General features: G+C 63.9%; 48 protein-coding genes (1 of these 48 running past the window's edge). 25 read left to right on the plus strand and 23 right to left on the minus strand.

Features of this window, described 5'->3' with window-relative positions; genetic code table 11:
• Both ACUJB0_RS20925 and ACUJB0_RS20930 read right to left on the minus strand, forming a co-directional pair.
• On the minus strand, positions 1 to 1,240 hold the 5' portion of the coding sequence (locus tag ACUJB0_RS20925) for a GMC family oxidoreductase (RefSeq protein ID WP_444846902.1). 389 nt of this gene lie to the left of the window's left edge; 1,240 of the gene's 1,629 nt are visible here — the first part of the coding sequence; it begins with the start codon at positions 1,238 to 1,240; the stop codon falls past the left edge of the window.
• 29 nt (positions 1,241 to 1,269) lie between these two features.
• Positions 1,270 to 2,307, minus strand: a complete 1,038-nt coding sequence (locus ACUJB0_RS20930; RefSeq protein ID WP_444846903.1) for an NAD(P)H-dependent flavin oxidoreductase — start codon at positions 2,305 to 2,307, stop codon at positions 1,270 to 1,272.
• Between the two features lie 467 nt (positions 2,308 to 2,774).
• On the opposite strand from ACUJB0_RS20930, the gene ACUJB0_RS20935 reads away from it, so the two are divergent.
• From ACUJB0_RS20935 to ACUJB0_RS20945, 3 genes are all read left to right on the plus strand, one after another.
• On the plus strand, positions 2,775 to 5,489 hold the full coding sequence (locus ACUJB0_RS20935) for a bifunctional diguanylate cyclase/phosphodiesterase (RefSeq protein WP_444846904.1): 2,715 nt from the start codon (positions 2,775 to 2,777) through the stop codon (positions 5,487 to 5,489).
• Between the two features lie 321 nt (positions 5,490 to 5,810).
• Positions 5,811 to 6,512, plus strand: a complete 702-nt coding sequence (locus ACUJB0_RS20940) for a 5'-methylthioadenosine/adenosylhomocysteine nucleosidase (protein WP_444846905.1) — start codon at positions 5,811 to 5,813, stop codon at positions 6,510 to 6,512.
• Complete coding sequence (locus tag ACUJB0_RS20945) at positions 6,496 to 7,161, plus strand: formylglycine-generating enzyme family protein (protein WP_444846906.1); 666 nt, start codon at positions 6,496 to 6,498, stop codon at positions 7,159 to 7,161. The genes ACUJB0_RS20940 and ACUJB0_RS20945 overlap by 17 nt, the downstream gene beginning before the upstream one ends.
• Positions 7,162 to 7,220: 59 nt before the next feature.
• On the opposite strand, the gene putA is transcribed toward ACUJB0_RS20945, so the two are convergent.
• Positions 7,221 to 10,877, minus strand: coding sequence for a trifunctional transcriptional regulator/proline dehydrogenase/L-glutamate gamma-semialdehyde dehydrogenase (putA, locus tag ACUJB0_RS20950; RefSeq protein WP_444846907.1), 3,657 nt, complete (start codon positions 10,875 to 10,877; stop codon positions 7,221 to 7,223).
• Between the two features lie 212 nt (positions 10,878 to 11,089).
• On the opposite strand from putA, the gene ACUJB0_RS20955 reads away from it, so the two are divergent.
• Together ACUJB0_RS20955 and ACUJB0_RS20960 are read left to right on the plus strand one after the other, a co-directional pair.
• On the plus strand, positions 11,090 to 11,545 hold the full coding sequence (locus ACUJB0_RS20955; protein WP_008443393.1) for an Lrp/AsnC ligand binding domain-containing protein: 456 nt from the start codon (positions 11,090 to 11,092) through the stop codon (positions 11,543 to 11,545).
• Positions 11,546 to 11,601: 56 nt separating this feature from the next.
• The gene (locus ACUJB0_RS20960; RefSeq protein ID WP_444846908.1) at positions 11,602 to 13,167 is read left to right on the plus strand and encodes a methyl-accepting chemotaxis protein; all 1,566 of its coding nucleotides are present in this window, start codon (positions 11,602 to 11,604) and stop codon (positions 13,165 to 13,167) included.
• Here the strand turns inward: ACUJB0_RS20960 and ACUJB0_RS20965 are convergent, their stop codons facing one another.
• Entirely contained in the window at positions 13,168 to 14,136 is a 969-nt protein-coding gene (locus ACUJB0_RS20965) for a LysR family transcriptional regulator (protein WP_117012337.1), read from the minus strand.
• A gap of 170 nt (positions 14,137 to 14,306) precedes the next feature.
• Between ACUJB0_RS20965 and ACUJB0_RS20970 the strand changes: the two genes are divergently transcribed.
• Positions 14,307 to 14,588: a hypothetical protein gene (locus ACUJB0_RS20970; RefSeq protein ID WP_444846909.1), complete on the plus strand. Its 282-nt coding sequence runs from the start codon at positions 14,307 to 14,309 to the stop codon at positions 14,586 to 14,588.
• Positions 14,589 to 14,630: 42 nt separating this feature from the next.
• Here ACUJB0_RS20970 and ACUJB0_RS20975 read toward each other — a convergent pair whose 3' ends face one another.
• From ACUJB0_RS20975 to ACUJB0_RS20995, 5 genes are all read right to left on the minus strand, one after another.
• Complete coding sequence (locus ACUJB0_RS20975) at positions 14,631 to 15,224, minus strand: chalcone isomerase family protein (protein WP_444846910.1); 594 nt, start codon at positions 15,222 to 15,224, stop codon at positions 14,631 to 14,633.
• Between the two features lie 133 nt (positions 15,225 to 15,357).
• Positions 15,358 to 15,612, minus strand: a complete 255-nt coding sequence (locus tag ACUJB0_RS20980) for a YfhL family 4Fe-4S dicluster ferredoxin (RefSeq protein ID WP_117012334.1) — start codon at positions 15,610 to 15,612, stop codon at positions 15,358 to 15,360.
• A gap of 12 nt (positions 15,613 to 15,624) precedes the next feature.
• Positions 15,625 to 16,122 (minus strand): pantetheine-phosphate adenylyltransferase, encoded by a 498-nt coding sequence (gene coaD, locus ACUJB0_RS20985; RefSeq protein ID WP_161084294.1) that lies wholly within the window; start codon positions 16,120 to 16,122, stop codon positions 15,625 to 15,627.
• A gap of 107 nt (positions 16,123 to 16,229) precedes the next feature.
• On the minus strand, positions 16,230 to 16,880 hold the full coding sequence (gene rsmD / locus ACUJB0_RS20990) for a 16S rRNA (guanine(966)-N(2))-methyltransferase RsmD (RefSeq protein ID WP_444846911.1): 651 nt from the start codon (positions 16,878 to 16,880) through the stop codon (positions 16,230 to 16,232).
• A 53-nt stretch (positions 16,881 to 16,933) separates the two neighbouring features.
• Entirely contained in the window at positions 16,934 to 17,815 is an 882-nt protein-coding gene (locus ACUJB0_RS20995) for a DUF6279 family lipoprotein (RefSeq protein WP_444846912.1), read from the minus strand.
• Between the two features lie 42 nt (positions 17,816 to 17,857).
• Between ACUJB0_RS20995 and glmU the strand changes: the two genes are divergently transcribed.
• Positions 17,858 to 19,222: a bifunctional UDP-N-acetylglucosamine diphosphorylase/glucosamine-1-phosphate N-acetyltransferase GlmU gene (gene glmU, locus ACUJB0_RS21000; RefSeq protein WP_444846913.1), complete on the plus strand. Its 1,365-nt coding sequence runs from the start codon at positions 17,858 to 17,860 to the stop codon at positions 19,220 to 19,222.
• 372 nt (positions 19,223 to 19,594) lie between these two features.
• Here glmU and ACUJB0_RS21005 read toward each other — a convergent pair whose 3' ends face one another.
• Positions 19,595 to 20,047 (minus strand): Lrp/AsnC family transcriptional regulator, encoded by a 453-nt coding sequence (locus tag ACUJB0_RS21005; protein ID WP_161088532.1) that lies wholly within the window; start codon positions 20,045 to 20,047, stop codon positions 19,595 to 19,597.
• A gap of 139 nt (positions 20,048 to 20,186) precedes the next feature.
• Between ACUJB0_RS21005 and glmS the strand changes: the two genes are divergently transcribed.
• The 4 genes from glmS to ACUJB0_RS21025 all read left to right on the plus strand — a co-directional run bounded on the left by glmS (position 20,187) and on the right by ACUJB0_RS21025 (position 24,820).
• Positions 20,187 to 22,016, plus strand: a complete 1,830-nt coding sequence (glmS, locus tag ACUJB0_RS21010) for a glutamine--fructose-6-phosphate transaminase (isomerizing) (RefSeq protein ID WP_444846914.1) — start codon at positions 20,187 to 20,189, stop codon at positions 22,014 to 22,016.
• Positions 22,017 to 22,109: 93 nt separating this feature from the next.
• Complete coding sequence (locus ACUJB0_RS21015) at positions 22,110 to 23,309, plus strand: hypothetical protein (protein WP_444846915.1); 1,200 nt, start codon at positions 22,110 to 22,112, stop codon at positions 23,307 to 23,309.
• A gap of 60 nt (positions 23,310 to 23,369) precedes the next feature.
• Positions 23,370 to 24,071 carry a DUF6683 family protein gene (locus tag ACUJB0_RS21020; protein WP_444846916.1) on the plus strand — a complete coding sequence of 234 codons (702 nt, stop codon included), beginning with the start codon at positions 23,370 to 23,372 and terminating at the stop codon, positions 24,069 to 24,071.
• Between the two features lie 53 nt (positions 24,072 to 24,124).
• Positions 24,125 to 24,820 (plus strand): hypothetical protein, encoded by a 696-nt coding sequence (locus ACUJB0_RS21025; protein WP_444846917.1) that lies wholly within the window; start codon positions 24,125 to 24,127, stop codon positions 24,818 to 24,820.
• Between the two features lie 63 nt (positions 24,821 to 24,883).
• Here the strand turns inward: ACUJB0_RS21025 and ACUJB0_RS21030 are convergent, their stop codons facing one another.
• On the minus strand, positions 24,884 to 25,459 hold the full coding sequence (locus ACUJB0_RS21030; protein WP_444846918.1) for a TetR/AcrR family transcriptional regulator: 576 nt from the start codon (positions 25,457 to 25,459) through the stop codon (positions 24,884 to 24,886).
• 86 nt (positions 25,460 to 25,545) lie between these two features.
• Entirely contained in the window at positions 25,546 to 26,298 is a 753-nt protein-coding gene (locus ACUJB0_RS21035) for an SDR family NAD(P)-dependent oxidoreductase (protein ID WP_444846919.1), read from the minus strand.
• Between the two features lie 108 nt (positions 26,299 to 26,406).
• Between ACUJB0_RS21035 and ACUJB0_RS21040 the strand changes: the two genes are divergently transcribed.
• Positions 26,407 to 26,838 carry a winged helix-turn-helix transcriptional regulator gene (locus ACUJB0_RS21040; RefSeq protein WP_444846920.1) on the plus strand — a complete coding sequence of 144 codons (432 nt, stop codon included), beginning with the start codon at positions 26,407 to 26,409 and terminating at the stop codon, positions 26,836 to 26,838.
• Positions 26,839 to 26,856: 18 nt separating this feature from the next.
• On the opposite strand, the gene ACUJB0_RS21045 is transcribed toward ACUJB0_RS21040, so the two are convergent.
• Positions 26,857 to 27,747, minus strand: a complete 891-nt coding sequence (locus tag ACUJB0_RS21045) for an alpha/beta hydrolase (RefSeq protein WP_444846921.1) — start codon at positions 27,745 to 27,747, stop codon at positions 26,857 to 26,859.
• Positions 27,748 to 28,014: 267 nt separating this feature from the next.
• On the opposite strand from ACUJB0_RS21045, the gene ACUJB0_RS21050 reads away from it, so the two are divergent.
• A complete protein-coding gene (locus tag ACUJB0_RS21050; protein ID WP_444846922.1) occupies positions 28,015 to 28,545 on the plus strand; it encodes a hypothetical protein in 531 nt (176 codons plus the stop codon).
• Here ACUJB0_RS21050 and ACUJB0_RS21055 read toward each other — a convergent pair.
• Together ACUJB0_RS21055 and ACUJB0_RS21060 are read right to left on the minus strand one after the other, a co-directional pair.
• On the minus strand, positions 28,512 to 29,993 hold the full coding sequence (locus ACUJB0_RS21055) for an FAD-dependent oxidoreductase (RefSeq protein WP_444846923.1): 1,482 nt from the start codon (positions 29,991 to 29,993) through the stop codon (positions 28,512 to 28,514). The two genes, ACUJB0_RS21050 and ACUJB0_RS21055, sit on opposite strands and share 34 nt — an antisense overlap.
• Positions 29,994 to 30,007: 14 nt before the next feature.
• The gene (locus tag ACUJB0_RS21060) at positions 30,008 to 30,613 is read right to left on the minus strand and encodes a TetR/AcrR family transcriptional regulator (RefSeq protein WP_444846924.1); all 606 of its coding nucleotides are present in this window, start codon (positions 30,611 to 30,613) and stop codon (positions 30,008 to 30,010) included.
• Positions 30,614 to 30,712: 99 nt separating this feature from the next.
• Here ACUJB0_RS21060 and ACUJB0_RS21065 point away from each other — a divergent pair, with 99 nt between their 5' ends.
• The 9 genes from ACUJB0_RS21065 to ACUJB0_RS21105 are packed head-to-tail and all read left to right on the plus strand — an operon-like array spanning position 30,713 to position 39,097.
• Positions 30,713 to 31,996 carry an NAD(P)/FAD-dependent oxidoreductase gene (locus ACUJB0_RS21065; RefSeq protein WP_444846925.1) on the plus strand — a complete coding sequence of 428 codons (1,284 nt, stop codon included), beginning with the start codon at positions 30,713 to 30,715 and terminating at the stop codon, positions 31,994 to 31,996.
• The gene (locus ACUJB0_RS21070) at positions 31,993 to 32,769 is read left to right on the plus strand and encodes a DUF1365 domain-containing protein (RefSeq protein WP_444846926.1); all 777 of its coding nucleotides are present in this window, start codon (positions 31,993 to 31,995) and stop codon (positions 32,767 to 32,769) included. Before ACUJB0_RS21065 ends, ACUJB0_RS21070 begins: the two co-directional genes overlap by 4 nt.
• Positions 32,766 to 33,971 (plus strand): class I SAM-dependent methyltransferase, encoded by a 1,206-nt coding sequence (locus tag ACUJB0_RS21075; protein WP_444846927.1) that lies wholly within the window; start codon positions 32,766 to 32,768, stop codon positions 33,969 to 33,971. The genes ACUJB0_RS21070 and ACUJB0_RS21075 overlap by 4 nt, the downstream gene beginning before the upstream one ends.
• Positions 33,940 to 34,503, plus strand: a complete 564-nt coding sequence (locus ACUJB0_RS21080) for a chalcone isomerase family protein (RefSeq protein WP_444846928.1) — start codon at positions 33,940 to 33,942, stop codon at positions 34,501 to 34,503. The genes ACUJB0_RS21075 and ACUJB0_RS21080 overlap by 32 nt, the downstream gene beginning before the upstream one ends.
• A complete protein-coding gene (locus ACUJB0_RS21085) occupies positions 34,500 to 35,849 on the plus strand; it encodes an MFS transporter (protein WP_444846929.1) in 1,350 nt (449 codons plus the stop codon). The genes ACUJB0_RS21080 and ACUJB0_RS21085 overlap by 4 nt, the downstream gene beginning before the upstream one ends.
• Positions 35,846 to 36,379: a DUF3833 domain-containing protein gene (locus ACUJB0_RS21090; RefSeq protein WP_444846930.1), complete on the plus strand. Its 534-nt coding sequence runs from the start codon at positions 35,846 to 35,848 to the stop codon at positions 36,377 to 36,379. Before ACUJB0_RS21085 ends, ACUJB0_RS21090 begins: the two co-directional genes overlap by 4 nt.
• On the plus strand, positions 36,367 to 37,146 hold the full coding sequence (locus tag ACUJB0_RS21095; RefSeq protein WP_444846931.1) for an SDR family NAD(P)-dependent oxidoreductase: 780 nt from the start codon (positions 36,367 to 36,369) through the stop codon (positions 37,144 to 37,146). The genes ACUJB0_RS21090 and ACUJB0_RS21095 overlap by 13 nt, the downstream gene beginning before the upstream one ends.
• A complete protein-coding gene (locus ACUJB0_RS21100; protein ID WP_444846932.1) occupies positions 37,143 to 37,568 on the plus strand; it encodes a nuclear transport factor 2 family protein in 426 nt (141 codons plus the stop codon). The genes ACUJB0_RS21095 and ACUJB0_RS21100 overlap by 4 nt, the downstream gene beginning before the upstream one ends.
• On the plus strand, positions 37,565 to 39,097 hold the full coding sequence (locus ACUJB0_RS21105; protein ID WP_444846933.1) for a cryptochrome/photolyase family protein: 1,533 nt from the start codon (positions 37,565 to 37,567) through the stop codon (positions 39,095 to 39,097). The genes ACUJB0_RS21100 and ACUJB0_RS21105 overlap by 4 nt, the downstream gene beginning before the upstream one ends.
• A gap of 13 nt (positions 39,098 to 39,110) precedes the next feature.
• On the opposite strand, the gene ACUJB0_RS21110 is transcribed toward ACUJB0_RS21105, so the two are convergent.
• The 8 genes from ACUJB0_RS21110 to ACUJB0_RS21145 all read right to left on the minus strand — a co-directional run bounded on the left by ACUJB0_RS21110 (position 39,111) and on the right by ACUJB0_RS21145 (position 49,703).
• A complete protein-coding gene (locus ACUJB0_RS21110) occupies positions 39,111 to 40,316 on the minus strand; it encodes an MFS transporter (protein ID WP_444846934.1) in 1,206 nt (401 codons plus the stop codon).
• A 75-nt stretch (positions 40,317 to 40,391) separates the two neighbouring features.
• Positions 40,392 to 40,961 (minus strand): violacein biosynthesis enzyme VioE, encoded by a 570-nt coding sequence (vioE, locus tag ACUJB0_RS21115; protein ID WP_444846935.1) that lies wholly within the window; start codon positions 40,959 to 40,961, stop codon positions 40,392 to 40,394.
• Between the two features lie 8 nt (positions 40,962 to 40,969).
• Positions 40,970 to 42,088: a flavin-dependent violacein biosynthesis monooxygenase VioD gene (gene vioD / locus ACUJB0_RS21120; RefSeq protein ID WP_444846936.1), complete on the minus strand. Its 1,119-nt coding sequence runs from the start codon at positions 42,086 to 42,088 to the stop codon at positions 40,970 to 40,972.
• Positions 42,088 to 43,380: an NADP-dependent violacein biosynthesis oxygenase VioC gene (vioC, locus tag ACUJB0_RS21125; protein WP_444846937.1), complete on the minus strand. Its 1,293-nt coding sequence runs from the start codon at positions 43,378 to 43,380 to the stop codon at positions 42,088 to 42,090. Before vioC ends, vioD begins: the two co-directional genes overlap by 1 nt.
• On the minus strand, positions 43,381 to 46,398 hold the full coding sequence (vioB, locus tag ACUJB0_RS21130; RefSeq protein ID WP_444846938.1) for an iminophenyl-pyruvate dimer synthase VioB: 3,018 nt from the start codon (positions 46,396 to 46,398) through the stop codon (positions 43,381 to 43,383).
• A complete protein-coding gene (gene vioA, locus ACUJB0_RS21135; protein WP_444846939.1) occupies positions 46,395 to 47,699 on the minus strand; it encodes a flavin-dependent violacein biosynthesis tryptophan-2 monooxygenase VioA in 1,305 nt (434 codons plus the stop codon). Before vioA ends, vioB begins: the two co-directional genes overlap by 4 nt.
• A gap of 514 nt (positions 47,700 to 48,213) precedes the next feature.
• Positions 48,214 to 48,711, minus strand: coding sequence for a hypothetical protein (locus ACUJB0_RS21140; RefSeq protein WP_444846940.1), 498 nt, complete (start codon positions 48,709 to 48,711; stop codon positions 48,214 to 48,216).
• A gap of 17 nt (positions 48,712 to 48,728) precedes the next feature.
• Positions 48,729 to 49,703 carry a LacI family DNA-binding transcriptional regulator gene (locus ACUJB0_RS21145; RefSeq protein WP_444847142.1) on the minus strand — a complete coding sequence of 325 codons (975 nt, stop codon included), beginning with the start codon at positions 49,701 to 49,703 and terminating at the stop codon, positions 48,729 to 48,731.
• 295 nt (positions 49,704 to 49,998) lie between these two features.
• Here ACUJB0_RS21145 and ACUJB0_RS21150 point away from each other — a divergent pair, with 295 nt between their 5' ends.
• The 3 genes from ACUJB0_RS21150 to ACUJB0_RS21160 all read left to right on the plus strand — a co-directional run bounded on the left by ACUJB0_RS21150 (position 49,999) and on the right by ACUJB0_RS21160 (position 56,652).
• Positions 49,999 to 52,509, plus strand: coding sequence for a TonB-dependent receptor (locus tag ACUJB0_RS21150; RefSeq protein WP_444846941.1), 2,511 nt, complete (start codon positions 49,999 to 50,001; stop codon positions 52,507 to 52,509).
• Between the two features lie 65 nt (positions 52,510 to 52,574).
• Positions 52,575 to 54,596, plus strand: a complete 2,022-nt coding sequence (locus tag ACUJB0_RS21155; RefSeq protein ID WP_444846942.1) for a kojibiose hydrolase — start codon at positions 52,575 to 52,577, stop codon at positions 54,594 to 54,596.
• A gap of 70 nt (positions 54,597 to 54,666) precedes the next feature.
• On the plus strand, positions 54,667 to 56,652 hold the full coding sequence (locus ACUJB0_RS21160) for a hypothetical protein (RefSeq protein WP_444846943.1): 1,986 nt from the start codon (positions 54,667 to 54,669) through the stop codon (positions 56,650 to 56,652).
• Positions 56,653 to 56,695: the final 43 nt, after the last annotated feature.

Below are 56,695 nucleotides of genomic sequence, written 5' to 3' on the forward strand. Positions count from 1 at the left end.
TCTTCGGCTGCGCATACGAATCCGCGCTGGCGATGCGCACGTGGCCGCGCGAGGTCGGCCGCAGATTACAAACGCTGGCCGTGAACGCGGGGAACGCGTGCAAGGGTTCGCCGAACTTTTCCAGCGACAGCGGCTGCACGTGGTACTGCAGATTCGGCGTGGCCTGCGTGGAATCGGAGCGCGCGAAAGCGCCCAGCTGCGAAGGCGCCATCGACATCGGCCCGCTCTGGAACATCGCGTACTCAAGGCCGATTTTCATCTTGCCGTACCAGCTGGATGCCATCGTGTTCAGCGTGCGCGCGCCGCCGCCGAGCTTGTAGATCATGCGCAGTTGCAGATGGTCCTGCAGGTTTTCGCCGACGCCGGGCAGGTCGACCAGCGGCTCGATGCCGTGCTCGCGCAAACGGTCTACCGCGCCGATACCCGAGCATTGCAAAATCTGTGGAGAACCAACGGCACCAGCCGCCAGCAGGGTTTCTTTGTCGGCGGTGGCGGTGAAGTGCGTACCGCCACCGGTGAAAATCACGCCTTTGCACACCGGTCCGCGATCGCTCATTTCGATCTGCAGACGTTCCACATGGCAGCCGGTCATGATGGTCAGGTTCGGCCGCATCGACACCGGTTTCAAAAACGCCTTCGCCGTATTCCAGCGGATGCCGCGCTTTTGATTGACGTCGAAATAGCCGCAGCCGGCGTTGTCGCCGCGATTGAAATCGTCCACTTTCTGGATGCCGGTTTGCTCCGCCGCGTCGCGAAACGCGTCGAGGATTTTCCATGACAGGCGCTGCTTTTCCACGCGCCATGGACCGCCGGCGCCGTGCAGTTCGGAAGCGCCGCCGTGATAGTCCTCGCTCTTTTTGAACAGCGGCAGCACCGACGACCAGCGCCAGCTATCGTCGCCGGTCAGCTCGGCCCAGCGGTCGTAGTCTCCGGCCTGGCCGCGCATGTAGATCATGCCGTTGATGGACGAACTGCCGCCCAGTACTTTGCCGCGCGGGTACAGCAGGCTGCGCCCGCCCAGGCCTGGATCGGCCTCGGTGCGGAACATCCAATCGGTCCGCGGATTATCTATGCAATGCAGATAACCAACGGGGATATGGATCCACACATAATCGTCTTTGCCACCTGCCTCGATCAGCAGGACATTCGCGTTTCTGTTCGCGCTCAAGCGGTTTGCCAATACGCAGCCAGCCGAGCCTGCACCAATGATGATGTAATCGTAAATGCCTGCTGATTCCAAAAACTTCTCCTCCAAGAGCGGTGCTTCGGTCAGGCGGCGGCTATCTCCGCCAACAAGGTTTTTACCAGCTGCGCCGCCGACATCGGCCGCGCGCGCGCGACGCCGGTTCCGCACCACAGCGACATCAGTTCGGTCTCACCGCGCTTGCCCGCTTCGGCGCGGATGGCGCCGGTCAAGGCATTCTGTATAGGGTAAGGCGGAATCTGTTTTTCCACAGCGACCATTTCAAGCATGAAACGGTTCTCCAAACCGCGCGCATAGCGGCCAGAAAACGTGCGCGTCAGCCGGGTCGGATGATCGCCGGCGGTCAGCAGCCGCTGCTTGTAATGCGGATTGATGGACGATTCGTCGCACACCAGGAACGCCGTGCCCATCTGCACCGCCTGGGCGCCGCCGTCCAGCGCGCGCTTGATATCAGCGCCGTCCATGATGCCGCCGGCCGCGATCACCGGAATATGCACCGCCTCGACGATGGTCGGCAGTAGCTCGAAAGTGGTGAGTTTGGCGTCTTCCTGCGCTCCGATGAACGTGCCGCGATGGCCGCCGGACTCGGTGCCGGAAGCGATCACCGCATCGGCGCCCCTGCTCTGCCAGGCCAGCGCTTCGTCGGCATGGGTGATGGTGCCGATGACGAAAATGCCGGCGTCATGCAAGCGCCGGATCTGCTCCGCGCTGAGGATGCCGAAGGTAAAACTGGCGACGGCGGGGCGCAATTCGATCAGTGTTTCAAACTGGACGGCGAACTCTTCGCACCATTTCGCGGGCGTCGGCACCTCGGTCCAGCCCAGCGACGTGGCGAACGGCTTCAGCCATTCCTTGGCGCGCGCCACTTCTTCCGGAGCCGGCTGGGGCGTTTCCAAGACAAAGAAATTCAGGCAAAACGGCTTGTCGGTCAGGGCGCGGATTTGCTCGGTCTGGCTGCGGATGACGTCCGGCGAAAGTAAGGAGCAGGCCAACGAACCCAGAGCTCCTGCATTGGAGACCGCAGCCACCTGAGCGGGATTGTTATTGCCGCCAGCAGTCGGTCCCTGAATGATGGGATGAGGAAAAATTGATGCCAAATTCATCGGATTTCTCACTAAAAATGGCGTTTACGACATGTGGATAAGTCTATGGATATCCACAGGCACGAAATGTGTGTAAACAAAAAATTTCTGAGGACGCTTTTTCTTATCCCAAAACAGTTCTTTGCTCATACACGGCTTTCCCGCCCGCTTATGCAGTCCGTAAACGCCTGATTTTAATCCAAAATGAACACTTATCCACAGAAAAGTGTCTGCGTTAACAACTACTACTATTTTTATATATACATCTTTAGAGTAAACCATAAACCCAAAAACCACAGGCGCAAGCGCCTGGACGGCCTGATACCCCACTGGAACAGAAATAAAATTTCGCCAACATCTGCTTTCCCCTATACTGAATTCGCAAACAACCAGCCTCATGCGGAGACATTTTGTCCTCACAGCGCAAACATCTGCGGTCGCCGGCTTACCTGCGCTTTCGGCGACGTCTGATCACGGGCCTTTTCCTGATGGCTACCCTGGCCATTGCCGTCGTTGTTTCCCAATTTCGCACCACCTACGTTGAACGCGAACTCGCGGTCAAGACCCAGACCGAACATCACGTCAAGGCGATGGAAGCGCATGTGCTGTATTCGCTTCAATCCGTCGACTTGTCGCTGATTGGCTTCGCGAACGCCATCAAAGTCTTGAATGCGCAACAACGGAACTCGCCGGAAATGATGTCGGAACTGTTGTCCTCGCGCGGTTCCACATTCAACGGCGAGTACTGGATCACTTTTCTCGACACCAAGGGCGTCGCCATCGCCACTTCGACCGGCAACAACATCAACGGTTCCCGATACGCCGATCGCGATTACTTCAAAGCCCACCTGGATGTCGCAATGCGCGGCAAGTTGTTCGTTGGAGAACCCGCACTTGGCTTGCGCAATAGCCAAAGATTGTTTTTTCTTAGCCGCCGGGTTGAAAGCGCCAAGGGAGAATTTCTCGGAGTAATCGTCGCCCCGCTCAACGTCAGCCGCTACCTCACCGTATTTGAAAATTCGCGCTTCAATTCGGACATCTCGATCGCGCTGGTCCATGCCCGCGGCAAGGTCGTTGCCGCCGTACCGAATTTTGAAGAGTCCTTCGGCCGCGACCTGGGATCGACCGACCTGTTCGACAATGTTCGCCGCGCCAGTTCCGGCACCTACAAAACCATCGGCAACGCCGACAAGCTCACGCGCATATTCAGCTATCGCGTTTTTGAAAAACTTCCGTTGATCGTTGTCGTTGGCAGCAGCGATTCCGAGTCGGCCAGATTGCTTCAGCAAAACTCCTTGATTGCTGGCGCTGGGCTGATCTTGTTGCTGATACTGATGGCAGGCGCCGGTCATTTTTCGCTGCGCACCTACACCAAACAGGAAGAACGCGAACTGCGCTTCCGCGCGCTCTACTCCGCCAGCCGGGAGATGGAACAAAAACTGCTGGCCAACGAGGAGGAGCGCAAGAAAAACGAAGAATCCATGAAATTGGCGGCCCTGCTTTTCCAAAACAGCGGCGAAGGCATGATGGTCACCGACGCGGATGGCCGGATCCTGACCGTGAATCCGGCCTTTTCCCTGCTGAGCGGCTATACGGAAAAGGAAGTCATCGGCCACCGTGGCTATGAATTGACGACCAGCCGCCAGGACATCAACTTCTACACGCGCATGTTCGAGTCGATCGCCCATACCGGTCAGTGGGAAGGCGAACTCTGGCATCAACACAAGGACGGCGAAGAGTATCTGGTGGCGATGCGCTTCAACACCGTTTATGACGAATTGGGCAATCCATTCCGCTACGTCGCGCTGTTGAGCGATATCACCAAAAGGAAAGCGTCGGAAGAACTGGTCTGGCGCCAGGCCAATTTCGATGCGCTGACCGGACTGCCAAACCGGCGCATGTTCCATGAGCATCTACGCCAGGAAATGAAAAAAACCGATCGCTCCCACCTGCCGATGGCGCTGGTGTTTATCGATCTCGATCACTTCAAGGAAATCAACGACACCCTGGGCCACGACAAGGGCGATCTGCTGCTCAAAGAAGTGGCAATCCGCTTGTCCGGCGCCGTCCGGGGGACCGATACGGTGGCGCGCCTGGGCGGTGACGAGTTCACCGTCATCCTGAGCGAGCTGCACAACGCCGGCGACGTGGTGCGCACGGCGCAGGAAATCCTCAAGCAAATGAGCACGCCGTTCAACTTGGGCAATGCCGGGGACAAGCATATTGCCCATATTTCCAGCAGCATTGGCATCACGCTTTATCCCGAGGACGGCGCCGATGCTGAAACTTTAATCAAAAACGCCGACCAGGCCATGTACGCGGCCAAACAGCAGGGCCGGAACCGCTTCAATTATTTCGCCCCGTTCATGCAGGAAGCGACGCGCGTGCGCATGACTTTGGTCAACGAACTGCGCGAAGCGGTTAATCACGATGAGTTGCGGATCTTGTTCCAGCCGATTATCGACCTGGCCAGCGGCAAGATCTGCAAGGCGGAAGCGCTGGTGCGTTGGCAACATCCAGTGCGCGGACTGCTAAATCCTGCTGAATTTATCAGCATCGCGGAAAGCAGCGGCATGATCGTGGGCATCGGTGACTGGGTTTTCAAGCAGGCGGCGCGGGAAGTGCAGAAGCTGCAGGCCCTGGGATTGCCCGATTTTCAGATCAGCGTGAACAAATCCGCGTGGCAGTTCCGGGATAACGGCAGCAATTACGAACAATGGCTGGATTTTCTCCAGGAACTGCATCTGGATGCCAACAGCATCATCATCGAAGTGACGGAAAACTTGCTGCTGGATACGGCGAACTCGGTTTCGGAGCGAATGTTGGCGCTTCAACATGCCCACATGCAGATTTCGCTGGATGATTTCGGCACCGGCTATTGCTCGGTAGCGTTTTTAAGGCGCTTCGATATCGATTACATCAAAATCGACCCGACTTTTGTGTCCAATCTCTCGAACGGGACCGACGGCGTAGTACTTTGCGAGGCAATTATCGCCATGGCGCACAAGCTGGACATCAAAGTGATCGCCGAAGGCATCGAAACACCTCAACAACTTGACGCTTTGACAGCTGCCGGATGCGATTTAGGGCAGGGATACCTGTTTTCCAAGCCGATTTCGGCCGAAGAATTGGAAAAACAGATCAAAAACCAGCTTTCGCCTGTGAATAACTCGCTGGATATCCACAGGACGACTTGTGAGTAAGGACGAAGTTGTCCAAAGGCCGACATTTTATACAGAATTGCTCCTGAACTGGTACAGCGCTTATGCATGTGCTTATCTTTCGCGTAAACAAATGATTTGTAAACGTATACATGACTTATCCACAGGCTTTTGCTCGTTTACTATTACTACTATTTTTATATAAATTCTTTGTAAACAAGTAAACCAAATCTGAACGCCTGCTCGCGTTCTGAAAAGACCCCAGAGCACAAAAAACGCCTTAAAATCGACCGTTTTTCGTAAACCTCTGTGGAAAAACCGTTTGAAATCCACAGCCTTCACCCCTGCAAACCAAGGAAAAGTATGCGTTTAGGCATCATCAGCGCGTTGGCTGAAGAACAGCATGGGCTGATAGAAGCCCTTGAGAGCCCCTACAAGCTCGTCCACGGCATGCGTGAGTACACGGGAGGGAAGCTCTGGGAAATCGACGCTGTGTGCGTTCTGTCGCGTATAGGCAAGGTTGCAGCGGCCATGACAGCCTCCATCCTTGTGGAAAAGTTCGGAGTTACCCACATCGTCTTCACCGGCGTCGCCGGAAGTGGGGATAAAGATGTAAAAGTCGGGGATATCGTCGTCGCTGAGGAACTGGTTCAGCATGATTTCGATGCCAGCCCGCTTTTTCCACAGTTTGAAATCCCTTTGACGGGTTTGTCACGCTTCGCAACCGACACTGTCTTGACCGAACAATTGGCTGCCGCAGCCGCCCAAACCACGCGCGTACACCGTGGAATGATCGCCAGTGGTGATCAATTTATAGGCAAATTGGCCCAGATTCAGACTTTGAAAGCTGCTTTGCCTGATTTATTGGCAGTGGAAATGGAAGGCGCTGCCGTCGCGCAGGTGTGTTTTGAGCTCGGCATTCCGTTTGCGGTCATCCGCACGATCTCGGACAACGCCAACGACGACGCGGCCGTTGATTTCATGCATTTCATCAAAACCGTGGCCTCCCGCTATGCTTTTGACGTGATTGAACGTTTTTGCAAAGAACATGTTCGATCCGTCTGAAATGATGGTTGTCCCTGGCGGAACCATCGCCATGCGGGACGATAGAACCAGCCGAGCCTGGGTAGTCGAGCTGCCGTCTTTTGCGATTGGCTGCCACCCAGTCACACAAGCGCAATATGCGGCCGTCACCGGGCTTTGGCCATCGGTCCGCGTTGCTGGGCGGTGTCCGGTGGAGAATGTCTCCTGGCTCGATGCTGTCCGGTTCTGCAATTTGCTGTCGGATAGCGCCGGTTTACGCGCTGGTTATGCGCTGGACGACGACGGCATGGGCGCGTCGCGCATTGCCGGCAGCAATGGCTATCGCCTGCCCACAGAAGCCGAGTGGGAATACGCCTGCCGGGCCGGCACCAATGGCCCGCGCTATGGTGATATCGACGAAATTGCCTGGTACCGGGAGAATTCCGGCGGCTGCACGCAAGCGGTTGGCCAGAAACAGCCCAATAGCTGGGGCCTGCACGACATGCTGGGCAATGTCTGGGAATGGTGCGAAGACCAGTACGATCCCGAGGTGTATGGGCCGTACCGCGTGTTCCGGGGCGGCGGCTGGTCGGATAGCGAACGGGGCTGCCTGGCAACGAACCGCCGCCGCAGCCATCCCACCTTTGCCATCGACGATCTCGGCTTCCGGGTCGTCCGGTCGCTGGCCTGATCAGGCAAAAAAAAGGGCCAGGTTTTACCCCGGCCCCAAAACAACAACAGGTGATAGGTTTATGCGTCCAGCGTCATCAGGCTGGCGTTGCCGCCGGCAGCGGTCGTATTCACGCACAGAGCGCGCTCAGCGAGCAAACGCCACAGAGGGATGGCGCCATCCTCGTTGGTGTCGATCAAGCCCACCAGCGCCCCGCTACGGGCCGCCAGGGAGGCACGCAGGCCACCGACCAGCATGGTCTCCACCAATGCGATCTGGAAATCGCCATTGAAGCTGTCCAAGCTACCGATAACCTGGATGCGATCCTTGACCACCGCAGGCAGGTCCGCAGGCAGCAATTTCGATGATTCCGCCGTCACCAGCGCGATATTGCCGGTCGCCAGCGTCGCCGCGACCTGGTTCAGCAGGCCGGCTTGCGTGCCCGCCACGCAAACCACGCAGCCGCGCGCGACCAGCGCCAACGTGTTGCGTTCGCCTGTCGGGCCTGGCAATACTGTCAGGCTGCCCAGCATCGTGGTGCGGCTGTATTGCTCGGCCAGGTTGGCGATGCGTTCGTGGCCGTGCATTTTCGACCAGACGGTCAGCGCATCCAGGCCCGGCGTCGCCTGGCGTTCGTGTTGCGTGCTGATGATGGCGCCGCGTTGCAGACGCTTCAGGTACAGCGGACCGCCGGCTTTTGGGCCGGTGCCGGATTTGCCTTCGCCGCCGAACGGCTGCACGCCCACCACGGCGCCGACGATGTTGCGGTTGATGTAGATATTGCCCACATGCGCGCGCGAGCTGATGTAGTCGATGGTTTCATCAATGCGCGAGTGCACGCCCAGCGTCAGGCCGTAGCCGCTTTCGTTGATTTGCTCGATCAGCTTGGGCAGGTCGGCGCGCTTGTAGCGGATCACGTGCAGGACCGGGCCGAACACCTCCTGCGTCAGCTCGGACAGCGAACGGATTTCCAGCACGGTTGGCGGCACGAAGGTGCCGGCCGTGGTCACGCTGGCCGGCAGGTCCAGCGAGAAGTAGTTCAGCGCGGTGGCCTTCAGCTTGTTGATGTGCGCCAGCAGGTTTTGCTGGGCTTCGGCGTCGATCACCGGGCCGATGTCGGTCGCCAGGCGGTCCGGGCAGCCGACTTTCAGCTCCTGCATCGCGCCCTTGAGCATCTTGATGGTCTTGTCGGCGATATCTTCCTGCAGGAACAGCACGCGCAGCGCCGAGCAACGCTGGCCGGCGCTGTCGAAGGCCGACGAGATCGCATCCTGCACCACCTGCTCCGGCAGCGCCGACGAGTCGACGATCATGGCGTTCTGGCCGCCGGTCTCGGCGATCAGCGGGATGTCGGCGTTTTCCGCGACGGCGCGCTTGGCCAGGGTGCGGTTGATCAGCTGCGCCACTTCGGTCGAGCCGGTGAAGATCACGCCTTTGACGCGCGCGTCGGCGGTCAGCGCGGCGCCGACCACTTCGCCGCGGCCCGGCAGAAATTGCAGCGCGGCGCGCGGAACGCCCGCTTCGTGCAGCAGCTCGACAGCGCGGTGGGCGATCAGCGGCGTCTGCTCGGCCGGCTTGGCCAGCACCACGTTACCGGCCGCCAGCGAGGCGGCCACCTGGCCGGTGAAGATCGCCAGCGGGAAGTTCCACGGGCTGATGCAGGTCACCGGACCCAGCGCCAACGTATTGGTCGAGCCGTGCACTTCGGCCGCGTAGTAGCGCAGGAAGTCGACCGCTTCGCGCAGTTCGGCGATGGCGTTCGGCAGCGATTTGCCGGCTTCGCGGATCGCCAGCGTCATCAGTTCCATGGCGTTGGCTTCGAACAGGCCGGCGGCGCGGTTCAGTGCGGCCGCGCGTTGCGACGGCTCGGTGGTCTGCCAATCCATGGCGAAATTGCTGGCGCTGGTCAGCGCGGTTTCCACGTCGGCTGCGCTGGCTTCGACCAGCTGGCCGACGATGTCGCTGCGCTGTGCCGGATTGGTCACGTCCTGCACCGGCTGGCCGGCGCTCAGGCCGCCCGCCAGCAAAGGCGCGGCGTGCCAGCGGCGCGGCGCGGCCAGTTCCGCCGAAATTTTACGCAGCACGTCCTCGTTGGCCAGGTCGAAGCCGGCCGAGTTTTTGCGCTCGGCGCCGAACATGTCCAGCGGCAGTGCAATGCCGGTGTGCGGCAAGCCACCCTGCTCGCGCGCCAGCGCGACCGGATCTTTGATCAGCGAATCGATAGGGATCGCTTCGTCGACGATCTGGTTGACGAAGGAGGAGTTGGCGCCGTTTTCCAGCAGGCGGCGCACCAGGTAGGCCAGCAGTGTTTCGTGGGTGCCGACCGGGGCGTAGATGCGGCAAGCTTTGTCCAGGTTGTCTTTGCCGACCACCTGGTCGTACAGCGATTCGCCCATACCGTGCAGGCACTGGAATTCGTAGTCGGTCACGCCGTCGCGCTTGGCCCAGGTGTAGATCGTCGACAGGGTTTGCGCGTTGTGGGTGGCGAACTGCGGATAGATCACGCCGGTCGAAGCCAGCAGCTTTTGCGCGCACACCAGGTAGGACACGTCGGTGTAGACCTTGCGGGTGTAGACCGGATAGCCGCTCATGCCGTCGACCTGGGCGCGCTTGATCTCGGCATCCCAGTACGCGCCCTTGACCAGGCGCACCATGAACTTGCGGCCGCTGCGCTTGGCCAGGTCGATCAGGTAGTCGATAACGAACGGGCAACGCTTCTGGTAGGCCTGCACGACGATGCCGATGCCTTCGAAACCGGCCAGCTCGGGATCGTGCGCCAGCGCCTCGATCAGGTCCAGCGACAGTTCCAGGCGATCGGCCTCTTCCGCATCGATGTTCAGGCCGATGTCGTAGTGCTTGGCCAGCAGCATCAATTCGCGCACGCGCGGCAGCAGCTCGTCCATCACGCGGGCGCGCTGGGCGCGGCTGTAGCGCGGATGCAGCGCCGACAGCTTCACCGAAATGCCGGGGCCGCTCTTGATGCCGCGGCCGTTCGATGCCTTGCCGATCGCGTGGATCGCGGTTTCGTAGGAGGCGTAGTAATTCTTGGCGTCGGCCTCGGTCAGCGCGGCCTCGCCCAGCATGTCGTAAGAATAACGGTAGCCGCGCGCCTCGTTGGATTGGCCGTTCTTGATGGCTTCGTTGATGGTCTGGCCGGTGACAAACTGGTTGCCCAGCATGCGCATCGCCAGGTCCACGCCTTTGCGGATCAGCGGCTCGCCGCCCTTGGAAATGAGTTTGGTCAGCGCCGAACCCAGGCCGGTCTCGCTGCTGGTGGACACCAGCTTGCCGGTGATCAGCAGGCCCCAGGTGGCGGCGTTGACGAACAGTGACGGCGACTCGCCCAGGTGCTTGCGCCAGTCGCCCTTGCTGATTTTGTCGGCAATCAAGCGGTCGGCGGTGGCGTTGTCGGGAATACGCAACAGTGCTTCGGCCAGGCACATCAGTGCCACGCCTTCTTCAGATGATAACGAAAATTCATGCATTAGGGCATCGACGCCGGATGCGCGGGTGCGCTGTTCGCGCACCGAACTGACCAGTTTATGGGCCAGTTGCTGGGCTTGCTGCAGCGTGCCGGCGTCGTTGTTTTTGATCTGTTCCAACAACCACTGAACGGCGCTGACTTCGTCGCGGCGATAGGCCGCCGTCACTGCTGCGCGCAGGGGAATCGGGTCACGCAGGATCTCATCCTGCAAGGCGGCGAAAGGGGTGAAACCGGTGGCTGCTGCTACTTGCATTGAATACTCTCAGAAAGGAAATTTTGGCGCGGTTCATTACAAAAAAACGCTCGACCGGCGGGTGCTGGCGAGCGTGAATCTGTGTGAACTGCTGATGATTCGATTGTAAAGTGATTTCTTCTGGATTAATTCTGGTATTGCAGGGGACTAGCAATAGATTGTTTTTAGTGCGACAATTTAACCAAATAATATTTATTTGGGAGTTCCCGGAAATGTTAGACAAGATCAGCAAGAAAATCTTGATGGAATTGCAGAGCGATGGCCGCATCAGCAATGTGGAACTGGCGGCGCGCGTGAACCTGTCACCGGCCGCTTGCCTGGAGCGCGTGCGCAAGTTGCACGAGTCCGGCTACATCATGGGCTACACCGCGCAACTGAATCCTCAGCTGCTCGACGTGTCCCTGCTCGTCTTCATCGAAGTGGTGCTCGATCGCACCACGCCCGAAGTGTTCGACGCCTTCAAGCACAGCGTTCAGGTGATCCCCGAAGTGCTGGAATGCCACATGGTTGCCGGCGGCTTCGACTACCTGGTCAAAGCCCGCGTCAAGGACATGGCGGCCTACCGCGAATTCCTGGGTAAAACCCTGCTCCAGAAGGGCGTACGTGAAACCCACACCTACGCCGTGATGGAAGAAGTGAAGAATACCACCAAGTTACCTATAAAATAGCGTCACGGAAATAAATTAGTCGAGACGCCCAAGGCGCCTGGTAAAACGGGGGACAAATGAAGCTTTTGCAGCACAAGCTGGTGCAACGTGGATTGTGGTTATTGGGCGCGACGGCTGGTGGTACTTGCCTGGCATATCTATTCAAGCTGGCCGCCGGTGACGGCGCCGCATTGGTCTACACGGCCGCGCCGGCGGCGCTGGCCGGGGCCGTGGTGGCGTGGTGGGGCGCCCGGCAGAACAGCGACGAGGGTGGCGTCAAACGCTTCGCTCAAGTGGTCGGCGATGAAATCGATGCCATCATGATCGGCGCGGCGGAAACCTCGTATTTCGTCGATTCCGTCAAAAAGAAAATCGAGCTGGATGTTGGCACGGCGGGCGGCATTGCCCGCAGTTCCGCCCACAACGCGCAGGCCACCGCCGCGATTGCCGCCAACGCCGAGCGCGCCGCCAAGATCGCCGCCCAGGTGCGCGGCGAAACCGTGACCGGCCGCGCCGAGGCCGACCATGGTTTGCAGCGCATCAATACGGCGCGCGAGGATGCGCAAACCGCGGCGGCCGTCATGGCCAGCTTGCAAACGAATTCACGTAAGATTTACGGCTTCACCGAGGCCATCAGCGAAATCTCGGCCCGCACCAACCTGCTGGCGCTGAATGCCGCCATCGAGGCGGCGCGCGCCGGCGAGCAGGGACGCGGTTTTGCCGTGGTCGCCAGCGAGGTGCGCCAGTTGGCGCTGCGCACCAAGGAAGCCACCGACGAAATCAGCACCATGGTGCGCGAAATCAACCAGCAGGCCGAAAAGGCCGCCACCGGCATGAATTCGCTGGCGGCCAAGGTCAGCGAGGCGGCCGGCAACGTGGAAACCGTCCATGGTTTGCTGGGCAATATCGAGCGCTCCTCCGGGGTGTCGGAGGAAGAGATCGGCGAAATCGCGCGGGCCTCGCGCGAACACGTCGCCACCACCGATGAAATCGCCGCCGCCATCGCCAGTATCCGCGACAGCCTGTTATCCACCGAGAAGGAATTGCCACGCGCAGCCAGTTCGGCGATGGCGCTGGCGGAACGGGCCGAAGTCATCACCGGCGCGTTGGGCGAGTCGTCGATCGAAACCTCGCACGACGCGATCCGCATCGCCGCGCAGCAGGCGGCCGCGCAGGTGGGACGCTTGTTCGAGGCCGCCATCGCCTCCGGCAAGATCACGCGCGAGGCATTGTTCGACCGCCAATACACGCCGATCCCGAACACCGATCCGCCCAAGCACAAGACCCGCTTCGACGATTTCACCGACCGCGCCTTGCCGCAGTTGCAGGAAGGCGTGCTGGCGGCAATGCCGCAGCTGGCCTATGCCGGCGCTGTGGATAACAATGGATATTTCCCCACCCATAACAAGAAGTTCTCGCAGCCGTTGACGGGCAATTACGACGTCGACATGGTCAACAACCGCACCAAGCGCATCTTCAGCGACCGCACCGGCAAGCGCTGCGGCTCGAACACCAAGCCTTTCCTGCTGCAAACCTACAAGCGCGACACCGGCGAGGTGATGCACGACCTGTCGGCGCCGATCTATGTGAACGGCAAGCACTGGGGCGGTTTCCGCATCGGCTACCGCTCCAGCCACCAGTAATCAGTAGGTGTCGTTCTTGGGCGCCGTGCCCGGCGCGGTGCGCTGGGCCACGGTGTTCATGCCTTCCAGGTTCATGCGCAGCCACTTGTGGGCAGGGCTGCGCGCATCGCGCTCGTGCCACAGCATGTCCAGGTGCACGGCCGGCAGCTGGAACGGCAATTCCTTGGAAATCAGCGCGTCGGTCATGCCGGTCGAGGCGATCAGGTGGCGCGGCAGCACGGTGATCAGGTCGGAATTGGCCACCACGCGGCCGGCCGTGAAGAACTGGTTCACCGTCAGCAGGATGCGGCGTTCGCGCTGGATCTGCGCCAGTGCCTCGTCGACCAGGCCGTGCGCGCGGCCGGAGAAGCTCACCAGCAAGTGATTGGCCTTGCAATAGTTGTCCAGGGTCAGGTCGACCTTGGACAGCGGGTGGTCGCGCCGCATCACGCAAACATAATGTCCCGAATACAGGCGCTCGTGGCGGATCGGCGAGCCGGTCTCGTACGACAGCTGCGCCGCCACGCCGGGGAAGAAGCCCACCGCCAAGTCGATATCGCCGCGCAGCAGCATCGGCCGCGGCTCACGCGTGGTCAACGGCACCATGCGCACGTTGACGCCCGGCGCCTCCCTTTCGATCGAACGCATCAGCGACGGCAGCCAGAAGGCGGCGGTGGCGTCGGCCATGGCCATGCGGAAGGTGGCGTGGGCGGCGGACACGTCGAACGTTTCCGGCGCCACCGCCGCTTCCAGGCTGGCCAGCGCGCTGCGCACCGACGGCCACAGCGCTTCCGCGCGCGGGGTCGGCTTGACGCCGTAGGCGGTGCGGATCAGCAACTCGTCGCCCAGGCTCTCGCGCAGGCGCTTGATGGCGTTGGAGACGGCGGGTTGGGTCATGGCCAGGTGGCCGGCGGCGCGTGTGAGGTTCTGCTCTGTCATCACGGCGTCGAAGACGCGTAACAAATTCAAGTCCAGCGTCAAAAAGCTCATGTCGGCTCGGGATGTGGGGTTGGGGTCAGTGCAGTATCGAGAAATATGGATTTCCCGTCAATACAAGAGATCCCATTCACCAAACGAATAATTGTTATCGGGGAAGTAAATTGGATACTTATGTTGCGCTGCACTATAGTTACACTTGATTCTAAATGCAGTATAACAACATGTCTACCATCATCTCAGTCGTACAGAATATTTCCTTGATCGCCGCCGGTGAGCTGGCGCTGGCAAGCGGCGCCGTGTGCGCGCTGGCCGTCCTGTTCAAACCGCTGCTGCGCGGCCTGGCGCGCGCCGCCGTGCTGGTCGTCAAGCCCAAGCGCAGCAAGGAAGAGCAGCTGCAGCGCCGCCAGATGCGTGATGCGATGATGCTCAAGCGCATGCTCAATTCGATGGAACGCGACCCGAGCCACGCCGCCGAATTGCGCGCCATGGCCTCGCGTGCCTAAATATTCAGCAGCGGTACCGGCCACCGGTACCGCGCCGCAACATTACTTCTCGCCCAGCAGGGCGGGCTTCAACGAGCTGTCGACCGGCTTGTCGCCCAGCCAGATGCGCAGCACGGCGTTGTAGAACGCCACGTCCGGCATCAATTCCCCGATTTTCTTTCCGTTCAGATAGCACTGCGTACCCTCGCCCGGGGTCCAGTCCAGCGTCAGCTGGTCGCCCTTTTTCAGCGTCTGGATCTGCGCGAACACCTCGCCGAACTTCATCGTCTGCGGCAGGATCTTGCTGCGCTCGTTCTTGTCGGTGTTGTTGTTCAGGCCTTCCATGAAGGCCTTGCCGAAGTCTTCCGAGCTCACTTCGCGCAGCATCGTGATCGCCACGCGGCGCGGGCCCTGCGTGGCCAGCACGTCCGGCACGGTGGTTTTCTTTTCGGTCAGGTAGAGGCCGGCGGCGTAGACCTTGAAGATCACCTTGGTCCGCAGGCCCGCGCCGTTGAGTTTGAGTTCCTTGCCGGCGACATTGATGCTGTCGTCGAATTTGACGCCGGCCACTTCCACGGCGGCAAATGCGGGCAGGCTGAAGCTGCCGGCCAGGAAGGCGGCTGCCATCAGGCTCTTGATGATGTTTCTGCGATTCATGAATTGTCTCCGAGGATGGTAAATGCCAGCGTCATTGCCCGCGATGCGGGCGTTGCTGGAATATACCACCGGGAGTGGCGCAAAAACGCGCTGCGGCGCAAATTGGCCGCACGGTCATGCTTTTTTAGGCTCGTCAGGCCTTGGCGGCCTGCAAACGCTCGAATTTTTCGCGCAGTTGGTCCTCACTCTCGCGCCAGGCGGGATTGAAGGGGATGCAGCTGACCGGGCACACCTGCTGGCATTGCGGCTCATTGAAATGGCCGACGCATTCGGTGCACTTGTCCGGGTTGATTTCGTAAATTTCGGCGCCCATGTAGATGGCGTCGTTCGGGCACTCCGGCTCGCAAACGTCGCAATTGATACAGTCGTCGGTGATCATCAAGGCCATGCTGGAACTCGCTTATTGCTCGGCGGCGTTGTTGGCGGCAATTTTCTTTTGCAGCCAGCGGTCGACCGATGGGAAGACAAACTTCGATACGTCGCCGCCCAGCACAGCGATCTCGCGCACGATGGTGCCGGAGATGAACTGGTACTGGTCGGACGGGGTCAGGAACAGGGTTTCGACGTCCGGCAGCAGGTAGCGGTTCATGCCCGCCATCTGGAACTCGTACTCGAAGTCGGACACGGCGCGCAGGCCGCGCACGATCACGCGGGCGTCATGCTCGCGCACAAAATCCTTCAGCAGGCCGGAGAAACTCTCGACCTTGACGTTGGGATAGTGGCCCAGGACTTCGTTGGCGATGGTCAGGCGTTCTTCCAGCGAGAAGAACGGTTTCTTGTTCTTGCTGTCGGCGACGCCCACCACCAGCGTGTCGAACAGACCGGATGCGCGACGCACCAGATCTTCGTGACCACGGGTCAGCGGATCAAAAGTTCCTGGATAAACGGCTACTACCATCGCGGCTCCTTGCAGTGCACCAATATAGAACGCGCATTATGCCTGAAAAACCCTTTCTGCCTTAATTTGGGGCTGCTTGGGGTCTATTTAACGGCAAATACAGGCGTTTAGGGGGCCTTGTGCTTCAACAAATGATAGAACACCATCCCGGCCTTGTCAGCCCGGATCACTTCCCACGGCGCCATCCATTCCGGCTCGTCGCCCTCGGCGAACTCCAGCGCCAGGCCGGATTCGGCGTAGATCAGGCCGCCCTCTTTCAAGATGCGCGTGCACAGCGGCAGGCAGCGTTCGAGGAATTCCTGCTGGTACGGCGGATCAAGGAAGATCAGGTCGTACTTCTGGCCGCGCGCGGCGGCCGACTGGGCCACGGCCAGCGCGTCGGCGCGCATGACCTGCACGTTCTCGGCCTTCAGCTTGGCCTTGATCTCTTCCAGCTGGCGCACCACCGGCACCACGGTGTCGATCATCGTCACCGATTGCGCGCCGCGGCTGGCCGCCTCGAAACCCAGCGCGCCGCTGCCGGCGAACAAGTCCAGCACCTGGGCGTCGGCCCAATAGCCGTCGCGCTGGTGATTGATCCAGTTGAACACGGTCTCGCGCACGCGGTCCGGCGTCGGGCGCAGGCCGGAGGCGCTCAGCACCGGCAGCGGCGTGCGCTTCCAGGCGCCGCCGATGATGCGCACCTGGTTGCTGTGCTGGGGACCGTGGACCGGGACTTTGGCGGGTTTCGCTGCTTTGCTGGCGGGCTTCTTTGGCATGTGGCTGTGTTCTAAGTCATTGATTCAACAGGGGCCACTATACCATATGGGCCTTAGCGGGGTTCCGCCGACAGGCTGTTGAAGTCGTCGATCCAGCCCTGCATGCGCTTCTGCGCGTGGGCCTTCTGGGCCGGCGTGGCGATCTTGACGACCGTCAGGACCAGCTGGGCCGTGGAGGCTTCGTAAGCGTCGAAGAACTGTTTGCGCTCGGAATGTTCGAGGCGCTCGAAGGTGTCCCTGACCAGCGTGTGGATCAGCGCCATCGTCGCTTCCTTGTTCAGCTTTTCGCGCTGCACCTTCTGCACCAGGGTCAGGATATTTTTCTGGCGGCGCATGCGCTCGTCCAGCCAGATGTCGTTGTCCAGCGGTCGCGCGTCGGAGGCCTTGCGGATTTGCGCTTCCTGTTCCGGGCTGAAGTTGCCGAACCACAGTTCGAACTGCTCCATCGATTTTTTATAGCGGAACTTCAGCTGGGCATCCTGGTCGCCCTTCATGTTTTTCTTGCGGAACTCGGCGTTGTTGGCGGCGAATTTCTTTTCCAGCGTGGCGATCTGCTCCGGCTGCAGCGAGCGCACCAGGTCGGCCAATTCCGGCAGCGCCTTGAACAGCAGCAATTGCGTGCGGCTTTTGACTTCGTCGTAGTCGCCGATCAGGTCGGCTGTGGTCGGGTTGCCGGCCAGCTGGCGCTGCGCCGTTTGCAGGATTTGCGCGTAGTCATGCAGTTGGGTTTTACGATGCCAGCGGAACAGCTCGTCGATATCCCGCTTGACCCAGGTCTTTTGATCGGAGTTGAGGTCGACGTAGGCGTCCAGCCACCAGTAGAGTAGCGTATCGCCGTGGTTGTAGGCCAGGCGCAGCGAACTGCAGCCGGCCAGGACAGCCAGCAGAACAACCAGCAAAAGGCGGCGTAGCGCGCGGTTGTGAATAATTGGCATGTTAAACTTTCGCTTTGATTAATTCTCTTTGACTTGGCACCTATGAACGTAGTTATCCTCGCAGCCGGCATGGGCAAACGCATGCAATCCGCGCTGCCGAAAGTGTTGCATCCATTGGCGGGCAAGCCGCTGTTGTCGCACGTTCTGGATACGGCGCGTAGCCTGTCTGCTAGCCAATTATGCGTGATTTACGGGCACGGCGGCGCAGCCGTGCTGGAGATGCTGGCTGCCCAGCCGGAGAAAGTGGCCACCGCGCTGCAGGAGCCGCAGCTGGGCACCGGCCATGCGGTCATGCAGGCCCTGCCCGAACTGGACGACAGCGCAGCCACCCTGATCCTGTACGGCGACGTGCCGCTGACCACCGCCGCCTCGCTGCAGGCGCTGGTGGACGTGGCCGGCAACGACAAGCTGGGCATCCTGACCGTGGTCCAGGACAATCCTTTCGGCCTCGGCCGCATCGTCCGTGAAAACGGAGAAATCGTCCGTATCGTCGAGCAAAAAGACGCGAACGAAGCCGAACGTGCCATCAAAGAGATCAACAGCGGCATCATGGTGGTGCCGACCGCGCGCCTCAAGCAATGGCTGGGCGCGCTGAAGAACAACAACGCCCAAGGCGAGTACTACCTGACCGACATCGTCGCCATGGCGGTGGCGGATGGCGTGCCGGTGGTTTCGGCCCAGCCGTCGGCGCAGTGGGAAGTGGCCGGCGTGAACAGCAAGGTGCAGCTGGCCGAGCTGGAACGCATCCACCAGGCCAATATCGCCTTGAAACTGCTGGAACAGGGCGTGACGCTGATGGACCCTGCCCGCATCGACGTGCGCGGCGAGCTGGTCTGCGGCCGCGACGTCACCATCGACGTCGGCTGCGTGTTTGAAGGCAAAGTCGAGCTGGCCGATGGCGTGCGCATCGGGCCGCACTGCGTGATCGTCAATTCCCGCATCCTGGCCGGCGCCCAGATCAAGCCGTTCTGCCACATCGAAGAGGCGGTGGTGGGTGAAGTCTCCATCATCGGCCCATACGCGCGCCTGCGCCCCGGCACCGTGCTGGCGGAGGATGTGCATGTGGGTAACTTCGTCGAAATCAAAAACGGCCAGGTCGCCGCGCACAGCAAGGCCAACCACCTGGCTTATATCGGCGATGCGACGATCGGCTCGCGCGTCAACATCGGCGCCGGCACCATCACCTGCAATTACGACGGCGCCAACAAGTTCCGCACTGTCATCGAAGACGACGCCTTCATCGGCAGCGACAGCCAGCTGGTGGCACCGGTGACGGTGGGCAAGGGCGCCACGCTGGGCGCGGGCACCACGCTGACCAAGGATGCGCCGGCCGGCAAGCTGACGATTTCCCGCGCGCGCCAGATCACCGTCGAAAACTGGAGCCGTCCGGTTAAAAAGCCAAAGTAACAGCATCGCACTCCACAGGAAGCCGGGACATGTCCCGGCTTTTTTCATTTGTGGATAACGATGTGGAGAAGCCATCGGATAAGCGGTGAAAAAGCCGCGTATAAGCCGGGGAAAACAGTTGCACAACTATGCTAGCAGGAGAAAAGCGACCCTTCGCGACGGCATGTAGCCACACTTCAGCCTGTGATGTGGATAAGCCTGTGGGAAATCATGTGAGTAAATTAGGATAACTATTTACTGTGGATAAGGTTGGGTATAAGCCCGTGCATAGCCCTTGGAAAAGCCGTGGAAAAGGCGGGAAAACATTTCCTGTTGTCACGCCAGTGTGGATAAGCCTGTGCAGAAGCCATTGAACAAGCCCGGGATAAGTCGCTAAACCGCGATCCGCGTCTCGAATTTGCTACGGAAGGTGGAAAAGTAGGCTTTGACGTTGCGCACATTGGTCTGCGTGGCGAACAGGCGGTGCGCCAGCGCGTGGTAGGCCGGCATGTCCGCCACCTGGACGACCAGCACGAAATCCGGCCCCGGCGCCACGCGGTAGCACTGCAGAACGGCATCATCGCCCGCCACATGGGCTTCGAACTCGGCCATGCGCTCGGCGGCCTGGACATCCAGCGATATCTCCACAATCGCCGTCAGGCTGGGGCCAACCTTCTCCGGCGCCACGATGGCCACCTGGCGCTGGATCACGCCGCTCTCGGTCAGATGCTTGACCCGACGCAAACAGGTCGGCGCGGAGACGTGGACCGCCAGCGCCAGCTCGCTGTTTGTTTGTGACGAATCAACTTGCAACGCATTTAAAATGCGACGATCTATCTCATCCATAAAAATATTCCTCAAAAATGAAATAATATTTCACACGTCAACATCGGTGAAAGAATATTCCAAAATATACAGGAATTAGAAAGCATATTTCAGGAGTCATGCTCTAGCATGGCTACACTAATTTTCAGCGAGGTTTTCTATGTGCGGCATCGTCGGCGCGGTAGCGCAACGCAACATCACCCCCATCCTGCTCGAAGGCCTCAAGCGTCTGGAATACCGCGGCTACGACTCCTGCGGCGTCGCCCTGCACGTGAATGGCCAGTTGCAGCGCTCGCGCAGCACCTCGCGTGTGGCCGACCTGGAAAAGCAGATCGCCGATGTCGGCATGCAGGGTTTCACTGGCATCGCCCACACCCGCTGGGCCACGCACGGCGCGCCGGCATCCCACAACGCCCACCCGCACTTCTCGCCGACCACCGAACAGGCGCGCATCGCCCTGGTCCACAACGGCATCATTGAAAACCACGACGAACTGCGCGCCGAACTGACCGCGCTCGGCTACGTCTTCCAGAGCCAGACCGACACCGAAGTGATCGCCCACCTGGTCGACCACATGTACAACGGCGACCTGTTCGACACCGTCCAGCAAGCCGTCAAGCGCCTGCACGGCGCCTACGCGATCGCCGTGTTCGCGCGCGAGGAACCGCACCGCGTGGTGGCCGCGCGCCAGGGCTCGCCGCTGATCGTCGGCCTGGGCCAGGGTGAAAACTTCGTCGCCTCGGACGCGATGGCGCTGGCCGGCACCACCGACCAGATCATCTACCTGGAGGAAGGCGACGTGGTCGACCTGCAACTGGCGCGCACCTGGATCGTCGACGTGAACGGCAAGCCGGTCACGCGCGAAGTCAAGACTGTGCTGGCGCACACCGGCGCGGCTGAGCTGGGCCCGTACCGCCACTACATGCAGAAGGAAATCTTCGAACAGCCGCGCGTCATCGGCGACACGCTCGAAGGCGTCACCGGCATCATGCCGGAACTGTTCGGCGACGGCGCCTACAACGTCTTCAAGCAGATCGACCGCGTGCTGATCCTGGCCTGCGGCACCAGCTACTACTCCGGCCTGACCGCCAAGTACTGGATCGAATCGGTGGCCAAGATCCCGGTCAACGTCGAGATCGCCAGCGAATACCGCTACCGCGACAGCGTGCCGCACCCGAACACGCTGGTTGTGACCATCTCGCAAAGCGGCGAAACCGCCGACACGCTGGCCGCGCTCAAGCATGCGCGCAGCCTGGGCATGGAGCACACGCTGACGATCTGCAACGTCGCCACCAGCGCCATGGTGCGCGAGTGCAAGCTGGCCTACATCACCCGCGCCGGCGTGGAAGTGGGCGTGGCCTCGACCAAGGCCTTCACCACGCAACTGGCCGCGCTGTTCCTGCTGACGCTGTCGCTGGCGCAAGTCAACGGCCGCCTGACCGACGCCGAAGAAGAGCAGCACCTGAAAGCCATGCGCCACCTGCCGGTAGCGATTTCGGCCGTGCTGGCGCTGGAGCCGCAGATCATCGCCTGGTCGGAAGATTTCGCCCGCAAGGAAAACGCCCTGTTCCTGGGCCGCGGCATGCATTACCCGATCGCGCTGGAAGGCGCGCTGAAGCTGAAAGAGATTTCCTATATCCACGCCGAAGCCTATCCTGCCGGCGAACTGAAGCACGGCCCGCTGGCGCTGGTGACGGAAGAAATGCCGGTCGTGACCATCGCCCCGAATGACGCGCTGATCGAGAAGCTGAAGTCCAACATGCAGGAAGTGCGCGCGCGCGGCGGCCAGCTGTACGTGTTCGCCGACGTCGACTCGCGCATCACCTCGGGCGAAGGCGTGCATGTGATCCGTCTGCCGGAACACTACGGCCTGCTGTCGCCGATCCTGCACGTGGTGTCGCTGCAGCTGCTGGCCTATCACTCGGCGCTGGCACGTGGCACCGATGTAGACAAACCGCGCAATCTGGCCAAGTCGGTGACGGTTGAGTAAGTAGATCCCCAAGGTAGTGACTGGAGCAACCCGGCGAGGCCGGGTGCAATTCGCCAGCGCTGCGGCGTACAGTAGCATAAAAACAACTAACGGATGGAATCGGGCCGCTATTATGGTGGCTCAATCCACCGAGTTCAGCTGGTGGAAGCAAGCCAACCAGCGCAAGGTGATGCGACAGGTCCGTTCTCGCACTCCACCTTCTTTTATGCCTATTTGCATACGACCCGTGGGTGCCATATGAAATTGCCTTCTATCGCCGTCGCTTTTGCTGCAGCCCTTTTTCTGACCACATCGGCGGACGCTCAAAACGAGCCGCGGACCTTTCTGTTACCGGGCCAGTCGCTGGTGGCAACGTTTGACCAGGCGCTTGTGGCGGGAGACATGCGCTTTGTGATGCAACGTGATTGCAACCTCGTCGTCTATCATGGCGCGAAGGCGGTGTGGGCAACCAACACCGACAAGCAGGGGCCAGGTTGCGTCACGATCATGCAAGGCGATGGCAATCTCGTTCTTTTGCGAAGTGATGGCAAGGTGCTGTGGGCATCGAACACCAACCGCCATCCCGGTGCCTGGGTCACGGCGCAGCCGGATGGCAATCTCGTCATCTACCAACCTGGCAACGCAGCGAAGGGCCGCGCCCTTTGGGCCACTAACACCGTGGAACATAACAACGCGCCTGTTCCAACAGCGAAGGTGGATTACGGCCCCTATACATGCGTTAATGGACTCGTATGGCGGGAGGCCGTGCCTCAGGATTATGTTTGCGTCAGCCCGTCATGGCGGCAGAAAACATGGGACGAGAATGCACGTGGCGCGTCTCTCAGGCAACCGGGGGGCGGAGCCTACGGCCCGGATACTTGCAAGCAAGGTGCGGTGTGGCGTGAGACCCGCCCCTCGGACCATGTCTGTGTTTTATTCCAGAGTGGGAGTCGTGACAACAACCGTCGCGCCAACAAGGGGGCCTACGCAGGGTATGCCCATCCCGAGCAACTGCCCCGGAACGCCACGGAGAGCTGGTGGGCCCAACAAAATACCGCCAGCACCGTTGACCAGCTGCTGGTACGACCGGCGGCAGGTCTGGTTTTCTACAGTTGGGAGCCGGGTAGAGGCTACGTCCCATTGACCAGAAATTTGGGTATCAGCAGTGAGAACGGCGGACGGATGGTGACGCCCCCCAACTGCCAAAAGTCGAGCAACCGAAGCATGTACGTGATTGCAGTCGACGAAGTCACAGGCGTCGTCAGCAATGCTGGCCGAGTAGCTTTTCCACTCTGTCTCCCGGAGCTGACCTAAGCACTCCGCGGGTGTTGGTGCCATTCGATCCAAAGCAGCATCATCATACGAGGAATGCACATGCGAACCTTGCTGTTGAGTCTAGTCTTGTTAACGGGCGTTGCCCCGCACGCCAACGCGCAGCTGGCCGGATATGGCTGCTGCTTCCAGGTCTGGCCGCAGCCAGACCTGCGCGTGCCGATACCCAACTATCAAGGGCCCGACAAACCGGCGGCCGCAAAGCCGCATGTGCCGGCAGATTCGCCGCTCAAGGCGCCGGCGCGTTCGGCCGTGGCGGCAAATGCGCACGAGCTCGCGACACGCTTTCCGGTCGAGCAGCGTCCGCAAATGGAGCAAGCCTATCGGCGCTCCATGGACGTCTATACCCAGCTTGAGAAGAAACTGGGGCTGCCGGAGCGCGACATGGCCGGCAGTCTCGCCGCCTTCCTCGTCGGGAACTATATGGTGCTGAACGATGTGGAAGTGTCTGACGACGCTTTCCGGACCGTGGCTCAACAGTTGCGCGAGCAGGCGTCGATGCAGGCCGCGCTGCGGCGCGTCGATGCCGCACAACTGCGCAACCTGTATGAGCAGACCGCGATGATAGGAACCTTCATGGCGCTGGCGCACAAATCGGAACAACAGAACCCTCAGCCACCCGAGGTCGCAGCACACATCCGCGACACCGCGCGGGCCAATCTGGAAGTGGTACTGCGCATGCCCCCGGCCCGCCTGTCGATTAGCGACAGGGGGTTGAGCGCGACAGATCCTGTACAGCGATAGGGACATTTTCGCACTAGAAGTAGCTTCGGCATGGAGAATGAAAAGGAGCTGATGTGACATATACCCCTCTGCGCATCGACTTCGTCGACTTGGACGTTGTTTGCACTCGTACCGGTGGCAACGGCCGGCATGGCTTTAAGACCCATACCGCGTATATCCTGCTGAATGAAGACACCGGGGACGAACAGCCTTTCGGCCCCAAATGCGCTGAAATAGTCTTGGGCGGCAAAGAGGCGCTTCGAGGCATTCCCGACTTCACTACCAGGGATTTCACCCCAGACTCCGGCGACGGCGACCAAGGGACCGGCAAGGCTGGCGGCGGGGGCTCGGGAAGCCTCGGCGCGTCGGCGGACGACAAGGCGCGGGGATTCGCCACGCGTTACTTACTGCTACGCATGGATCGAGTCGCAAACATCCCAGGTATCGTGCCCGGCATTCGATTTGAAGCACTTCAGGTCATCTACGATCGGTTCCAGCAGACTCGGCAGCTGACCGATGACGACATCCGGTACATCGTCAACCTGGAGAAATCTGAAAGGACGCCGGCGGAGTATCGCTCTACACGTCTACTTGACGTGTACACGGCCTACGTCCAACTTCAGCGAGAAATCAAACGGACAACTAGCGCCAAAGGGTTGGAATTCCTCACCAGCGTTCGGGACAATAGTCTTTTACGAAAGCTGAAGTTGTCCCGCCCGCAGATTGAGACGGCGAAATTGAAGCTCCATCCAGAGGCATTTCTGACTTGAGAGCAGTGGCACCGATTCATGACCGTCGATTTGTAGATACGCATCGGTTGTCATGGATGCGATTCAGCGCGCTGTCAACGCGCGCCAGAATGCGGCAAAGCCATCGGCGCTGGTTTGCTTGCGCGAATCCGGGTTCTGGCTGATGAAGTCGATGGTCGCCTCGGCCATTGCTACGCACAGCGCGCCGATGTACGCCGGAGGTTGATGGCGCAGCACGCCCAGCGCCATCGCCTCCACCAGCAGCGCAATGACGTCGTGGAAGCTTTGCGCGGCGAGTTCCCGGCTGGCGTCCGTGATGCGATCCGATACTTCAAGCCTGGACAATGTCACGCGCTCGAGCGGGTGGCGCAGGCCCCATGCCACGTAGGCGGTCCAGAATTGCTCGAGGCGCTCGTTAAGCGACACCGACGCCGATGCCGGCGGCAACTCGAACGACAGCCGCAGTTGCGACTTGAGTTCCAGATAAACCTGGTTGAGCAGCTCGTCCTTATTGGCGAAGTACACGAAGATTGTCCCTTCCGCCACCCCGGCTGCCTTGGCGATGCGCGCCGTGGGCGCACTCAGGCCTTCTTGCGCAAATAACCCGGTAGCGGCGCGCACGATGGCCTGGCGTTTATCTTCACTGCGTGGACGGGCCATACGACTTGCTTGATTTATGAGTGGGCACTCATCATAACATGCGGTCCCATGGCCCCAGCAGCGGAGCCATGGCGCGTCGCCGATTGCTATTGCGGCGCTCGCGGCAGTGGAGGCAGCACCGCTTCCACGCGGTCGCGCTGGTGCACCATGGTCCAGATTTCCTGTGCGATCAAATCAGGTTCGATGATGGGGAACTGGCCTGCCAGTGTATTGCCGCCCGCCGTGGCGGCATTGTAGGAGCCGGAACCCCGGATGAAGGCGCCGATATTGACCGTCCCTACGTACACGCCCTGCCCGGCCACCTCGGCGTTGAGCGTGTGGGCATAGTTGCGGGTGGCCGCCATGGCGGGACCGACCCCGCTCATGCCGGGGATGGCCAGCACGGCGGACAGGCCGCCGACGATGACGATCGCGCCATCGCCCTTGGCCAGCTGGCCTTGCACCACGGAGCGCGCCATTTCGATCGGCGCGTAGGTGTAGAGGTCCATCAGCGACCGCAGCGTCGGCGCGTCCAGCGACACCGCCGGGACGAAACTCAAATCGGCCGGCACCGGCGCGTACACGGCGACGTCGATGGCGCCCAGTTGCGCTTCAATCGCCGCGACCAGGGTGGGCATGTTGGCGACGTCGCCGAGGTCGGCCACGAAAAATTTGGCTTCGATACCATGTTCGGCCAGTTCGACGACTCGCTGTTGCAGCGCTTCGCCGCGACGCGCGACCAGGGCGACGCGATAGCCTTCGCGTCCGAATCGGTGCGCCAGAGAAGCGCCGAGGCCGCTGCCGGCACCAAACAGCACGATGGTTTTTTTGTGGTCATGCAACGTTGAAGGATGGGTCATATGTAGTCCAAGTATAATATAGTAACCTGGTGTTCAAGAATGCCTCGAAAACCAGTCTATACCGAGGATAGTATTGTTCTCATCGACGCTCCGCAAGAAGGCACATGCATGTCACCTACCCACACCAAAGTACCCATCATCTGCAATCCCGACCCTTCCGCCTGCCAGTTCACGCGGCAGATTTTGAACCGGATCGGCGATAAGTGGAGCTTGTACATCGTTGCGATGCTGGCCAACGGCTCCCGCCGCTTCAATGAGCTGCGGCGGGATATCGACGGCATTTCCCAGCGCATGCTAACCCTGACCTTGCGCGGGCTCGAACGCGACGGCTTGGTCACCAGGACCATGTATCCGTCGATCCCGCCGCGCGTCGATTACGAGCTCACCGATCTGGGCCGGACATTGCTCGAGCCGGTAAAGGCCCTGGTCAACTGGGCGTCCACCAACCAGGCCGAGATTGCCGAGGCAAACCGGCACTTCGACGAAGCGCCGGAGCCGGACCAGATTGCCGTCAAAGGCGTGGTCTACCAGCGCCGTTAAACAGCTGCGCAGCGCGGCTTACGCCATGTGCCGGCTGAAAAATTCCGTGATGTTCCGAACGGCGTAGGCGACTTGGCGCGGGTTGTCGTAGTAGTCGAAATGCGTGCCCTCGCCCCACGCCAGCGTCTTCTCGCCCTTGAACAGGGCGTAGGTTTTCCTGGCCTGCTCGGGGAAGGTGCAGCCATCCGAGTGAACCATGATGGCGGGCACCCTGACCGACGAGGCCTGGCTGACGGGATCGGTTTGCAGCCACTCCTCGTATGCCATGACGGCAAATTTGTTGGTCCATTCGGGCACGCCGCCGCGCTGCGGATTGAAGTAGTAATCGAAGGTTCCGGCGGGCGCCAGGTTAACCGCCGTGGGATCGGTATGGCTATACGCGGGCACCATTTCCACCTCGCCCGTGCGCTCGTACTTCAGGCGCGCGGCGGCCCCGGCCTGGCGCCGCCGCGCCAGTTCCGCCTCGCCGAACATCATATTGAGCAAGCCGGCATCGGGCAAAAAGCCGGCGACGGTCGCGACGGCCTTGAGGCGGTTGTCGCCGGCGGCGAGGTACAGCGCGTTGCTGGCGGACGTGCATACGCCCACCATGCCCACCGCTTGGACGAATGGTTGGCCAAGCAGGTAGGTGACGGCAGCCTGCAGGTCGCGCAGCTTTTCCTGCGGCGATTCGTACTGGCGTGGCTGCCCGGCGCTGGCGCCGTAATGGGCATAGTCCAGGGACAGCGCGATAAAACCATGTTCGGCGAACGCGCGGCCGTAAATCGCCGCCATCTGCTCTTTCACCGAGCTGAACGAACCGGCCACGATCACCGCGCGGTAACGGCGGGCAGGGTCGAAGTTGTCCGGCACATACAGGTCGCCGGCCAATGCCAGGCCGTCGCGGTCGATACTGACTTTGCTTATCATTTTGTTTTCTCCTGATTTGTTGTGGTCTAGGGCCATTGCGTAGCCCCTGGCCAATGCGGTCGCGCCAACGGCGCTGGCGAGCAAAAAGCGCCGCCTGCTCAATGTGCTCGTCATTGATTTCTCCTGTTTAGATTATGCCTGAGTACTCACTCATTTTATACGAAGGCGGACTACTGTCAACAGAAATGCGCGCCGGGGAGATTCCTGCCCGGCGGCGGCATTAGTGCCATCGATGCTATTCTCATATGTATACAATTAAAGGCTCCCATGGCCCCTCTCATCAATCGCATCAAGTCATTGTTTGGACGTGGCGACGTTCCTTTGCCTGCCGCGCTGCCCGAGGACCCGCTGGACTACGAACAGCTCGTCCACCTGGATGCTGAAAGTTTGGCGGAACAGGGCATCCTGAGTGCGTACACGGAGTTGTCGGCGCGGCTCGAACCGTATGCACCCTCTCCGCTTGAAGTCAGGGAAGTCATCGACAACGACGGGCTTGGCTACTCGGTGTATGCCAGCGACCAGCAATATGTCATCTGGGAAGTGGTCGACGGCGTGCAAAACGAAGATGGCTGGGAACGCGCTACCGTCGCTTTCTTCCAGATCGTGAACGCCAGGTTGAAAAATTCTACTCACCGCCTCTACGCGCTCAACGGCGGCAATGATCTCTTTGGCCTGTTTCTCACCGAAGAGGAATTCGCCGCTGCCAGGCGGGCCATCCCCAAGCGCTCCGATTGGCCGTGGATGCCGGATAACGCACAGCCGGACTACGGCTTTCCAGTCGACGCTGCAGCCTCCTGAGGCTGCGTTCCGCCAAACCAGCGCTCTATCGCTTCGGGGAGGCTGGCGTCGCCAGCATCTCCGGTCCACGCCACGTAGCCGTCCGGCCGTATCAGTATCGCGGCCGGCAGCGGCACCGCGCCGGCGGCCGGCAATTCACAGACCCCTTGGAAGCTCGCGTCGATTTGCTTGACGCGATCGCTTCCAATCCTGACCGGCGCGCCGAAGTTGAGCAGCACCGGCCGCGCATCATGCAGCAATGCGTAGACGCGGGTTGGCCCGTTGGCCGTCTCGATGTCCAGGTCGGGCATGCGGCGGCCCAGTAGCGGATGGCCTTGGCCGAGGTCGTAGCGGATGTCGAGGCCCGAGATCATGCCGCCGAAGCGCTTGCGTGGTTCGTCCATCGCCAGCATCTCCGCGACGAATTCGCCGAGGACGGCAATGCGTTCATCCGTCCTTCGCAGCACGCCTTGCGCGATGGTGTTACGCAGCACGCGGGCGGCGGCCGGGTGGCGCTCGGCCTGGTAAGTGTCGAGCAGGGGGGCGGGCGAAACGCCCTTCACTACCTGCGCCAGCTTCCAGCCGAGATTGACGGCGTCCTGCACGCCGAGATTGAGGCCCTGTCCGCCCAGCGGCGGATGGATATGCGCGGCGTCGCCGGCCAGCAGCATGCGAGCTTTACGGTAGGTGTCGGCCTGGCGCGTGGCGTCGTTGAAGCGGGACAGCCAAGTCGGTGAGTGGACGCCGAAATCGGTTCCGTAGATGTCCCGCAGGCCTGCGGCAAGCTCTTCCAGCGACGGCTCGCCCTTGGCGTGCGGATCGCGTCCCGCCAGCACCACGCCGACCGTCTCGCCATCCTCCATCATCGACATCGCGTGGCGGCCGGATGCGTCCTCGTGGAAGCCGAGCACGGGCTTCCCAGTCATCTTCACTTCGGCGATGATCCAGCTGGTGGAGGCGTCCCAACCGGGAAAGCCGATGCCGGCCAGTTTGCGTACGCGGCTGCGCCCGCCGTCGCAGCCCACCAGCCAGCCTGCGCGCATGGCGCCCTGCGCCGTCGTGATATCGACGCCGTGCTCGTCACAGGCGAAGGCCAGCATCTCCCTGTCGCGATAGACCGGCACCTTCAACTCTTCGACCCACGCCGCGAGCAGACGTTCGCTCCGTTCCTGCGGCAGCGCGAGCAGGTAGTTGTGCCGGGTAGGGAAGTCGCTGATGTCCAGCGCTGCGTGAAAGCTGACCTTCGGGTGCGTCTTGCCCAGCGCGAGGAAGCGGTCGACGATGCCGCGCTGGTCCAGCACTTCGAGCGTGCGCGCATGCAGGCCGCCGGCCCGTCCGCCCACGCGCTGCTGCGTCGGCTTGCGCTCGACGATGGCCACGTCCACATCCGCAAGGGCCAGCTCGGCCGCCAGCATCAGGCCCGTGGGGCCGCCGCCGATAATGATGACTTCATGTTCGCTTGCCTGCATCCGGGTCTCCTATGTCACCGGAAGCCCTCGAACGACACTTTGAGCATGTGGCGGACGATGTCGTCGGCTTCCATCTTGCTGTATTTTTGCAGATATTCGACGGCCGGGTCGCAGGTGCGCGCGTAGTAGCTGAACAGGATCACGTCGGTGGGCAGGTCGCGGTTCAGCTGTCCCTGCTGCTGCGCCTGCTTTACCAGGGCCTCCAGCTGCCGGTTCAGTTTCATCACCCGCAGCATATACTTTACGTTCCGGATCAGCATGTCCCGCACGTGCGGGCTGGTGGACGGCAGGAACGGCAGGCCGCCGTCCAGGCGCACCCGCAGCGCCCACTCCAGCAGGGCCGACAATTTCTCCACCGGACTCAGCACCGGATCGATCGCCGCCACGTAATCCAGCGCGCCGTCCAGCAGGCGGATCAGCGCCTCGCCCACCAGCTCCTCCTTCGACTTGAAGTGCTTGTACAGGCTGGGTTTGGAGATGCCCACCGCGCCGGCGACGTCGTCCATGGTCATCAAGTCATAGCCTTTTTGGCTCAGCACCGCCGTCGCGGCATCGAGGATCGCGTTCTCGCGCAGCTTAAATGCTTGATTCTTAAAGCTTAATCTGGGAAGAATACTCATTGGTAAATTTCCGCTACTAATCAGTAGCTTTTGTTATGTGATGGTAGTAATATTAGCACGCCGGTACAGAGACGGCCAGAATATAACCATCATAACGACATGACACCGCCACGCAAACGCATCGCCATCATCGGCTCCGGCATCTCCGGCCTGGCCAGCGCCTATTTCCTCAGCCGCAAGCACGACGTGGTGCTGTTCGAGGCGGCGGACTATCTCGGCGGCCACACCCACACCGTCGACGTGATGCTGGAGGGCCGCAGCCACGGCGTTGATACCGGCTTCCTGGTCTACAACGAGCACACCTACCCCAACCTGGTGGCGCTGTTCGACGAGCTCGGCGTGGCCAGCATCGCCAGCGACATGTCGTTCGGCGTGTCGATGGGGGACGGCGCGCTGGAATGGGCCGGCACCAGCCTCGACACCGTGTTCGCGCAGCGCGCCAACATGGGCTCGCCTTCCTTCCTGCGCATGTTGTGGGACATCCTGCACTTCAACCGCAATGCCGAGCGCTTTCTTGAACTGTCGAACCAGACCGGCCTGACGCTGGGACAGCTGTTGCAGCAGCAGGGTTACGGCGCGCGCTTCCGCGATGCCTACCTGTTGCCGATGGCGGCGGCGATCTGGTCCAGTTCGCCGAACGACATCCTGCGGTTCCCGGCCGCGACCTTCCTGCGCTTCTGCCTCAACCACGCGCTATTGCAGGTTAACGACCGCCCGCAGTGGCGCACCGTCGCGGGCGGCGCGCGCAACTATGTCGAGCGGATCGCCGCCGTGCTGCCGGACGTGCGGCTGCGCACGCCGGTGCATGCGGTGCGGCGCCGCAACGGCCGTTTGGAAGTCGCACGCGGCAGCGCCGGCAGCGAGGATTTCGACGCCGTGGTGATGGCCACGCACGCGCCCAACACACTGGCGCTGCTGCCCGAGGCCAACGAGACCGAGCGCGCCATCCTCGGCGCCGTGCGCTACCAGCCCAACACCGCCTGGCTGCACACGGATGCGCAGCTGATGCCGCGGCGGCGCAAGGTCTGGTCGGCGTGGAACTACTTGTCCGGCGCGGCGTCGGCGGGGCAGCGCCCCGTGTGCGTGAGCTACTGGCTGAACCAGCTGCAGGCGCTGCCGTTCGCCACGCCGGTGATCGTCACGCTCAACCCGCACACGCCGCCGGCCGCGGACAAGCTGCTGGCCAAATTCGAATATGACCACCCGATCATGGACCAGGCCACCGTGCGTGCGCAGCAGCAGCTGGCGCAGATCCAGGGCGACGGCGGCATCTGGTACGCCGGCGCCTGGACCGGCTACGGCTTCCACGAGGACGGCCTGAAATCGGCGCTGCGCATCGCGGCCGCGTTCGACGCGGCCCCTGCCTGGACGACGCTGCCGTGAGCCGCCCCGCCGCCGAGCTGGTCCACGGCCAGGTGATGCACGCGCGCCTGCGCCCTGCGCAGCACCGCTTCGTCTACCCGCTGTTCTACGTGCGTTTGAACCTGGCCCGGCTGGACGAGTGCAACACGCGCTGGTTCGGCGTGGACCGCTGGCGGCCGCTGTCGATCCGCCGCCGCGACTACGGTCCGCGCGACGGCAGCAGCCTGGAGCAATGGATGCGCGCGCTGCTGCGCGAGCACCGCATCGAGGCCGACGGCGAGATCTGGTTGCAGACCTTCCCCCGCGTGGCCGGTTATGTTTTCAATCCTGTCAGCTTCTGGCACTGCCACGACGCGGTGGGCCGGCTGTGCGCCGTGCTGGCCGAGGTCAACAACACTTTTGGCGAGACCCACCGCTACCTGATGCGCGTCGCCCACAACGCCGGCGGCACGGCCACGGCCACCGCCGACAAGCAGCTGCACGTATCGCCGTTCTGCGCCGTGCGCGGACACTACCGTTTCCGCTTCCGCCTCGACGGCGCCAGCCACTGCACCGGCCTTGATTACGACGACGGCGACGGCCCGCTGCTCAGGACCGCACTCAGCGGCCGCCCGGTGCCCATGACCGATCGTGCAGTGGCCGGCGCGCTGCTGCGCTATCCGCTGCTGGGGCTGGGCATCGTGTTCCGCATCCACTGGCAGGCGCTGAGGCTGTGGCTGAAGCGCGTGCCGTGGTTCAGCAAGCCGCCCGCCCCCGATCACCACACAACCGTGCACCAGGAGACTGCCCGATGAAGTCCACCGTATCCACCGCCGCGCTGTCGGCGCCCGCCGGCGCCCGGCTGTTCCTGGCGATGCTCGGCCATATCCGCCATGGCCACCTGGAGCTGATCACGCCCTGCAACACCCGCATGGTGTTCGGCGACGCCCATGCGTCCAGCGGCGCCACGCTCAAGCTGCACGACTGGCGCGCCTGCCAGCGCATCCTGCGCGCGGGCGACATCGGCTTTGCCGAAGCCTACGCCGCCGGCTGGGCCGACACGCCCGACCTGACCGCGCTGCTGCGCCTGGCGCTGCGCAACGAGGCGTCGCTGGAGCAGCTGATGTTCGGCGGTGCGCTGGCGCGCTGCTGGTACCGGCTGCTGCACTGGCTGCGTCCCAACACACGCCAGGGCAGCCAGCGCAACATCCACGCCCACTACGACATCGGCAATGACTTCTACCGGCTGTGGCTCGATCCCAGCTGGACCTATTCCAGCGCGTTGTTCGACGGCGACTACAGTTTGCCGCTGCAGACCGCGCAGCAGCGCAAGTACCAGCGCATCATCGACACGCTGCAGCTGCGTCCCGGACAGCGCGTGCTGGAGATCGGCTGCGGCTGGGGCGGCTTTGCCGAGCTGGCGGGGCGGCAGGGCATCCACGTGCATGGCGTGACCATTTCGCCGTCGCAGCTGGAAGTGGCGCAGCGCCGCGTGCAGGCGCAGGGGCTGACCGAGCTGGTCCAGCTGGAACTGTGCGACTACCGCGACCTGCAGGGCGAGTACGACGCCGTGGTGTCGATCGAAATGTTCGAGGCCGTGGGCGAACAATACTGGCCGCAATTTTTCCGCACGGTGCAGGCGCGCCTCAAGCCTGGCGCGCAGGCGCTGGTGCAGTCGATCACGATCGGCGAGCAGTATTTCCCGCGCTACCGCAGCAGCGCCGACTTCATCCAGCAGTACATCTTCCCCGGCGGCATGCTGCCCAGCGTCGAGCGCTTCGAGCGGCTGGCCGGCCGCTGCGGCCTGCGGCCGGTGGAGCGCCACGCCTTCGGCCGCGACTACGCGGAAACGCTGCGCCGCTGGGATGCGCAGTGCCGCCAGCACCAGCATCAGATTGCCGGGCTGGGTTTCGATGAGCATTTCATGCGGATCTGGGAGATGTACTTCGCCTATTGCGAGGCGGCCTTTGATGAGGGGCGTACCGATGTTGTCCAATTCCTGCTGCAAAAGGCCTGATCGCGTCCGGCCATGGCTGCTGCTGTGCGCCCTGCTGTGCTGCGTGCTGACGAGCGCCCCGTGCCGCGCCGGCGGCTGGCGCGACGAGCTGCCGCGCGCCGAGGCGCTGGGCAACGGTGAACTGCGCTGGCTGGGCTTTCGCATCTATCAGGCCACGCTGTGGGCCGAGCAGCGGCCGTTCCAGCCGGAGCGCGGGTTTGCGCTGCAATTGCGCTACTACCGCAACATCAGCCGCGAGCGGTTGGTGCAAACCAGCCTGGACGAAATCCAGCGTTTGAACGGCACCGCCATCGACGCCGCCACGCTGGCGCAGTGGGACAAGCTGCTGAACCGCGCGTTCACCGATGTGGCGCCGGGCGACGAGTTGATCGGCGTGTACGCGCCGGGCCACGGCATGCGCTTCTACAACCAGCAGCGCCTGCTGGCGGACATCGACGACGTGCGTCTGGCGCGGGCCTTCTTCGGCATCTGGCTTGACGAGCAAACCCGCGACCAGGGCTTGCGACGCAAGCTGATGGGAAACCCGCCATGACGCCGGCCAGCGCCCCGGCCATCGCCACCACCGACGCCATCACGGCCACTGCTGCCGCCGACGCCGCCACGGCCGCTGCCGCCACCGTCTCTCCGCCACGCTGGCGCTTGGCCGCCTACGGCCTGCTTGGCCTGCCGCTGGCGATGGCCGCGCTGCCCGTCTACGTGCAAGTGGCCGCGTACTATTCCGTGCAGCGCGGCGTGGCATTGGCGACGCTGGGCTGGGTGCTGTTCGCCGCGCGGCTGCTCGACACCGTGCAGGATCCGCTGCAGGGCCACCTCATCGACCGCCTGCGCCGCGGCATCGCGCGCTGGCTGCTGCTGGGTGGCGCGTTGCTGGCGCTGGCCTTCGCCGGACTGTGGCAGCCGCCCGCCTCGGCCATCCCGCCGGCCGTGTGGCTGGGCGCCATGCTGGTGCTGGCGTACAGCGCCCACAGCATGCTCAACATCGCCTACCTGACCTGGGGCGCGCGCCTGAGCGGCAACGGCGCCCTGCTGTCGGCCTCGGCCTGGCGCGAGGGCGCGGGTCTGGCGGGCATGCTCATCGCCAGCGTGATCCCGGCCACCATCCTCAGCGGCGACACCGACCGCATCCCCGTGCGCATGGCGCTGTACAGCCTGGCGTTTGCCGCGCTGCTGCTGGCAGCCCTGCTGGCGCTGCTGAAACTGGCGCCCGCGTGGCCGCACGCCACGCCGCAGCCCAACGGCTGGCGCAACGCGTCGCGCCGCATGGCGTCGAACCGCGCCTTCCTGCGCCTGCTCGGCCCGTACTTCCTGAATGCCTGCTCGGTGTCGCTGCCGGCCACGCTGGCGCTGTTCTTCATCCGCGACCAGTTGCAGGCGGCGCCGCTGGCCGGCGCCTTCCTCGGCTGCTATTTTGCTGGCGCCGCCTGCGGCCTGCCACTGTGGACCGCGCTGGCCCGCCGCATCGGCGTGTTGCCGTGCTGGCGCATCGGCATGGGGCTCGCGGTCGCCAGCTTTGCCGGCGCCGGCCTGTTGGGCGCGGGCGACGTGCTGCCGTACTTTGCCGTCTGCCTCGGCGCCGGCGTGGCGCTGGGCGCCGACCTGGCCATGCCGCCCGTGCTGCTGGCCGGGCTGATCGCCGACGATGACGCCGCCGGCGCCTACTACGGCGTGCTCACGCTGCTCGGCAAGCTGGCGCTGGCCTTGTCCGGCCTGGCGTTGCCGTTGCTGGCCGTGCTCGGCTACCGCCCAGGCGTCGCCGGCGGCGCCGCGCTGGCGCTGGTGTACGCCGGCTTGCCCTGCCTGCTCAAACTGCTGGCCATGGCCGCGCTGCGGCCGCAGCCGGTGCCGATGCCCGTCCAACTTTACCGGAGCCGATCATGAAGAAGCTGTTCCCCGCCCTGCTGCTGGCCCTGCTCGCCGGCTGTGCCGGCCCCGACGTCCAGCAATACAAGGCGCAGCAGCCGGTGCTGGACCTGGCGGCTTACTTCCACGGCACCACCGACGCCTGGGGCATGTTCCAGCGGCGTGGCGGCACGGTGGAAAAGCGCTTCCATGTCGTCATCACCGGCACCGGCGGCGACGGCACGCTGACGCTGGACGAACAGTTCCAGTACGACGACGGCAGTACACAGCGCCGCGTGTGGCATTTGACGCGAGGCGCCGATGGCCGCTGGCGTGGCCGCGCGGACGACGTCAAGGGTGAAGCGCTGGGAGAACTGGCCGGCAACGCACTGCGCTGGCAATACACGCTGCTGCTGCCGGTGGGCGGCAGCACGTACGAAATGGCCTTCGACGACTGGATGTTCCTGATCGATGACTGCACCATGATCAACCGCGCCAGCATGGCCAAGTTCGGCGTCGAGCTGGGCCAGGTGACGCTGATGTTCCGGAGGCGCGCATGCGCCCGCTGAACCGGCCCGTCACGGCATGGGCGGGCCGGCGCGTGTGGCTGGTCGGCGCGTCCAGCGGCATCGGCGCCGCGCTGGCACAGGCGCTGCTGCTGGCCGGTGCGCGGGTGGCGCTGTCGGCGCGCCGTGCCGCCCTGCTGCAAGGCGTCGCGGCCGGACATGCGCAGGCCGTGGTCGCGCCGTTCGATATCCTCGACCAGGACGCGTGGGGCGCCAGCTACGAATACATCTGCGCGCAGATGGGCGGCGTGGACCTGATCGTGTTCTGCGCCGCGGCTTACCGGCCGGAGCGTAGCTGGGACGTCAGCCCGGACGGCGCGGCCAACACGCTGGCCGTCAACCTGGGCAGCGTCTACACGGGGCTGGCCACGGTGCTGCCGGCGATGCTGGCGCGCGGCAGCGGCGGCATCGCCATCGTCGCCAGCGTGGCGGGATATGTCGGCCTGCCCAACGCCAGCGTGTACGGGCCCAGCAAGGCCGCGCTGATCAACCTGGCCGAGCTGCTGTACACCGACCTCCAGCCGCGCGGGCTGGACGTGTACCTGATCAATCCCGGCTTTGTGCAGACGCCGCTGACCGAACAGAACAAGTTCGCCATGCCGGCACTGCAGACCCCTCAGGCAGCCGCCAGCGCGATCGTGCGCGGACTGTCGGCCGGCCAGTTCGAGATTCATTTTCCGAAGCGCTTCACGCTGCTGGTCAAGCTGCTGCGCTGGCTGCCGTACCGCTGGCGCTTCGCCCTTATCACTCACTTCCTGGTGCCACAATGAACGACGCTGAACCACTGCTGGCATGGTATGCCTCGCTGACCCCGGAGACGGTCGCGCGGGCCGGCGAATTCTACGCGGCGGACGCGCAGTTCCGCGACCCCTTCAACGACGTGCGCGGCGTGGCCGCGATCGAGGCGATCTTCCGCCACATGTTCGAGCACACCGAGCAGCCGCGCTTCCTCATCGACGAGCGCATCGCGCAGGGCAGCCAGGTTTTTGTCACCTGGCAGTTCGTGTTCCGCCTGCGCGGCGTGCGGTACCAGATCGACGGCGGCAGCCATCTGCGCTTCAACGCGGACGGCCTGGTCGTCATGCACCGCGACTACTGGGACGCCGCCGAAGAGCTGCTGCAAAAGCTTCCGCTGGTCGGTCCGCCGATCCGCTGGCTGCGTGGCCGCTTCCGCGTGCCCGTGCCGGCATGAGCACCACGCTCAAGCTGATCCTCGGCGACCAGCTCAACTGCCGCCACAGCTGGTTCGCGCAGCCCAGCCCGGACGTGGTGTTCGTGCTGATGGAAGTGCGCCAGGAAACCGACTACGTGCTGCACCACGCGCAAAAGATCATTGCCATCTTCGCCGCGATGCGCGACCTGGCGCGCAGGCTGCGCGAGGCCGGCCACCGCGTGCACTACCTCGCCATCGACGACGCCGACAACCGCCAGTCGCTGCCGGCCAACCTGGACTACCTGCTGGCGCATTACGCGGCGGACGCCTTCGCCTGGCAGGCGCCGGACGAATGGCGGCTGGACCGGCAACTGGCCGACTACGCCGCCGGACTGGGCATCGAAACCTGGATGGACGACAGCGAGCATTTCTACGCCGCGCGCCACGAGGCGGCCGGCTTTTTCGACGGCCGCGCCGCGTGGGTCATGGAACCATTCTACCGCCACATGCGCAAGCGCCACGGCGTGCTGATGAGCGAGGCCGGCGCGCCGGCGGGCGGCCAGTGGAATTTCGACCACGACAACCGCGAGGCCTGGCCGGGCCTGCCATGGGAGCCGGCCGATGCGCGTCCGCGCCACGACCACAGCGCGTTGTGGAACATCATCACGGCGGCGGGCGTGCGCAGCTTCGGCGAACCGCACGCCGGCGACTTCCGCTGGCCGCTCAACCGCGAGGAAGCCTTGCAGCAGCTGGAGCGCTTTGTGTGCGACGCGCTGCCGCATTTCGGCCGCTACCAGGATGCGATGAGCCTGCGCGCATGGCGTTTATTCCACTCGCTGCTGTCGTTCGCGATGAACAGCAAGATGCTCGATCCGCGCACGGTGGTGGAACGGGTGGAGGCGGCCTGGCGCGACGGCGCGGTGCCGCTAGCGTCGGCGGAGGGATATATCCGGCAAATCCTCGGCTGGCGCGAATACGTGCGCGGCGTCTACTGGCAACGGATGCCGGGCTACGACCTTCTCAACGCCTTTGGCCATACGGCGCCGCTGCCGCACTGGTTCTGGAGCGGCGACACGCGCATGCGCTGCCTGGCGACGGCGATCGGCCAGTCGCTGGAGCACGCGCACAGCCACCACATCAACCGCCTCATGGTGATCGGCAATTTCGCCCTTTTGGCGGGGCTGTCTCCGCAGGAACTGCATCATTGGTACCTGGGCATCTACATCGACGCCTTCGAATGGGTGGAACTGCCGAACACGCTGGGCATGAGCCAGTATGCCGACGGCGGCTTGCTGGCCACCAAGCCGTATGTGTCGAGCGCGGCCTACATCGACCGCATGAGCGACTACTGCAAGGGCTGCCACTACCAAAAAAAGCAGCGCACCGGCGAGCGCGCCTGTCCCTACAACGCGCTGTACTGGGATTTTTTTCTCCGCAATGCACAGCGGCTGGACAAGAACCACCGGCTCGGCATGGTCTACCGCCAGCTGGGCCGCATGAGCGACGCCGACAAGCAAGCCTTGCAGGAGCAGGCTGACGCCACCCGCGCCAGCCTTGCCGAGCTGTAGCGCGCTGGCTTCTTCAGTTGGCCTGCCTGGCGCGGGACGCCGGTTGGCGGCCAGCCATGGATACGCGGTCCAGGCTGCGTGACTTCTGTCCGACATACGGCAGCAAGCTGACCAGCGCCAGCGTGGCCAGGGCGACGCCCAGCCACAGCGGCGCGCGCAGGCCGTAGCCGGCGGCGATGCCAGCGCCGCCTATCCACGATCCCGCGCCCAGGCCGATGTTGATGATCGACGTGTGCACCGTGTTGACCAGCGGCCCCGGATGCGCGGTCCTCATCACGCGGGCGATGATGGCCGGATTCATCGACACGCCGACCAGCCCGGTCACGACCAGCAGGATGACGCTGATCGTCTTGTCATCCGCGAACACCGCGAACAGCGCCAGGCTCACGCCCAGCACGATCATGCCCCACACCATGATGAGGATGGTGTGCTGGTCCGCATACCGTCCCACGACGCCGTTGCCGACCACGTTGGCCACGCCATACGCGCCCAGCAGCCACGGGATCGCCGAGGGCGCGAAACCGGTGATCTGGATCAGGATGGGCGTGAAGTAGCTGAACGCGGCGAAGATGGCGCTGATGATGAGCGCGCTGGTGGCGTAGGCCGCCCACAAATGCGGATTCCTGAACTCGACCATCTCCTTGCCGAGGCTGATTTGCTCGGACGACCGCGAGCGCGGCACCAGCAGCGCGACCAGCACCATGCACATGCCCGTCAGCGCCACCACCAGCCAGAAGCTGGCGCGCCATCCCTGGTGCTGGTCGATGAGCGTGGTGACCGGCACGCCGACCACCGCCGCCAGCATCAGGCCGCCAATGACGACGGCGGCGGCGCGCCCGCGCACCGTCGGGCTGACCACCTCGGCGCTGATCGCCAGCGACATGCCGAAGCACGCCGAGCCGGCCACGCCGGTGGCCACGCGCGCGATGGCCATGATGTCGTAGCTGTCGGCCGAGGCGGCCACCGACTGCGCCAGCGCGTACAGGCCAAGCAGCCCCATCAGCCCCTGCTTGTTGGGCACGCGCAGCTTGAGCAGGCCCACCGTCGCCAGCGGCCCGCCGACCACCATGCCGATGGCGTACAGCGAGATCAGATAGCCGATCTGCGTCACCGGCACGTTCAGCGCCTGGGCCAGCGATGGCATGATGCCGGCCACCATGAATTCGGACGTGGTCAACGAAAATATCGTCAACCCGAGTATGTAGACAACCAACGGCATAAAGGGTTCCTTCGAGATTGGGGGAATGGGCGCGAGCCGCCGATGCGGCCCGCGCCCGGGTTGGATGCGCCGCCGTCAGCGCGAGAAAATACTGTCCGCGATGTCCCCGGTGCAGAAGTTCGGGAAGTCGCGTACCGACTGGTGTTGCGGGTCGTTGCCGGTGACCATGCGCAGCAGGCGGTTGCCGCCGGCCTGCAGGTAGAACACCGACGACGCGCCCGGCCGCTCCACCACCCAGGCGTCGGCGGCCTGGCCCAGCACGGTGTGGCGGCCGTTGTGCAGCGCGCCGCCGTCCTGCAGGATGGCCTGCGGCAGGAACAGCTCGGGGAAGGACGACAACTCGTCGTCCAGCACGGTCTCCAGCAGCTGCTCGCCGGCCGCCGTGCGTTCCCTTGCATAGGCCACTTTGCGCTTGCGGCTTTGCCTGTGTCCGGCGTCGCCGAGCTCCGACATCCACAGCCGGTAGCCCTTCTCCTTTTCCGGCCAGGGGTTGAACAGCCCGTCGATGCGGCAGATGTTGCGGGTGTAGTCGAACCAGCAATAGCCGGAGGTGAGCTGGTCCTCCGGCTGCATCGGCGACCAATAGGAGACGTAGGCGCTGCTCCATTGCATCGGCAGCAGCGGCGGCGTGGCGTGGACTGGCATGGCGGCTCCTATCGGCCCAGCGCGTAGCCGAGCGCGGCCATCAGCGCGTCCTGCAGCGGCGGCAGGTCCTTGCGGCGGGCGTCGAAGCTGATGGTCAGGTCGGCGTTGCTCAGGCCGATGCGGTCGCTGACGGTTTCGAACCAGCGGCGGCTGCTGTTGGCGTGTTCCTTGAACAGCTGCACCAGCGGCACCGCGCGGTCGTTGAAGTTGCTCAGCGCGGCGGCGGTGTCCGGCCCGGTGGCCAGCGTCTTCACCAGCAGGTGCGCGACCACCACTGCCATCGTGGTGCCGTGGCCGATCGAGAAGTGGCCCGATTGCAGCGCGTCGCCGATCAGCACGAACTTGCCGTCGTAGGCCAGGTCGTGGCTGAGCGTCATGAAGTTGCGCCAGCCCTGGCCCGGCTGGCTCACCAGTCCGTGATCGCCCAGCTCGGCGCTGAAGGTGCTGGCGATGTAGGCGGCCGCTTCGCGTTCGGTCATGTTGTCCAGTCCGGCGCGCTCATAGCTTTGCTCGCTGCACTCGACGATGAAGGTGCTCATCTTGTCCGAGTACTTGTAGGCGTGGCCGATGAAGATGCCCTTGTCGTTGCTGCGGAAGACCAGGTTCATCTGGTCGAACAGCTGGGTGGTGCCGTACCAGATGTATTTGTTGCGTCCGAAGTCGACCTGCGCCGCCAGCGCCGGCGGCAGTTCCAGCGATTTGTGGTTGATGCCGTTGGATACGACCACCAGGTCGTACTCGGCCTCCAGCTCCTCACGGCTTTGCATCGGCGTCTCGTAGCTGATGTCGATGCCGGCCGCCACGCACTTGGCGCGTAGCGCTTGCACCAGGCCGCGGCGCTCGACGCCGCACAAGGTCACGCCGGTGCTCATCAGGTTGGGCTGGTCGCGGTGCACCAGCTTGAACTCTTCGATGAACTGCGGGTTCAGCAGTTCCGGCTGCTCCAGGTAGGACAGCGGATTGGCCGGATGGCGCGGCGGCCGTCCGGGCAGCACCACGCCCCAGCCCAGCACTTCTTCCTTGGTGTTCTTTTCCGCGATGCTGATGTCCCAGCCGGGCTGGGCTTGTTTCATCTGGCTGGCAAAAATCAATCCTGCCGGGCCGGCGCCGATAACGAGAATCTTCATTAATTTACCCTTCCAAGTTTGTACCACACGTTTTGCTTCTTCTGGATTTGCTGCAGCTCATCGTAGGGAACCGATGTGAAGTACAGTTTCTCCGCCATGTCCGGCGGATAAACATTGGGGAATTTCTTGTGCATGAAGCGCGTGTAGCGCGTCTGCAGGAAGAAAATGAAATTGGGGTTGCTCAGCGCCTCGTAGTTGGCGATCGCCATGTCCTGCATGGCGTCCGCCTGCACCTTGCGCTGGCGGGTGAATTCGGACAGCACCACGTCCAGCGCCTCGCCGTGCTTTTCCAGCAGCGTGATGAAGACGTACACATCCTCCAGCGCCATGTTCATGCCCTGGCCGAGGAAGGGCGCGGTGGCGTGCGCCGAGTCGCCCAGCAGCAGCACATTGCCCTTGTAGTGGAAGGTGCTGGAGCGCACGTTGATCAGGTCGTTGCTGGGCAGCGCGATGAACTGGTCCACCAGCGCTTGCCGGCTGGCCTCCGGCAGCATGCTGAAGTAGCGGCTGAAGAAATCCGCCATCGTTTCGCGGTGCAGCGTGGCCAGGCTGGGCATGCCGCTGTAGGGCAGGCAGATGGCGAAGCTGATGCTGCCGTCCGGGATGGTGGCGGCGCGGCCGGCGAACAGGCCCTTGGAATCCATGCCGAAGAAGTACAGCAAGTCCTTGCGGAAGCCCAGTTCCTTGGCGTTCGGCAGCACCAGCGTCTTGTAGCCGTGGCGGAAGAAGCTTTGCTTGAATTCGAAGCGCCGCATGCCGCTCTGCATGGCGCGCCGCACGGCCGAGTGGGCGCCGTCGGCGCCGATGATCAGGTCGCCGTGCAGGTGCTGCATGACGCCGCCCTTGCCCTGGATGAGCACGGTCTTGTGTTCGAGGTCGACGTCCAGGCAGCGGTGCTCGAAGTAGTACTTCACGTTGTGCTTGACGGCGTAGCGGTTGAGCAGGCGCTGGAAGGCGTTGCGGTCCAGCGAGAGCGGGAACATGTCTTCGAGCGGGCTCAGCTCGCGCACCTTCAACTGACCGCGCACGCAGAACGCCATGCCGACGATGGGCTCGCCGCACTGCTCCAGTTCCTGCCGGCTGATGCCGGCCGCCAGCACGGCCTTGATGCCGCGCACGGTCATGCTGACGCCGATGGCGCGCGAGCTGACCGGGTCGGCCGTGGCGGAGTTGTCCTGCAGCGGATCGCTGCGCTTTTCGATGACGTGGATGTCGTATCCGCGCTGGGCCAGGTAGATGGCGGTCAGGCTGCCGGCCAGCCCGCCGCCGACAATGATGATGGTCTTTTTCATTTACGCTTCCCTTGACATCCTTCCCCGAGATAAATCGGTCAATTGCTGATTAAAGAACTCCAACATTTCGATCTGCGCCAGGCCGACCACGCCGGCCTGCAGGCCGCGCGCGTACTGCGCCAGCGACAGGCATTTGTGTGCCAGCTGTTCGCATCCCTGGCTGAAGTCGCTGTCGACCTGCCGGCCCGGCGGCGTCGGCACCGGCGGCCCGGCGTTGCGGCCGGGGACGCCGGACGGCATGTTCATCAGCGCGGCCGACAGGGGCCGCAGCAGGCCGGTCATGATGTCGATCGACGCGTTCATCAGCCGCGAGCGGCGCAGGCTGCCCAGCGGCTGCTGCGCGAAGTGGTGCGCCATCAGCTGGAAGGTCAGCTCGTAGCAGCCTTGGTACAGCTGCATCAGCGAACGGGCCTTGTGATCGGTCACCACGGTGCAGTCGGCGCGCGCTTCCAGCACCGGGTTTTTCAGCGCGGGCACGGCCGGCTCGAACGGCTTGTCGCGGGCCGTGTACTTGCCGGCCATCGCGCGCAGCCGCTGGAAATGCGAGGAGGCGAAATGCGGCGAGTCGACCGCCACGCCCTCGCCCTGCTCGGTGACGAAGTCGATCGCGAACAGCGCGCTGTCGCGGTCGAACACTTCCAGCTGGTAGCCGGGATAGGCGCGGTTGGTCAGCTCCTTGAGGAACAGGTGGTGCTCGCCGCCCCGCTTGCCGCCGTTGGGGTCGAACAGCTCGGGCAGTTCGGCCAGCGCCTGGCGGATGGCGATGTAGAAGCTGGCGATGGACTTGCCCGGCGTGGGCAGGTAGTCCGGCCATTCGAAGCGCACGAACCGGGCCAGCACGTGTTCGGAGAACGGTTCGAAGGCGAACTCCGTGTCCAGGCCGAAGCATTGCCGCGCTTGCTCACCCAGCAGGGGCGTGCCGGCGTGGAAGGGTTCGCCAAGCGCCATCAGCACGTTGTTCACCACCAGGTAGTGGATCATTTCCTCGTGGGCGATTTCCAGCAGTGCGCCGCGCGTGCCGCTGTTGCGGCGGCGGTCCTCGGTGCCGCAGGCCAGTTCCAGCTCGTCCTGCTGCCAGCGGCCGGCCTGCACCAGCTGCGCGCCCTGCTCGTAGTTGGGAATCGTGTAGGCGGCGTACAGGTATTGCAGCATCAGCGACAGTTCCAGGTCGATCGCTGTTTTCAGTTCGGCGATCAGTTCGTGCTTGCTGCCGATGGCGCGCGGCTTTTCGGGCTGCGGCTGCGTGGTCCTGGCGGCGGCCTCGACCTGCGTCAGGTATTTCAGGAACAGGCGCGATTTCGGCAGCGACAGTTCGCGTGTGCTCGGCATGTAGTAGCTCTTGTCGCGGTTTTGCGGATCGCACATCTGCCACATCAGGCGCGAGTAGGTTTCGGTCTTGCACTGGTCCGCCAGACTGAACACCTTGTCCGACATGAAGGGATAGACCAGCTCGTAGTAGCTCATCACATGCCGGTACAGGAAGTCGTAGTCGACCTGTTCGGCGGGGACGTCGTCCAGGTGCCAGTCGTCGGGCAGCACGCGCGCGCCTATTGTTTGCGCTTCCCGGCCTTCGCCCAGCACGATGCGTGTGGCGCCGGAGCGGCGGCCGGTGACGGTCAGGTCGGCGTAACCTTCGCCGCGTGCGGACGGTTGCAGTTGCAGCGCCAGCATGCCGGCGTCCTGCGCCTGCGCGGTCAGCGCGGGATGCGCGGCCAGCTCGCCGCAGAAGCGGCTTTGCAGCGTGATCGTCTGTGGATAATCCTGTTGTTGCCCACAGTTGGGCGCTTCCAGGTACAGCTGGTTGCTGTCGGACTGCACCACCCAGTCGGCCTCGTCCCATTGCGCGTGCGCGCTGCCCAGGCGCAGCGAACCGGACGGCGTGGCGCCGTGGCGCAGCGGCACGTCGAACACGCCGTTGTGGCGCCAGTGATCCAGGTACAGCTGCTCGGGTATGCGGGCGACAAGCGCGCCGGCCGCGTCGTGCAGCGTGAGCTCGCCCAGCGCCTGCTTGCCGCCGAGCGCGTGCGTGGGATGCTGTTCGGAGACGGCGCTGGCGTCGCGGGTGGTGAAGGGAATGGCGGTCGGCATGTTGAGCGAGACGCGGTCCGCGTGCAGCTTGACCAGCACCGGCCCCAGGCTGCCCTGTCGCGGCAGCAGCAGGCGCCCGTTGGGGTAGGTGGCCAGCTCGTCGCGGCGCCACAGGCCGATGCTGCCGGCCAGGTCGTAGAACACCGGCGAATCGGGCTTCAGCGGCGTCGACATGTTGAACAGCGCGTACTGGATGGTCAGGCCCAGCACGTCGTCGTCGTCCAGCGCGTGCTGCAGCGCGCACAGGCTGGACGGCAGCGGCGCGTCGGGATTGAAGAGAAAGTTGCGGTCCTGCTTGGTCACCGAGAACTGGAACAGCCGCGCGCGGCCGAACTCTTCATCGAGGAAGTGTCCGCTGCGCTCGGTGATGTGGCCGCCGCCCAGCCAGCGCACCGAGTGCGCCTGCGGGATGTCGGCGCTGAACAGCGTCGGCGTGTGCGGCGTGGCCTGCTTGCCGCTCAGCGTGAACTGGCCGGCGTAGATCAGCGTGGTGTCCGGCTGGCCGGGGTTGTTGTCGACCCACCGGGCGCGGTTGAACGTGGTGCGCAGGTAGTCGTTGTAGTGGCCCCACAAGGCCAGCCTGGCGCCCACCAGCGCGTCCTCCGTGTCGATGTCGCCTTCGTGCAGTTGCACGCCGGTGATCCGCACGTTCTCCCACGAGAAGTGATTGTTGCCACAGAAGTTGTAGCCGGCCGCCTGACTGAACACGCCTTCCGGGTCAGGCTTGCCGGCGGCGTTGAAGCGCGGCTCAAGCTGCCTGAGGTGCTGGTGGAACTCGGACGGCGGGCGGCTCAGGTCGAACGGCTCGCCCGCCATCGAGATCGCGTTGGTGGCGATATCGATGTGGCCGTGCGTGTTGCGGTTCGCGGTCGGCACGTTGGCGCGCGCGAAGCCGCGGAAGTGCAGCCGTGGCAGGTCGAGGATGCTCATGCGCCCTCATCCGACGTGGTGGCCAGCTCATCGGCCTCGCCGGCCGCTTCGGCTTGCTGGCGCAGGCGCTCCAGCAGCAGGCGGGTGGCGTAACGGGCGCTGATCAGGCTGCCCTCCATCCAGCCGCAGTGCTGGGTGTAGGCGTCCGAGCAGGAGATGATGCCGTCCTGGTGCAGCAGCACGGCCGGGTGCGCGCTTTGCGGATCCGTGTAGAACTCGACCCCGTGCGGCCAATGCTTGTGGAAATGCCCCTTGATCGGCGGCATCGGCTGGCCGTCCAGCGGCAGCGCGTCCTCCAGGTGGCGGCGCACCTGTTCCAGGTAGGCGTCCTCGCCCTGCTCCAGGCATTCCCGCCAATAGGTGGCGCTGTCGCTGTCGTTGTAGAACAGCAGGTACTGGTCGCCCTTGAAGTAGATCTTGCGCAGCGGGTTGTTGGTCATCACCACCTTGTCGGTCAGGCCGAGCGCTTCCCACCAGGCGTGGTCGAAGGTCAGGAAGCCTTTGAACAAGGGCAGCGAATCGTATTCGAACGAGCTCCACGCGGCCGGGAAATCCAGGTTCAGCTGCGGCATCGCCGACGGTGGCACGGCCATGATCAGGTGGCGCGTGCGGTGCACCTTGGTATCGCCCTGGTGGCTGAAGACCAGCACGTGGTCGGCGCCGGCGCGTTCGACCGACAGCAGCCGGTGCTCCATCTGGAACTCGACGCCGGCGGCCTGCGCCTGGCGTTGCAGCTGGGCCAGCAGTTCGGCGTAGCCGTCGGTGGCGTAGCGCCATTCGTTGCCGGCGTTTTCGCTGAAGCTTTGCGTTTCCGGATGCTTCTTGATGATGTCGTAGGCCATCGCGCCCGAGACGATGGGCAGCAGCAAGGCGTCGTAGCCGGTGGCCTTGATCATGCGGATGGCTTCGGCCTCGCCCAGGTAGTGGCTGACGAATTGCAGGAAGGATTCGGTCGGGTGTTCCTTCAGCATCGCGCTCAGGCTGTGCAGCGTGGCTTTGAGCTTTTCCTGCTCGCGTCCGCCGGCCGCCACCTCGGTGAAGGGATAGGTCGCGTGCTCCAGTCCGCTGTCCTGCATCAGCTCGTCGAAATGCGGATGCAGCTGCGGCGAGTAGCGGGCCGCGCCCAGTTCGGCGACCTCGTCGCCCACCATGCGCGACTGGATGCGTCCGCCGACCCTGGCGTTCAGATCGAAGATGCGGATGCGGAGATGCTTGCCGAAAGCCGCTTTAATCAACTGAGTTGCACATGCCAACCCTCCCAGGCCGGCGCCAATGATGCAAATGTCGGAATACTGTGTCATCCAGGGGTTCCTTTCAGTCGTAGGCAAGCTACTGATGCGGCTCAAAAAAGTTCAAGTTTGACGAGGGGTTTTTCTGCGTCAGATCAAAGACAGGGCGAACGATAACTTACTTGCATGATTGGCGATTTGACAAATGTCAATGCACCAAAACGGGGCATGTGCTACTTTTTGGTGCTTAAATTTCCTAGGGGAAGTGGAATGATGCGACCGGCAACAGCAAGCTATTGCGGATGAGAATTCTGTGGTGCCGTGCGGCTGGGTGTGCGGAAGGCGGAAGGGAAGCCACGCCGCCCGGCGCTCCGGGCGAAGCGCGTGAATCGGCGGCGGTAGGAGGACGGGCGGTTACGGCGATTGTGCGTGGCCGCTTTCGGCGAGCAAGCGCTCGAAGTCCGTTGCGATCAAAATGTCGACGATGGCTTGTTTTTTGTCAGTGGCTTGCTGATAGTAAGCCAGCCCACTGGGGGCGCAAAAAAGCCCGCTCACGGCGGGCTGGTGCACGGAGCGAGGGCGGGCCTCAGCGGCCGCCGCAGGCCACCGACGAGCCGTCCGCCGAGGCTTGGCAGAAGGATGCCTGGCCGCCGCACGCGACCTCGTGGCCGTTGGCCGACTGTTCGCAGTAGCTCGCCTTGCCGCCGCAAGCCACGTGCTGCCCGTCGGCCGATTTTTCGCAGTAGGAAGCTTCCCCGCCACAGGCCACGGCGCTGCCGTCGGCCGATTTGGCGCAGAACGTGGCCTCGCCGCCGCAGGCGACCTGCTTGCCATCGGACGAGGTATCGCAGAAGCTGGCCTTGTGGCCGCAGGCGACCGCGTTGCCGGCCGATGATTTCTGGCAGAAGCTGGCGGCGGGGCCGCAGGCCACCGCCTTGCCGTCGGGCGACGTCTGGCAGAACGACGGGCCGCCGTCGGCGCGGGCCGAGGCTTGGCCGGACTGCGGCACGATGGCCACGCAGCCGGCGCACAGCAGGGTGGCGATGAAGGTCAAGGTGGAACGTGCTGCCTGCGAAATGCGCATGGATATCCCCGGAATGGTTATTGATCTTTTGCTATTGTACCTGTCGGCACGCATGCCGCGGTGGTGGCGCCCAGCTGCAGCCGCACCGGCACCACGATCTCGCGCAGCGGTCCGCCGTCGATCAATTGTTCGGCCAGGGTGATGGCTTCCACCGCGATGCGTTCGATGTCCTGCACCACCGTGGTCAACTCGTACGGCAAGCCCGGCAGGCCGTCGAAGCCGACCACCGACACCTGCCGCGGCACCTGCAAGCCCAGGTCTTCGAGCGCGCCGATGGCGCCTATCGCCATCTCGTCGCTGGCGCAGAACAGGGCGGTGAAGCGCAATCCGCTCTCCCAGGCACGGCGCACGGCCCGGTAGCCGCCCAGCACCGAGAACTGCCCATCCAGCTCCAGTTCCGGGCGCAACGCGACGCCGGCCGCCGTCAACGCGGTGCGGTAGCCCTGCCGGCGGTCGATGTCCGACTGCTGCGCGGTGGGCATGCCGACAAAGCCGATCGCGCGGTGGCCCAAGTCCAGCAGGCAGCGGGTGGCGGCCGCGCCGCCGCCGGCGTCGTCCGGCACGACAAAGGCGGCGTTCGGCTGGTGGCCCAGCACCACCGCCGGCACCTTGCGTTGCGCCAGCAGCGCCAGGCGTTCCTGCACCGCGTCGGTGTTGTGCAGCAGCACCGCGTCCGGCAGTCGGGTGTAGGTTTCCAGCGGCTCGTTCATCTCGACAAAGCGGGTGCCCCGCTCGCCCGCCACTTGCACCAGGGCGCGCCAGAACAGGGTGAAGTAGGGGCCGAAGCCGCCCTTGCTCAGCGAGATGCCGACGCTGTGGCGCGAACGGCGGCTCAATTCGCGCGCGGTCGGATCGGGCGAGTAGCCGGAGGCGTTCATCGCGGCCAGGATGCGTTGGCGGGTTTCCTCGGCCATGCGGCCCTTGCCGTTCAGGGCACGGCTGACCGTGCCCTTCGACAGGCCGAGATTCAATGCAAGTTGGTCCAACGTCATCTTCACTGCGCTTCCCCCGGGGCCCTGGCATGCGATCCAAAAGCGGCATGATACCGCCATTTGCCCGTTTCGCCGCATGTGTTGCTAATTGCATCGTTGAAGCGGAATAAATTGCAAATAAATTTGGAACGCTGCATAATCAAATCGTTGCGCAACCGGTTGCGCAAATATGAAACACCGGTTGCTCAATCGATAATTTCGGAAAACCTCACACATCCGTCAGCATTGATCCCCAGCCATACCGCAGCGACCGCTTATACAGCTATAGTTAAAAAGATAATAGACGGAGACAAAAATGAAGAATCGCAAGCGTTTTTTGCTGTCCACCATCACGCTGGCTGTCTGGGCCCTGGCCCATCAGGCACAGGCACAGGAAGCCGCCGCAGCAGCCGCCGCCGATAGCGGCAATCCGAACGGCGCCGGCCAGGACCGTGCCGACGACAAGCTGAACCAGGTGATAGTCACCGGCAGCACCTCGCTCAAGCGCACCGTGCGCGAAAGCTCGGTGGCCGTCACCAGCGCCGACCGCGCCGACCTCGACCGCAAGGCGCCGCGCAGCACCGCCAGCGCGCTGGAACTGATCCCCGGCATGATGGTCGAGGACTCCGGCGGCGAAGTGTCCAACAACTATACGGTGCGCGGCCTGGCCGGCGGCGGCCAGAACTTCGTCCAGCTGTCCGAGGACGGGCTGCCGGTGTTCTACCATCCGGGCCTGGCCGACACCATCCTCAAGCAGGAACTGTCGATCGACCGCATGGAGGCGGTGCGCGGCGGCACCTCCGGCATCCTGACGGTCAATGGCGCCGGCGCCACCGTCAACTTCATCACGGTGCGTTCCAAGGACGAACCGGAGGGCGCGCTGCGCTTGACCGGCTCCGACTACGGCACCAAGCGCATCGACCTGCGCTACGGCGGCGCGATCGGCAACGGCTGGTACGCCGGCTTCGGCGGCTTCTACCGCCGCTCCGACTCGGTGCGCGACATTGGCTTCACCGCCGACCATGGCGGCCTGCTGCGCGCCTATGTGGGCCGCAAATGGGGCGACGGCGAATTCAGCGTCAACGTCAAGCTGGTCAACGACCACAACACTTTCCTGCTGCCGACGCCGTTCCAGAACCCGTCCAATCCGCAGCCGGTGCCCGGCTTCAACGGCAACTACGGCACCCTGCTCAGCGCGGACAACGGCGTGCAGGCCGGCCGCAACACCAACGGCATCCAGACCAACGACTTGAACGACGGCGTCGCCACCAAGTCGACCTCGATCGGCTACAACTTCGAGAAACGCCTGAACGACGCCTTCACGGTGCGCTCCAAGGGCCGCTACACCGACTTCAAGAACGAGTTCAACGCCGTGTTCACGTTCGATAACAACAGCCTGCGCTCGGCCACCGACCGCCTGAACCCGGCCACCAACAGCGACATCAAGGCCATGCTGGCGCGCTTCCCCGGCACCACGGCGGCCATCCGCGGCGTGGCCAGCGGCACCGTGTATGCCGGCGCCAATCTCGCCAACGTCAGCGGCAACGGCCTGCTGACGGATAACATCTCGGCCAAGAACCGCGCCTACCGCCAGAACTTCGTCAACGACCTGAGCCTCACCTGGACCGCGGCCGGCAACAGCCTGACCGCCGGCCTGCTGACCATAGACCAGGATGAACAGGGCGGCAACGACGGCAACACCCGCTTCCTGGGCGAGGTGAGGAACAACCCGGCCCGCCTCGACATCGTCGCCGTCGACGGTGCCGGCAAGGTGGTGGGCCAGCTGACCGACAAGGGCGTGTTGGAGTACAACCCGTGGGGCGTGGGCCTGAGCCGCTCCTCGCTGTCGTCGCAAAACCTGTACCTGAACGACGAGTACCAGTTCAACGAGCGCCTGCGCGTGGACGCCGGCATGCGCCTGGAGCATTTCCACTACCGCGTATGGCGTCCGCAGGGCTCGACGGTGGCGATACCGGGAGCGAACAAGCCGGACGGCAGTGACGCCGACAACATCATGGTCAACAACACCATGCCGGCCTTCAACGGCCAGTACGACTACGTCGACAACGGCGCCGCCAACCACAGCTCGGCCACGGCCGGCGCCAACTACCTGATCAACGACAACCTGGCGGCCTACGCGCGCTATTCGCAAAGCTACCAGGCCAACAACGAGAATCCGGTGACCCACATCAGCTTTGGCGAGCTGGGCGCGCGCTACCAGCGGCGCGGCTTCTCGGCGTCGCTGACGGCGTTCCGCACCAACTTCAAGAACTACCAGTTCAGTCGCCTGCTCGAAGGCGACAGCCTGGAAACCAAGATCGGCGGCGACATCATCGTCAACGGCCTGGAATACGACCTGCAATGGCGGCCGGTGCGCTACGCCCGCATCAACCTGACCGGCGTGGTGCAGAAGTCGTCGATGAACATCAAGAGCGTCAGCGGACCGTCGGCCTCGACCATCAACACGGCCAGCCTGGGCTCGCACCCTGAGCGCTCGCCGGACCAGAACTACACCATCACGCCGGCCCTGCTGCTGCCGGATAACAAGGGCGAGGTCTACCTGTCGTACCACCAGGTCGGCAAGCGCTTCGCCGACGCCGCCAACTCCTTCGTGCTGCCGGCTTACCACACGGTGGACTTGGGTGGAAACTATCAGCTGTCGCCGACGCTGGCGTTGAACCTGAGCGTGCAGAACCTGACCAACACCATCGGCCTGACCGAGGGCAATCCGCGCGCCGGGTTCACCGAAGTCGCCGGCGGCAATTACTTCTTTGCCCGCGCCATCCTGGGGCGTAATCTGCAGTTCAGCCTGACGGCATCGTTCTGATTGTGCGTCCTTTGCCGGCCGGCGCGCGCGTCGGCCGGATTTTTTTCAGACGGAGGAATCCATCCATGATGAAATACCTGGGCATTGCGGCCTTGCTGGTCAGCTCGGCGGTCCGGGCCGGCGCGGACGACGATTGGACCATCGTCGCGTCCGCCATCGACCCGGCCCGCTATCACGGCGTGACGGTCGCCAATGGCGTGCTGGGCCTGGTGTCGGCGGCCGAGCCGATGACGATAGGCGAAGTGGTGCTTAACGGCGCATTCGACAATTACGGCCGCGGCCGGGTGGACAACATCCTGAAGGGCTTCAACTTCATGAACATCCAGCTCGACGTCGACGGCCGGCGCGCCGACGCCGCCCACGTGTCGGGCCTGCGGCAGACGCTGGACATGAAGCGGGCGCTGCTGATCACCGAGTTCGATGTCCAGGACCGGGTCCACGTCCGCCACAGCGTCGCCGCGCTGCGCCAGCTGCCGCACACCGCGCTTGCCACGGTGGAGATCACGGCGCGGCGCGACACCACCGTCACGCCGTCGGCGCTGATCGAGGCGCCCGACATCCTGCGCGACGTCCGCCAGCTGTACGCCCAGGTCGACCGGCCGCACGCGCGCATTCCCCTGCTGACCTCGGTGGGCAAGAGCCCGACGGGGCGGCACACCATCGCCGCTTCTGTCAGCTTCATGTTCGACCGGGGCGCGCAGCCGGAGCTGGTGCACGAGGACGGCGACCACAACCGCCACGCGGCCCGGTTCAGCCGCGCGCTCAAGGCCGGCGAGACGCTGCGCTTCTCGGTGGTCGGATCGATGCTGAGCTCGGCCGACCTGGCCGACCCGCACAACGAGGCCGAGCGCCTGACCGTGTACGCCGCGCTGCAGGGGCGCGAGCGCCTGATGGCGGCCCACCTGCAGGCGTGGGAAGCGCTGTGGAGCAGCGACATCGTCATCGAAGGCGATCCGCAGACCCAGCGCGACATGCGGCTGGCGCTGTACCACCTGTACGCGTTCGCGCGCGAGGACACGGCCTTCAGCCTGTCGCCGATGGGCTTGTCCGGGCTGGGCTACAACGGCCACGTGTTCTGGGATGCCGAACTGTGGATGCTGCCGCCGCTGCTGGCGCTGAAGCCGGCGTTGGCCAGGTCGATGCTCGAATACCGTTTCCAGCGCCTGGGCGCGGCGCGCGAGAACGCGCGCAACCACGGCTACCGGGGCGCCATGTTCCCCTGGGAGTCGGCCAGCGAAGGCCACGAGGTCACGCCGGTGCCGGCGCTGACCGGGCCGTTCCAGCAGCACATCACCGGCTGCGTCGGCTGGGCGTTCTGGAAGTACTACCAGGTCACGCATGACCGGCAATGGCTGCGCGAGCGCGGCTATCCGGTGCTGAAGGAAGTGGCCGACTTCTGGGCCAGCCGCGTGGAGCGCAAGGGGCCGGGCCGCTACGAGATCAACAACGTCATCGGCGCCAACGAGTGGCAGGAGAACATCGACAACAACGCCTTCACCAACGGCATGGCGATCACCGTCCTGCGCTACGCCAGCCAGGCCGCGCGCGAACTGGGCATCGCGCCCGATCCGGACTGGGCGCTGGTGGCGGACAACATTCCCATCCTGCGTTTCGCCGACGGCACCACGCGCGAGAACGCCAGCTACGACGGCGTGCCGATCAAGCAGGCCGACGTCAACCTGCTGGCCTATCCGCTCGACATCGTCAGCGAACCGGAGCGCGTGGCCCGGGACCTGGCCTACTACGCGCCACGGCTGGCGCCGGAGGGACCGGCCATGGGCCTGTCCATCGTCGCCACGCTGCACGCGCGCGCCGGCCAGGCCGAGCAGGCGTACCAGGTCTTCCAGCGCAGCTACCAGGGCCTGCGGCTGGCGCCGTTCGGCGTGCTGGAGGAGTATCCCGGCGGCGGCAACCCGTATTTCGCCACCGGCGCCGGCGGCACCTTGCAGGCCCTGCTGTTCGGCCTGGGCGGACTGCGCATCGACGACCATGGCATCAGCCAGCGCAAGACCGCGCTGCCCAAGCGCTGGACCAGGCTGACGATACGCGGCGTCGGCGCCGAACACGCGACGTTTGCGCTGCCCTAGGCGAGGCAATATTTTTCCCGGCCGGCGTGCGCGCCGGCGTATTTTCCCCAACCCGTTTTTGGAACCTCCGATGGAACAGATCCACCCGCTGCCCGACCCCGCCGAACCCGCCTTGCGCTTCTCGCTGCCGGAGGGCCTGGTCGCCAATGAATTCCTGCGCCAGGGACCGGTCGCCGCTCACCTGCTGCTGAGCTCCGGCATGGAGCCGCGCCTGCTGGCCGCCTTCCCGGCCGGGAACAGCGCCACCGGCCTGTGGTTCAAGCCGGACGGCGCGCCGCTGCGCTGGAACGGCGCCGCGCAGATCCAGGCCGTGCAGGGCAGCGACGACCAGGGCCGTCCGCTGTACGGCATCGCCACCGAGATCGGCATTGACCGCGCCACGCTGACCGTCAGCGGCGCCGTGCTCAGTTCGGCGCGCGTGCTGCGCGACTACCAGCACGACCGCCGCCTGCCGCTCGGCATCCACAACGCCATCCACTTCACGGCCGACAGCGTGCGCTGGTCGCGCGACCGCCTGGACGGCGCCGCCGGCTACGCCATCGGGCTCGACGTGCTGAACGGCCGGGTCGACACCGACGCCCAGGGCCGCGTCATCCTGATCGCGGCGGCCGGCAAGAGCCTGCGCCTGCGGCTGACCGCGCTGTCGGGCGAGACCGCGCTGCAACCGCTGCCGCCGGACCAGCTGTTGCGCGACCCGTCGGCCGGCACCCTGCGCGCGCGCCAGAGCCTGGCCTTCCTCAGCTATCGCGACAAGCTGCTGGCCGGTTCGTGGCGCTTCAACACCTACTTCGGACGCGACACGTTGATGTCGCTGCTGCTGTTGATGCCGGCGTTGACACCGCAGGCGGTCGAGGCCGGGCTGGCGTCGGTGCTGGACCGGCTCGATCCGCGCGGCGCCGTCGCGCACGAGGAGGACATCGGCGAGTGCGCGCTGCTGCATGGCGGCTGCGGCGCCCCGGTGTACGACTACAAGATGGTCGACGACGATTTCATGCTGGCGCCGGTGGCGATGGCCTATCTGCTGGATCAGCCCGGCAGGGCGGCGCGGTGGCTGGCCGGGGCCGGCGCCGACGGCCAGCCGCGCGGCGCCGCGCTGTGCCGCAATTTTGAGCTGGTGATGCGGCTGGCGGGCGCGTATGCGCGGCAGCCCGGCGTGGCCGCGCTGATCCACCTGAAAGACGGCCACCCGACCGGCGACTGGCGCGACAGCGCCGACGGGCTGGGCGGCGGCGTGGTCTCGTACAACGTCAACGCCATCCTGGTGCCGGCCGCGCTGCGCGCCATCGCCGCGCTGCATGCCAGTGGCCTGCTGGCGCCCTACCTGGAGGACCGCGCCGAGGAGGCGGCCGCGCTGGCGGGCTTGTGGGAGGAGCAGGTGCCGGGCTACTTCACGGTGCGTCTCGGCTCCGACGCGGCGCGCGCCGGCGTGGACGCCTGCGCCGCCGAACTGGGCATCGACCCCGCGCCGGCCCTGGCCAGCCTGAGTGGCCTGGCGGGCGGCGAGCTGGCCTTCAACGCCATCGCGCTTGACGGGCAGGGCCGGCCGGTGCCGGTGATGCACTCGGACCTGGGCTTCGCGCTGATGCTGCAGCAGCCGCCGGCGGCGCTGATCGAGCGCGAGCTGGCGGCCGTCATGCGGCCCTTCCCGGCCGGACTGATGACCGGGGTCGGCCTGGTGGTGGCCAACGGCGCCTATGCCGATGCCGCGCTGCGGCCGCTGTTCGGGCCGGACCGCTACCACGGCGCCGTGGTGTGGTCGTGGCAGCAGGCGCTGCTGGCGGCCGGCCTGGCGCGCCAGCTGGCGCGCGGCGACCTGCCCGATCGCACCCGCGCCATGCTGGCCGAGGCGCAGCAGGCGCTGTGGGCGGTCATCCTGCCGACCCAGGCGCAGGGCAATTCCGAGTTGTGGTCCTGGACCTGGGCGGACGGCGCCTACCGCATGCAGCCGTTCGGGCCGGGCGCGGCCACCGCCGACGAGTCGAACGCGGCGCAGTTGTGGAGCACGGTCTACCTGGCGGTCCGTCCGCCGCTGGCCGCCGCTACAATGTCCGCATAGCGTCCCGTCCATGCCGCCAATCACCATGCGCCGATCACGGCCA

Source organism: Duganella caerulea, assembly GCF_040362985.1.
In the GTDB taxonomy this organism is placed as follows: Bacteria; Pseudomonadota; Gammaproteobacteria; order Burkholderiales; family Burkholderiaceae_D; genus Rugamonas; species Rugamonas vulcania.

Bases quoted from the DNA above. Each gene is read 5' to 3' on its own strand.
- ACUJB0_RS20930 (WP_444846903.1), bottom strand. From the start codon at position 2,307: ATGAATTTGGCATCAATTTTTCCTCATCCCATCATTCAGGGACCGACT.
- ACUJB0_RS20935 (WP_444846904.1), top strand. From the start codon at position 2,775: ATGGCTACCCTGGCCATTGCCGTCGTTGTTTCCCAATTTCGCACCACC.
- ACUJB0_RS20940 (WP_444846905.1), top strand. From the start codon at position 5,811: ATGCGTTTAGGCATCATCAGCGCGTTGGCTGAAGAACAGCATGGGCTG.
- ACUJB0_RS20945 (WP_444846906.1), top strand. From the start codon at position 6,496: ATGTTCGATCCGTCTGAAATGATGGTTGTCCCTGGCGGAACCATCGCC.
- putA (WP_444846907.1), bottom strand. From the start codon at position 10,877: ATGCAAGTAGCAGCAGCCACCGGTTTCACCCCTTTCGCCGCCTTGCAG.
- ACUJB0_RS20955 (WP_008443393.1), top strand. From the start codon at position 11,090: ATGTTAGACAAGATCAGCAAGAAAATCTTGATGGAATTGCAGAGCGAT.
- ACUJB0_RS20960 (WP_444846908.1), top strand. From the start codon at position 11,602: ATGAAGCTTTTGCAGCACAAGCTGGTGCAACGTGGATTGTGGTTATTG.
- ACUJB0_RS20965 (WP_117012337.1), bottom strand. From the start codon at position 14,136: ATGAGCTTTTTGACGCTGGACTTGAATTTGTTACGCGTCTTCGACGCC.
- ACUJB0_RS20970 (WP_444846909.1), top strand. From the start codon at position 14,307: ATGTCTACCATCATCTCAGTCGTACAGAATATTTCCTTGATCGCCGCC.
- ACUJB0_RS20975 (WP_444846910.1), bottom strand. From the start codon at position 15,224: ATGAATCGCAGAAACATCATCAAGAGCCTGATGGCAGCCGCCTTCCTG.
- ACUJB0_RS20980 (WP_117012334.1), bottom strand. From the start codon at position 15,612: ATGGCCTTGATGATCACCGACGACTGTATCAATTGCGACGTTTGCGAG.
- coaD (WP_161084294.1), bottom strand. From the start codon at position 16,122: ATGGTAGTAGCCGTTTATCCAGGAACTTTTGATCCGCTGACCCGTGGT.
- rsmD (WP_444846911.1), bottom strand. From the start codon at position 16,880: ATGCCAAAGAAGCCCGCCAGCAAAGCAGCGAAACCCGCCAAAGTCCCG.
- ACUJB0_RS20995 (WP_444846912.1), bottom strand. From the start codon at position 17,815: ATGCCAATTATTCACAACCGCGCGCTACGCCGCCTTTTGCTGGTTGTT.
- glmU (WP_444846913.1), top strand. From the start codon at position 17,858: ATGAACGTAGTTATCCTCGCAGCCGGCATGGGCAAACGCATGCAATCC.
- ACUJB0_RS21005 (WP_161088532.1), bottom strand. From the start codon at position 20,047: ATGGATGAGATAGATCGTCGCATTTTAAATGCGTTGCAAGTTGATTCG.
- glmS (WP_444846914.1), top strand. From the start codon at position 20,187: ATGTGCGGCATCGTCGGCGCGGTAGCGCAACGCAACATCACCCCCATC.
- ACUJB0_RS21015 (WP_444846915.1), top strand. From the start codon at position 22,110: ATGGAATCGGGCCGCTATTATGGTGGCTCAATCCACCGAGTTCAGCTG.
- ACUJB0_RS21020 (WP_444846916.1), top strand. From the start codon at position 23,370: ATGCGAACCTTGCTGTTGAGTCTAGTCTTGTTAACGGGCGTTGCCCCG.
- ACUJB0_RS21030 (WP_444846918.1), bottom strand. From the start codon at position 25,459: ATGGCCCGTCCACGCAGTGAAGATAAACGCCAGGCCATCGTGCGCGCC.
- ACUJB0_RS21035 (WP_444846919.1), bottom strand. From the start codon at position 26,298: ATGACCCATCCTTCAACGTTGCATGACCACAAAAAAACCATCGTGCTG.
- ACUJB0_RS21040 (WP_444846920.1), top strand. From the start codon at position 26,407: ATGTCACCTACCCACACCAAAGTACCCATCATCTGCAATCCCGACCCT.
- ACUJB0_RS21045 (WP_444846921.1), bottom strand. From the start codon at position 27,747: ATGATAAGCAAAGTCAGTATCGACCGCGACGGCCTGGCATTGGCCGGC.
- ACUJB0_RS21050 (WP_444846922.1), top strand. From the start codon at position 28,015: ATGGCCCCTCTCATCAATCGCATCAAGTCATTGTTTGGACGTGGCGAC.
- ACUJB0_RS21055 (WP_444846923.1), bottom strand. From the start codon at position 29,993: ATGCAGGCAAGCGAACATGAAGTCATCATTATCGGCGGCGGCCCCACG.
- ACUJB0_RS21060 (WP_444846924.1), bottom strand. From the start codon at position 30,613: ATGAGTATTCTTCCCAGATTAAGCTTTAAGAATCAAGCATTTAAGCTG.
- ACUJB0_RS21065 (WP_444846925.1), top strand. From the start codon at position 30,713: ATGACACCGCCACGCAAACGCATCGCCATCATCGGCTCCGGCATCTCC.
- ACUJB0_RS21075 (WP_444846927.1), top strand. From the start codon at position 32,766: ATGAAGTCCACCGTATCCACCGCCGCGCTGTCGGCGCCCGCCGGCGCC.
- ACUJB0_RS21080 (WP_444846928.1), top strand. From the start codon at position 33,940: ATGTTGTCCAATTCCTGCTGCAAAAGGCCTGATCGCGTCCGGCCATGG.
- ACUJB0_RS21085 (WP_444846929.1), top strand. From the start codon at position 34,500: ATGACGCCGGCCAGCGCCCCGGCCATCGCCACCACCGACGCCATCACG.
- ACUJB0_RS21090 (WP_444846930.1), top strand. From the start codon at position 35,846: ATGAAGAAGCTGTTCCCCGCCCTGCTGCTGGCCCTGCTCGCCGGCTGT.
- ACUJB0_RS21095 (WP_444846931.1), top strand. From the start codon at position 36,367: ATGCGCCCGCTGAACCGGCCCGTCACGGCATGGGCGGGCCGGCGCGTG.
- ACUJB0_RS21100 (WP_444846932.1), top strand. From the start codon at position 37,143: ATGAACGACGCTGAACCACTGCTGGCATGGTATGCCTCGCTGACCCCG.
- ACUJB0_RS21105 (WP_444846933.1), top strand. From the start codon at position 37,565: ATGAGCACCACGCTCAAGCTGATCCTCGGCGACCAGCTCAACTGCCGC.
- ACUJB0_RS21110 (WP_444846934.1), bottom strand. From the start codon at position 40,316: ATGCCGTTGGTTGTCTACATACTCGGGTTGACGATATTTTCGTTGACC.
- vioE (WP_444846935.1), bottom strand. From the start codon at position 40,961: ATGCCAGTCCACGCCACGCCGCCGCTGCTGCCGATGCAATGGAGCAGC.
- vioD (WP_444846936.1), bottom strand. From the start codon at position 42,088: ATGAAGATTCTCGTTATCGGCGCCGGCCCGGCAGGATTGATTTTTGCC.
- vioC (WP_444846937.1), bottom strand. From the start codon at position 43,380: ATGAAAAAGACCATCATCATTGTCGGCGGCGGGCTGGCCGGCAGCCTG.
- vioB (WP_444846938.1), bottom strand. From the start codon at position 46,398: ATGAGCATCCTCGACCTGCCACGGCTGCACTTCCGCGGCTTCGCGCGC.
- vioA (WP_444846939.1), bottom strand. From the start codon at position 47,699: ATGACACAGTATTCCGACATTTGCATCATTGGCGCCGGCCTGGGAGGG.
- ACUJB0_RS21140 (WP_444846940.1), bottom strand. From the start codon at position 48,711: ATGCGCATTTCGCAGGCAGCACGTTCCACCTTGACCTTCATCGCCACC.
- ACUJB0_RS21145 (WP_444847142.1), bottom strand. From the start codon at position 49,703: ATGACGTTGGACCAACTTGCATTGAATCTCGGCCTGTCGAAGGGCACG.
- ACUJB0_RS21150 (WP_444846941.1), top strand. From the start codon at position 49,999: ATGAAGAATCGCAAGCGTTTTTTGCTGTCCACCATCACGCTGGCTGTC.
- ACUJB0_RS21155 (WP_444846942.1), top strand. From the start codon at position 52,575: ATGATGAAATACCTGGGCATTGCGGCCTTGCTGGTCAGCTCGGCGGTC.
- ACUJB0_RS21160 (WP_444846943.1), top strand. From the start codon at position 54,667: ATGGAACAGATCCACCCGCTGCCCGACCCCGCCGAACCCGCCTTGCGC.